Here is a 57671-nt window from a genome sequence, read left to right as displayed (position 1 = left end):
AGACAAGACTAATTTTTGTTCGGGATCAAGTACGATATTAAATGCGTTGGTAACTGGAGATGCTGGTGATGTAAAATGGTATGTTGATGGAGGAACTTCTCCTGTATCATTGGAAAATCCGTATACATTTAATTACCCAACCGGAACCTATACAGTTCGTTGCGAGGTTGAGAATGGTTGTGGGGTTGCAGCAGATCAGGTTGTTATTAATGTGTTATCAACACCAGTATTAAATAGTATAACTTCAAATGATGATTTGTGTGTGGGGCAAGATATTGTTTTAACTGCTCTGGCAACAGGTGATGGTGTTTTAACTTATGATTGGAAAAGAGGATCTCAAACACTATCAGAAACAGGAAATGTATTGAATTATACAGCTTCAATGTTAGATAGAGATGCTACATTTAAAGTTAAAGTAACCAGTGTTTATACAATTGCCGGTGAAACAGTCGAGTGTCCAAATAGTTTGGGGATGGCTGTATTTGATTTGGATATTTATCCATTGGTAGAGTTTGATAAACTACTGCAGGATGCAACGGTCTGTGAAGGGAATAATCATTCATTTAGTGTGGATATGAAATATCCAGGTGATTTTTATACCTATAGTTGGAACAAAGACGGAGTTGATTTATTGAATAATTTATCTTCTATTAATTTATCAAGTGTTAAGAATGCTGATGCAGGAAATTATAGGGTAGATGTTACAAATCGATGTAATTCTGGATTTTCGGCTGCAGATTTAATTGTAACCCCTAAAATTAAAGTAAATGGTTTTAGTTTGGATAAAACAGGGCCATTTTGTAGTGCAGCAAATGTAACTGCATCCTTCAATGTTGATAATAATGGAGCTGTATATATCTATCAGGTAAAAGAGCCCGATGGAACAATTAAAACTATAACTAATCCATATACCTTTACGGTTGATGCAAGCCATCAGGGAATCTGGGAATTTTTTGCTAGTAGCTCTTGTGACGCTCCGGTTTCTTTTAAGCGTACATTAAATATGTTTTCTGATTTTGGGACTCTTTCAGTTGCTGATGTTGGAACTTGTATTGGTGAGAATGTAACCTTTGAAGCTAAAATATCTACAATACCTACCGCCACTGTTCTTCATTATGTTTGGACGGACAATTTAGGAAATCCAATTGGAACAGATTCTGATAAATTGGAATTGTCGAATGTTCAGGATGCTGACTTTGGAAACTACAAAGTTGTTGTTACCGATCAGTGTGGAAATACGAAAACAGCAACTGCCAATTTAACGAAAGAAGCTGTTACTTCTCCGGCATCAGGAACATCGACTGTTTGTGTCGGCGATAATTTTTCAACGACAATAACTTATTTAGGATCTCCTATTTTCGAATGGAGATTTGGGGATAAGGATTCAGGCCCAATAGTTGGAACGACAGAAACTTTGAGTTTAACAAATGTTAGTTTGGCGGATGCGGGAGTTTATTATTGTAATGTTACTTTGAGCTGTGGAGATGCGGTTATTCAAAGAGAGTTGAAAGTTAATACACATGTTTCCCTTGTTGATCCTTCTGATAAAATAATTAATATTTGTGAGGGTGAAAAACCATTGCTTAGTTTACTTACTACTGAGATTAATGGTAATCCTGCTGATTATTCAATTGTTTGGAAAAACTTTGCCGGTACGAATATAGGAACAGGAACTTCTATTCAATTGGATGCACATGCTATTGTCGGTCCATATTTATATACCGCAACTGTTGTTGGAAAGTGTGAAACTCCGATAAAGACTTATCGCGTTATTGTACATGCTAAGCCAGTAATAAGTGCTTTAGACAATACTCTGGCAGAGTGCTCAGGATCAGTTAGTTTAGATGTTTCGGCATCGGGAGAACATAAAGGGATTGTGTGGTGGAAAGATGGAGCTGTAATTACAGATGGTAATGCTGATCCTGCTGATTTTGTTATTAATCCTGCCACAAGTCCTGCAGATGATGGTGATTACATTGCAAAAGTGGAGTCGGATTATTGCGGTGATGCGCAGGTTTCAATTAACCTGGATATTAGAAATACAATTGTGGTATCGAATCAATCACCTGCCAATACAGTAGTTTGTGAAAATGTTGCCACCAATTTATTTGTAACGGCTACAGGTGACAATATCGTATACAAATGGTATAAGACAACGGACCCTTCTACTACCTTATCTGATAAATCTAATTTAGATTTAGGAAATATTTTATTCGCACAGGCAGGACAATATAAATGTGAATTAAGTAATGATTTAAATTGTGGAAATCAGACGCTCACATTTGATGTTCAGGTTAATAAACATGCTACGGTAACAAATCCGTTAAGTGTAACAATGTGTGAAACGGATGCAAATCCTGTATTTTCTGTTGTTGGAACTGGAGAAGCGCCAGTAACTTATCAGTGGTATGATAAAAATAATATTGCAGTAGCTGGTGCAACCAGTAATTCATTAACAGTAACTACACCAGTAAACGGACAAAGTTATTATTGTGTCGTTTCGGGTAGTACTTGTAATGCTGCAGCTTCAGCAAAAGCAACACTTACTATAATAAAGAATGTATCTGTTACTGATCCTTCTGATTTAACAATTTCAGATGGTGCAAATGCTAGTTTCAGCGTTGTAGCTTCGGGTGAACCATCTTATACATATAAGTGGTATGAGAATTCGGGGTCTGGATGGAATCTCCTTACAAACGGAGGAAAATATTCAGGTGTTAACTCGGCCAAATTGCAAATAACCGGTGCTGATAAAGCAACTTTTAATGGAAACCAATATCGATGTGAGGTTATTAGTTCTGGAGCGGTTTGTGCTTCATCAGCAACCAGCAATCCTGCAACACTAACGGTTACAGAGGTTACAAAGATTGCTGTTCAACCAACAAACACAACTGTTTGTTTTAATACCAATGCTAGCATTAGTGTTGAAGGTGCAACAGCAGGATTAACTTACACCTGGTACTACAAAAAAGGAGCAGGTGCATACGAAACAGCATATGGAAAAGATGGAATAACGATATCCGAAGTTGGACAGGTATCGACATTAACAATTCCTGCGGATGATTTGGATATCAATAATTGGAAATTTAAATGTTTGGTTAGCGATGCAGTTAGTACCGATCAATATTCAAATGAAGTTGTTGTAACTGTTTTAGAGGACATTGCTGTTACAACAGCTGATGCGAACTATAATCCTTGTGTTGGCCATGCATTTTCTATGTCGGTAAGCGCAACGGGTGATAATATTAGATATGAATGGTATAAAGTTGGAGATGAATCAACAATATTGTCGACCAGTGCTTCCTATAATATGGGTACCATTTCATCAGCTAAGGCAGGAACTTATAAATGTGAAGTTTATAATAATGAACATTGTAGTGATGAGGTGAGAACTTTTGTTGTAGATGTGAAGGAATTGCCTACTGTTACAAATCCTGCTGATGTTACCATGTGTGTAACAGATGCGGATCCTGTTTTTACAGTTGTAGCTGGTGGAGACGGACCATTTACTTATCAGTGGTATGATAATTCGGGAGTGATTGGAGGAGCAACAAGTGACAATTATACAGAGACTTCTCCTGTAAATGGAAAATATTACTATTGTGAGGTTACGAATTCATGCAAAACGGTTGCATCTGGTAAAGCAAACCTTATTGTTGTGGAAGAATTAACAGTAACCAATCCTTCTAATTTGACAATTGCAGATGGGGCAAATGCTGAATTTAGTGTAATTGCTTCTGGTGAGCCAAATTATTCATATCAGTGGGAGGAAAATAGTGGCTCAGGTTGGAATCCAATTACTGAAGGAGGTAAATACTCGGGAACTAATTTGACAACCTTAAAAATTACAGGTGCTGATCAAGCAAGTTTTAACGGGAACAAATATAGATGTATTGTTAATACTAGTGGAACTGTATGTATTCCATCAGTAACAAGTGGTGAGGCGATACTAATTGTAAATCTTGTTGATAAAATTTTCATTCAACCTAATAATGACAGGGTCTGTTTAAATGATTTTGCGAATATCAATATTGAAGGGAAAGTTGCCGGATTAACATATTTCTGGGAATATGATGATGGTTCAGGATGGGCAGATGTTGCAACTAATACGGATTTAAGTGTTGTGACGGATTCTCCGAACAAAGTATCAACACTTACAGTTCATGCGACTAGTTTAGGTATGAGTTCATGGAAATTTAAGTGTTCTGTTAATACTGTGCCAACCGTTCTAATTCCTGCACCAACAGCAGAGGTGTCTAATTCTGCAACAATTGAAGTGCTTGAGAATATCGTTGTTGCATCTGGAGTTACGAATTTTGATCTATGTGAAAAAGAAGCTCTTTTAATGAGTGTTTCTGCTACAGGGGGAGATATTAAGTATAAATGGTTTAAAGATACTGATCCTGGAACTACATTATCTACAGCTCCTAATTTTAGCATGTCTGAAGTTCTTTCTACTGATGCAGGAGCTTACACTTGTGAGGTTTATAATGATTTAAATTGTAACAATCAAGTTGTAAACTTTAATGTAGTTGTAAAACAACATGCAACAATAACTGATCCTACTGATAAAATAATGTGTGCCAGTGATGCCAATCCGGTATTTTCTGTTACAGGAACAGCTGAAGGAACAGTAAATTACGAATGGTTTGATAAAGATGATACTTCAGTTGGAAATACTTCTAGCCTAACGGTTACGACACCGGTTGATGGTCAATTTTACTATTGTGTTGTTTCGGGTGATGCGTGTAATACTGCGACATCCGCAGTTGCAACCTTAACAGTTCACGAAGAAGTTTCGATTGTTGATGATCCTTTGAACAGTACAATTCCTGATGGTGGTAATGCAACATTTACTGTAAAAGCTGCGGGAGAACCTGATTACATTTATCAATGGCAGGAAGATACTGGTTCAGGATGGAGTAATCTTTCGAATGGAGGGAAATATGCCGGAGTTACAAGTGCAACTCTTAGTATTACCGGAGCAGATCAGACAACTTTTAATGGAAATCAATACCGTTGTATTGTTGGAAATACAAAATGTTCTGCAAATGCAACAAGTAATCTGGCAACATTAACAATTACTTCTGTTGTTAAAATATCCGGACAACCACAGAATATGGAAGCCTGTTTGGGTGGAGCTGTAGATTTTGAAATTACAGGAAAATCTTCTGGATTGATTTACAATTGGGAGTACAGTACAAATGGTACTACATTCAATACAGTAACCGGAGTTCCTGAATTATCAGTTTCTCCAATTGCGAACGGTTCCAAATTGGAAATAGCTGCAACAACTCTTGCAATGAATAATTGGACTTTCCGATGTATTGTTCGAGATGGTGTGAGTGCTGATGAAACATCTGGTGTTGCTTCGTTAAATGTTGTTGAACCGGTTAATTTTGATCCTATTGCTGATGAAAATTTATGTTTTGGCGTTGAGAAACAAATCAGTTTGGCTAATCTTTCGGGAACAGAGCCAATCTCATTTTCCTGGATGAAAGGTGTTGCTGAAGTTTCAACCACATCAACAGTAAGTATTGCGGCTTCAGATAATGGAAATTATCAGGTAACTGCTGGTAATGGTGGTGTTTGTCCTGATAAAACAAATAATTTTGTAGTTGATCATTATGACGAACTTGCAATTGCTGCTTGGGGCAATTCTACTCAGGTTTGTATTGGAGATACCGAAGTGTTATCTGTTGGTATTACAACAATAGATGCAGCTAAGACTGCAAGCTATAATTGGTATAAGGATAATGTGCTGATAGGTACAGATCCAAGCTTCAGCTTGACTGCGACAGATAAAGCGCAGACGGGTCAGTACAAAGTTGAAGTTTCAGACGGATGTACTACTAAAACAGTTCTTGGTTATGTAAGTGTTTATGAACCAATTTCAGCAGGTAATACATGGAATGCAGAAACAACCTTGTGTATTGGTGCAGAATTAAAATTGGAGACTAAAGTTACTGGTGATGTTACAACATATGTGTGGACGAAGGATGGTGCAGGCTTTGCAGCAAATGCAACCTATTTAAAATCTGCTGTTGATGCAACAGATGCTGGTACTTATGTTTGTACTGTCTCTGGAAATTGTGGGGTTGATATTGTATATACAATAAAAGTAAAAACATTGGATGTACCTGAAATTACAACGGGTATAGATGCTATTGCGGCAGTTTGTGAAGGAGAGTCTTTAATACTCGGACCAATTGTTGTTAGTGGAACTTATGATGATCCTGTTTGGACACTAAATGATAATGTTACTCAAGTAACGACTACTGTTGATCAATTGGATTTAGGAACGGCAGAATTATCAGAAGCTGGAAATTATTTAGTTACAGTCAGCAATATGTGTGGTTCGGATGCTTCTTTGGGCAATCAGGTAATTAATCCAATTCTAACTCTTGATCCAATTGCACCGCAAACTGTTTGTGCAGGAAACGATGTTGTGTTTAGAGCAAATGCAACAGGAACAAGTTTGAATTACCAGTGGTTGGTTGACGGCGTGGATCAATCAGTGAATTCTTCGGAATTAATAATTGATGCATCAGATGTTCAGCCTTTTGATTTAAATACATCCAAAACTTATAATGTTGAATGTAAGATTACCAGTACAACAGGTTGTGGTGACGATTCTCAATCAACGACCTTAACTGTTAAACCGAACACACTACTTCATGCAACACTTAAAAATGTTCCTAAATATGTAGGTGAAAGCTATACAATGACAGTAGACGTAACTGGTATTGATTTAGTTTTTGAGTGGACTCATGAATTAACCGATGGAACGAAAGTACCTTTGACAGAAACAGGGTCTTCTGTAACTCTTACTAATATTACGATGGCTGATGCCGGTTATTATACTTGTAAAATTATTGGAGCTTGTGGTCAAAGATTGGCGTCAGGTAAATTAACTGTAAAGGAACCTGTCACTATTGTTTCCGGGTTGAATACTTTAGAGGAAAAGTGTGTTGGAGATCCTTTAAGTTTGTCAATATCTGCAACAGGTCAAATCTCATCAGTTAAGTGGTTTAAAAATGATATTCTGATTCCTTCTGAAACAAGTCTGAATTTATACTTTGCAGCTCTTGGTTTGGCAGATGCTGCAGTTTATAAATGTGAGATTGAAGGCGAAGGAATTTCTGTAATAACTGAGACAACAACAGTACGGGTTTATTCTCAAACAGTTTTAAATACTTCCTTAAGTGATATGACCCTTTGCGAAGGAAGTGTTTTGGATTGGGTTCCTGATATTGATGGAACATCGAGCATGACATTTGAGTGGACAATGGATGGAGTTAACGTATCTGATCAGAAAATACTTCATTCCGATGTATTAGATTTAAGCAATGAAGGCAATTACGAAATTCAGGTTACGAGTATGTGTGGTGATGTTTCTTCCAATGCGAATTTAGAAGTTGTACAATTGCCTGTTTATGTTGCCTCAACGGCAGGAACCAGTATCTGTGAAAATGAACCGTTGGTTGAATTTACAGTTGAATATACCGGAGAACAGCTAAAATATCAGTGGAGGAAAGATGGTATTGATCTTCCCGGAAAAACAAGTGAAACCTTAAGCCTTACAAATATTCAGCTTTCGGATGCCGGAGACTACAATTGCAGAGTATATTCTACTTGTGGAGAAGAATTTAGTCCGGTTGCGGCATTGAATGTAACACCGCAATTGCAGGTTCTGTCAGATCAGGTTGATATGAAAGTTTGTACTGGTGAAGATGTATTGTTTACAGCAGATGCGGTAGGGAATAATGTAAATTACCAGTGGAAAGTTGATGGAGTTGATGTGGTTGATGTTCCAGGAGTTATTAGCGGAGCAAATACATCATCATTATCGATTGTTTCGGCTCAGGTTTCCCATAGTGGTTATTATACTTGCATTTTATCTGATGATTGTACAGATTACCGATCAACGAAACCAACAGAATTAGTTGTTCATGCTCTTCCAAATACTGCGATTTATGGTCGAATGGTACTTTGTGCTAAAGAGGATCGTGTAACTTATGTGCTCAATCAGGTAAATGCTGATGTTTACAGTTGGAATGTTAACGGTGGTATATTTGCCGGCCCCGAAGAAGGAGCCAAAACAAGAGTTACATGGGAGGAACTTTCTCCGGGCAGTCTTTCAGTTTCGATTATGGATTTGGCAACAGGTTGTCAATCTCGAGTTGATTCTGCAGTTGTATTAAATGCACTTCCAAACGTGAACTTAACAAGCTTAGGCTCTAAAGGAGTTTGTGAAAAAGAATTTGTGTTAACCGGAGGTTTCCCTGAAGGTGGAATTTACTGGATTAATGGAATCTCGCAAACAGAATTTAATCCTTCGGAACGTGGTGCCGGAACCTATGCAGTACACTATTCTTATACTGATGGATACGGATGTTCGAATGTGACACCAGTTGCTAATTTAACGGTAGATGTTTTACCTGTAGTTGATGTAACTGATGATATTACTGTAGGTAGTTGCATTCCGACACCGCTTAGTGCTAAAACAGACGAAGATAATATTCAGTGGTTTAAAATACAGGATAACAATAGGGTTTTACCGGATAATTTAGATAATCCGAATTCGATGAATCCTACATTTACACCTGGAAAATCACAGGTATTATTGGCAATGGTTAAGGACGAGCATGGTTGTGAAGGAATTGATTTATTAAACCTTTCAGTAGCTCCTCTTCCTGTTGTAACAACTATTAATGATACAACAGTTAGTCAATGTAATCAGTTGGTTTTGCAAACTGATATCGTTGGAGATCAAGATGTAATTAGTTGGACAAATCCAGATCATTTGGATCATTCGGATATAAGAAGTCCTAAAATTATTGATGCTCCTGAGGGAACTCATACTTATGCTATTAGTGTAACCGATTTATATGGTTGCGATGCAGAAGGGGAAGTAACTGTTACCATGCTTGCTGATCCAACTTTACCTGAGGATAAATTTGGTTGTGAAGGTGATAAATATGAGATTGACATTACAGGGATGGAAAATCCTGTTTGGAATGATGATGATAGTTCACCGGTAAGAACGATTGACAAGCCAGGAGAATATAAATTGGAAGTTTCCAACGATTATGGTTGTGGTGATGAGCAATTGTTCGTGATTAATCCAAAACCAAACTTAGGATTGAAAGATACTTTGATTTTTGAAGGACAAACAGTGACCTTTGGTCCAAATCTTCCTTCGGATTACGCACCTTACTTTTTTGAATGGCAGGATGGTAGTATTTTCCAAAGATTTGAAGTGTCAGAGACTGGAACCTATAAGCTTAAGGTTGAAGATAATTTAGGTTGTGTGGCTATTGATTCTGCCTATGTTGAAGTGAAACCTGTTGGAATAGAGTCGTCAAATGCATTTCTACCTTTAGCCGATGATGGAACGAATGATAGATTCTTTGTTGGCGATAATGAGAATATGGGAGGAAATGCCGATGAAAGATTCTCAATTATTGAAGAGTTTGAGATGTATGTTTACGATCGTTGGGGTGAATTGCTGTATAAGACTAACGAGCAAGGGTATAAAGGTGGATGGAATGGACAATACAAAGGGAAACTTTGTCCGGCCGGAGCATATGTCTGGGTTGTATTTATAAATGGGGAACTCACCAATAAAGGAACCTTTATGCTGATAAGATAATTTGAAGAAAGTTTTATTTTACGTGTGTTTGAGTTTCTGTTAGCAGAAACTCAAACTGCGTGAAATAACATTCATTACTAATGACGATTTAAGGAATTGGAAATTTGTTTTTGTAATGGGTAAATAAAATAATGCCGGAATCTATTAACAAAATAATTTTCGGTGCGTATAGTTTGAATTAACCACTAAATGAAAATTCTCCTTCGGGGTGAACTTTAATTATAAAATTTATGAAAAAGGCACTATTCGCTTTTTGTATATTGATTGCAGGAATTGTTTCTACGGGTAAAGCTCAGGATATTCGGTTTTCTCAATTTTATGCCAATAAACTCTATTTAAATCCAGCTCTCGCTGGTTCTACTAATTATTCTAATGTAAGTTTAAATTATAGGAATCAGTGGCCAAATTTGGATTTACCCTACGTAACCTATAGTGTTTCATTTGATAATTTTTATGAAGCTGTAAACGGGGGAATTGGAATCATGGTTATTCAGGATGATCAGGGAGACGGAGCACTTAAAACGACAAATTTTGCAGGAATGTATTCATTTTACCTGCGGATTAATGATGATTTAATTGTGAGACCAGCCATTCAAGCGTCTTTTCTGCAAAAAAGAGTAGATTGGACAAATTTAGTGTTCCCCGATCAGGTGTCACCAATTCATGGTAAAATATTTGAGCATAACAATAATAATGATCCTGCGAACAGGAAAAAAGATGGATGGGATTTCTCGTTGGGAGCAATTGCCTACTATAAGGATTTTTATTTTGGTATTGCTGCTCATCACCTGGCAAAGCCGGATCTTAGTTTTGATGATGAACATGAAGATAAATTGGAAACCAAATATACCTTTCATGCGGGAGCTGAATTTGTATTAGGTGGAAGAAGCCGTAGTTATGTTGATAAATGGATTTTGGCTCCGGCACTGTTATTTCAAAAACAAGGTGATTTTTCTCAGATGAATTACGGTTTATATGCCAGTAAGAGTTCAATGGTTTTTGGATTGTGGTTTAATCAGAATTTTGAACTGAATTACGATTCATTTATAGCTATGGTTGGTTTTGTTACCGAAAGGTTTAAAGTCGCTTATAGTTACGACTACGCAATTACAAAATTGATTCATACCAATACGGGGGCACACGAGGTTTCATTCTCATTTCCCTTGGCATTTGATACCAGTAAAAGGAAAAGAAAGATTAAAGCCGTTCGTTCTCCGGTATTTTAACGCATTGTAAGACAAATAGAAAATAAATAAAACTCATAAAGAAAGGGCTGTCGTTATCGACAGCCCTTTTTATATTTGATTCAAATTTAATTATTTAATTCTTTCAATAAATTTGACTCTAATCTTTTTCAGTAATTCAAGGTCAAGATTTTCAGCATAAATACGGATCATGTCTACAGCTTTAAAATTGTCGTAAATAAAGCCTAAAGAGGCATCAAAATGAAACATCTCCATATTGTATTTCACTTGCTGTGTTAAGTGCTCAAATTGCTTCCAGCTTAGCTTCTGTGGAATGGTAAAATAGCCATGGTTTGGTTCAATGTGATCAGAGAAATATCCATTACCAAGTTCATCCAATGCAAAAAATTTATCCAATTGAATCATTGCTTTGGAGTTGTGCGGTATTGTTGCATTCGATTTTAAATTAATACCTTCTTCTATGTAGCACGATTGCAAATCTTTTATTTGATCATACTTGGTTAATCTTCTGATTCTAATTGCATGATAAACATCGTTATAAATTGTAATGGTACCCATCGCGGCATGAAAATCTACTTCAAAATACGACATGATTTTTTGAGTAACCCGCGTAAATTCTTCTAAATCACATTTTTTGTCAGTTACCAAATAAATGTAATGAGGTTTAATGTCTTTTTGAATTCCTTCATAATATTCATAGTAGCCGGGAAAAGGGTTGGTAGCTTCTAAAACAATTGTACCAGGCAATATTTTGCTGTCAATAACTTCAAGGGTTTCCTCTTTGAGCAGGCTTCCGAATTTAACTACAAAGTTCTTATCAGTCATAGGAGAAGGATTTTCAGGTTTTTATTGAGATTGTCTTATTTAAACTTAGTAAAAATTGCGAGTAAAAACAAGGCCTTAAAAGCTTTTAAATAAGGTAATTTTTCTTTAATGATCTCTTGTGAAAACAGGATTATTTTCATTTGAAAGCATTGGGTTGTACATGTATCCATCCAAATCAAAAGCTTTTAATTCTTCGGGATCAGTAATTTTATTCTGAATAATGAATCGAGTCATTAATCCTCTTGCTTTTTTGGCAAAGAAGCTAATCATTTTGTATTCTCCATTTTTTAAATCCTTAAATACAGGAGTGATAATTTCAGCTTTTATTTTCTTTTTATTAATTGATTTAAAATATTCGTTGGATGCTAAATTGATTAAATGTTTGTGATCGTTTTCTTTTAAACTTTGATTAATTGATTTCGTAATCGTATCTCCCCAAAATTGGTATAAATTGTCTCCTCTGCCTGTTTTTATTTTTTTGCCCATTTCAAGACGATAGGCCTGAATCAAATCCATTGGTTTGAGAACACCATACAAACCGGAAAGAATTCGAAGATCTGTTTGAGATCTGTGAAAATCTTCTTCCGAGAAAGTGGACGCATCAATGCCCGTATAAACATCGCCTTTAAAGGCCAATAAAGCTTGCTTGGAATTCTCCGTAGTAAAGGGAGTATTCCACTCGTGAAATCGTTGAAAATTTAATTGTGCAAGCTTCGGGCTTATTCCCATCAGATCCGCAATGTTGTCGACTTTAAGTTTTCGAAGCTCTTTGATTAAAAGTTTGGATTCTTTTAAAAAAGAAGCATCAGAATATAGATTTGAGATTGCCGGACTTTCGAAATCCAGTGTTTTGGCGGGCGATATTACAATTAGCATAGTGTACTTTTTTAGTGTTGAATTTAAAATTACTTATAATTGACTGAAGCATCAATAGTGTTTATCATTATTGATAAAGACTTAGGTTTTGTCTATGAACTGGTACTGAAAAACAAGAGGGTGCTCTGCTTAAGAACACCCTCTGATTTAACCGCCTCAAATTGCTATAAATTCTTATCCGGATATAAATTCTCCCACCATTTTGGCTGATCTTTTAAGTGTTTTGCGAAATAGGCAAATATGGTGTTGTTCCAAAGTATTCGTTGGGTATAATTCTTGATGTGATGATCTTGATTTTTTACCTGAACAAAATCGACATCTTTCCCCAGCAATTTTAATGCCTGATACATTTGAATGCTTTCACCAAGAGGTACATTCGTGTCAACACTTCCGTGAATTAGTAACATTGGTGTTACAACTTTATCAGCATTGAATAATGGACTTTGATCGATATATAGTTTTCGATTGTTCCATGGAAATGATTTGCCGGAAGCATTCACACTATAGGAATATCCCCAATAACCTTCGCCCCAGTAACTGGTAATGTCGCTAATACCGGCATGCGAAATGGCGACTGCAAAAATATCGGTTCTGGTTTGCAGCAACATGGTCATAAATCCACCGTAGGATGCTCCAATACAACCAACATGATCTGCATCAGCAAAGGAATGGGCTTTTAAGAATTTTTTGGTTCCTTCAATAATTTCATCAGCGGTGGTAATTCCCCAGTTGTTTTGGTGCTCAGCTGAAAATTCCTGTCCAAAACCAACAGCTCCGCTTGGCTGAAGCAGATAAACAACATATCCCATTGATGCATAAAGATTCAAAGGATATCGGCCACCGTAACTTCTTTCAACAGGTGATGTGCCTGCATAATAGTTTACAATTACCGGATATTTTTTGTTGGAATCGAAATTTGGAGGATAGTAAACTCTTCCAATAATGGTTTTGCCATCTTCTTTGGTGAAATTCCAGTCTTCTGTTTTTCCAAATTTCACGTTTTTTAGATTTTCTTTTTGCGGATTGGAGATTAGCTTACTTGTATTCGAAGCCAATTCATAAACAAAAGCTTTGTAAGGTGAAGATATACTGCATGCTGTACAGGCAATGTTTTTTCCGTCGGACGAAAGGCTAAAGTTGCCAATAACATCTGAATTTATTTGTAAAGCGTTGAATTCCTTATTCGCTGGTTGGTAACGATACAGCTGGATGTAATCTTTATCATTTGCTTTCAAATAAATATTCATATCACTTTTGTTCCACACAGCCTGATTAACCGATGGGTCGAAATGAATTGTAATTGGATCGGCTTTTTTGTTTTTCAGATCGAAAATGTACAATTGTCCGTCATAATTATTGGCCAATGGTTGTTTTCCAATGTTTTCGCCAAGTTTTCCAAAGCAGGAAGGACCTGCCTGAACCAAAAGCTGAGTGCCGTCAGGAGAGTATTGTGCCGAACCACCAAAAAGTTTGTCTTTCCAGATGGTATCAATCTCGAAAGTTTCGAGGTTCATCTGATAAAGATTTTGTTTATCGTAGGGATATTCCTTGTAATCGGGACGTGCTTGAGAAAAAAGAATGTATTTGCTGTCGGGACTGATATCCTGTAAACTGGTTGTGATTGTTCCATAAGTTAAGCGTTGTTTTACGCCGCTGGCAACATCCAGTTTGTATAAGAAACTTCGGGTTCGAAACCAAGGCAAACGATCTTCCATTCCTTGAATTTTTCTGATCTTCCAATCTTCCGAATAATCTTTCGTTACTGAGAAAATGATTTGTTTTCCATCGGGAGTCCAGTTGTAATCCGAAAAATCAGCAATACTATTGGCTATTTCCGTTTCTCTTCCGTTTTCAAAATCAAAAATAAAAAGACTTGTTTTTTCGTTGTATTCTTTGGTGTACGAAATACGGTTTCCTGTAGGCAGCCACTGAATATTTGCCAGTTGACTTCCCCGGAAGGAGTATAAGATTTTTCCGCTCTCAATTTCCTGAATTTCTTTCCAGTTCTCACTATTGTCCGATGGAGGAAGTGTTCTGCTGTAACTAAGTAAGGCAAATTTACCATCAGAAGATAATTCGATGTTTCGTACATTTTCGCCATCCAATATTTTATGAATGGTAACGCTTTGTTGCGGCGATAAGGATAATTTTATATTGTTTTCATCCCAGGGCTTATTTGGAGTAATACCAAGTTTAAAGTCGTTCTTTTTCCCGCTTACAACTTTTACAAGAATGCAGTGTTTTCCGGGCTCAATCTTAAGTTCTTCCGAAAGCTCCTTGGCATCATCAGTTTCTGCCTTGTAGTGTGAAATCTTTTTTTCTCCATCGATATACACTTCAAGAAGTGGATAGGCTTCTACAATTAATTTTGCTTGCATCCATTCATCCGCAGAGAAATAAGACGCATAAAACAAAAGACTGTTTTCGGCAGATTTGCTGCCTGTAAAACCTTTTTTATTGGTGGTTGTTTTGCTCCATTGTAAGTTTTCACCGTTCCACTTTAAATTGTCCTTTTCAGCAGGTTGAAGTCCATCTATTTCAAGCTGATTGTCCTGTAAAAGGTTTTGTAATTCGAAGGTTTTTCCTTCGATGTTTTTTGTAGAGTGGAAAGCTGGTAGTTGTAAACTTACAGGATCGGTTTGAAGCCAGTTTTCAATTGTAATGCTTTTGTTGTTTTCTTTTTGTGCGAAGCTGCATGTGGTTGCAGTTAGCAGTACCATCATTGTAGGTACAAAATATTTTTTCATCTGTTTATAATTTTAAGTTTTTGTCAGATAGCCTGTCCCGAAATTGTTTCGGGAGAATTTAGCATGCTGAGATGATCATTTCCCAGTGTGTTAAAACCGCTTTGGCATTTTAAACATCAATACTATGGAATTTTAGTTTGATAAAAAAGGATATTTGTTGGGAAACCAATCCTTTTTAGATATCTGTGCCGTTTAACACGATAAGTTTAAATTCATTTGTTTTTTATTCAATATTCAGGGAGTTGTAAAAAAAATAAAGGTCAAGTTATAATGAATTAATGAAAATGACTTATATTTGTTTTACTTAAAAAACGGAGGAAAGCTATGAATACAATTGTCACATCATCACCTTGCACTTATAAGAGCTAAATCAGCTTAAGCTTTCCGTATTCACATTATTTTTTATTTTTTTATTGTAACGGGGGCGAAAGCCACCCGATACGTATATCAACACACCTAAAATTTTGGAGGGTAAATTATGAGCACATCAATGTATTGCTGCGGGCAAGCCACGGTGAAAGATCCGGTTGGCAATAAAACAAATTGTTTTAGAATAAGAGAAAGAGTAAACGAGTTTATTGAACATCAAAAACGAAAACAGAATGCACCATAATATAAGAGTAAGGGAAGGAATTTTAGATCAATTAAATAAGCTTGGGAGACTGTGGAACTATTTTCTGGAGGCACTCTCGGGAAGTGAAAAAATATATACCAACGGGAAGATTAGCAAAGCGCTTTTTATGCTTGCGATTCCTATGGTATTGGAAATGATTTTTGAATCGGTATTTGCTGTGGCCGATATATTTTTCGTTTCCAAATTGGGTGACGACGCTGTGGCTACAGTAGGAATTACCGAGTCGGTGATCACCATTGTGTATGCAATAGGTTTTGGCTTATCGATGGCAACAACTGCTTTGGTTGCCCGGCGCATAGGCGAGAACAAACCAGAAGAAGCATCAAAGGTTTCATTTCAGGCCATTGTAACAGGTGTGTTTGTATCTGTATTTATTGCGTTTGCCGGGATTTTTTACTCGAAGGATTTATTGGCTTTAATGGGAGCCAATTCAACCATTGTGAATGAAATGTCGGGCTATGCGACCATTATTTTGGGAAGTAACGTGATTATCATGCTTCTTTTCATCAACAATGCCATATTTCGTTCGGCGGGTGATGCTGCTTTATCGATGAGGGTATTAATTGTTGCGAATTGTTTGAATCTTGTTTTGGATCCATTGTTGATTTTTGGTTGGGGACCAATCCCGGCCATGGGAGTAGAAGGAGCCGCTATTGCTACAAGTCTGGGACGAGGCTTGGCGGTAGTTTACCAATTTGTTATGCTTGGCAAGGGAAAAGGGAGGATTCATTTAAAATGGAAACATATTCAGCTAAAATGGGCGACAATTAAACAATTGGTCAGCTTATCGGTTGGAGGAATAGGGCAAAGTATCATTGCTACATCGAGCTGGATTGGCTTGATGAGGATTATGGCAGAATTTGGAAGTGCAGCCATAGCCGGTTACACCATTGCCATTCGGCTGCTGATATTCATCCTTCTGCCTTCCTGGGGATTGAGCAACGCTGCCGCGACATTGGTTGGTCAGAACTTGGGAGCAAATAAGCCGGAAAGGGCTGAGAAATCGGTTTGGGCGGCAGGAAAAATTAATGTCGTATTTTTGGGCTTAATGGGAATTGTATTTTACTTGTTTCCGCGTTTTTTTATCGAATTGTTTACACCTGATCAATTCATTGTTGCTAATGGAATTCAGGCTTTGCAGATAATCAGTATGGGTTTTGTTTTTTATGGTTTGGGAATGGTGCTGTTGAATGCAATAAACGGAGCCGGAGATACCCGGACACCAACCTATTTCAATCTGATTAGTTTCTGGATTATTGAAATTCCACTTGCTTATTTCCTAGCCATTCAATTGGGTTGGGATCAAAAGGGAGTATTTTATTCGATAATAATAGCAGAAATGACGCTTACATTAATAGCCCTTTTTTGGTTTAAACAAGGGAAGTGGAAGTTGATGAAAGTATAGTGAATAAAGCCTGAGGAACAACGAATGTTTCTTCAGGCTTTTTTTTACAGTGAAACAGTTAATATCCGGATTTTGGTTACTAAGCAGAGAAATTTTGTTTTATAATGAAGGAGAATACCGCATAGTGAGGCAGCGTTTGAAGGATGCTTACCGCAAAAAGTTGCGATGCTGTTCGCAAAAAATTGCGGTAACGTTCGCAACTTTTTGCGGTAAGCATAAAATGTGAAGGCTATGGTTTGTGATCGTTTTTTTCAAAATAGCTGTTCAATTAACTGACATTGCATATTCAAATGTTGTGTTGGGAATTAATTCTAAATAAAAATCCCTCTTAAAGCAATTTAAGAGGGATTTTCTGTTTGTTTTGAATGATTATCTTCTCTCCAGCTGCACAATGTTCTCCACATGATGTGTGTGTGGGAACATGTCAACAGCTTGAACTTTGGTTACTTTGTAGGCTTCGTCCATCATGGCTAAATCGCGTGCCTGAGTTGCTGAATTACAACTTACATACACAATTCGCTTTGGAGCAGCGTGCAGAATTGTTTCTACCACATCGGCATGCATTCCTGCTCTTGGCGGATCAACAATAATGGTATCCGGCTGACCGTGAAGTTCAATAAATTCTTTGGTGAGAACATTTTTCATATCCCCGGCAAAAAATTCGGTGTTGCTGATTCCGTTAATTTCAGAATTCACCTTAGCATCGGCAATGGCCTCGGGAACGTATTCAATACCAATCACTTTTTTTGCCTGTTTAGCAATAAAATTAGCAATGGTTCCGGTTCCGGTATACAAATCGTAAACTACTTCGTCACCTGTTAATTCGGCAAATTCTCGTGTTTTGCAATACAAATTGTAGGCTTGCTCCGAATTGGTTTGGTAGAACGATTTTGGACCAATTTTAAAACGCAGATCTTCCATTTGCTCAAAAATATGATCTTCTCCTTTGTACAGGATGGCTTCCTGATCGGTAATTGAGTCGTTGGCCTTTTTGTTAATCACGTACATTAGCGAGGTAATTTCCGGGAATTTTTCTGCCAGGTGTTTTAGTAATCCTTCTCTCTTCTCAACATCTTCATGGTAAAAAACAACGATAATCATTATATCGTCGGTTGTTGAGGTTCTAATCACTAACGTTCTTAGAAAACCTTCCTGATTCCGGATATCAAAAAAGGATAAATCATTAGCGAAAGCATATTCTTTTATGGCCAAACGAACCGCGTTTGATGGTTCGGGCTGCAGGTGACATTTATTAATATCAACCACCTTGTCGAATAATTTTGGTACGTGAAAACCAAGTGCAGGAGTTCTTTTTATATCATCGCTAAGTGCAATTTCCTCATTGGTAAGGTAACGCTTGTTCGAAAACGTATATTCCAGTTTATTGCGGTAAAATTCAGTTTTTTCTGATGCCAGAATATCATTTATACCATTCAGTTCTACTTTGCCAATCCGTTCTAAATTGTCAATAACTTCCTGTTGTTTAAATTTTAGTTGTTCTTCGTAGGGTAGGTTTTGCCATTTGCAGCCACCGCAAACTCCAAAATGCTCACAAAATGCATCTATTTTCATTGGAGAATGTTTGTGAAAAGCAACAGGATAGCCTTCCATAAAACTTTTGCGCTTCTTGTTGACCTGCACATCAACAATATCGCCAGGTATTACACCGGTAACAAATACAATTTTGTCATCAACTTTACCAATTGCCTTGCCTTCGGCGGCTAACTTCTCTATTACTACTTTTTCCAGAAGTGGTTTTTGCTTTCTATTTCTTCCCACGATTCAATTGTTTTTAAATATGGGCACAAAGATAGATAAAAGTCGAAAGGTCGAAAGGTTGAAAGGCCAAAAAGTCGAATCACATCTTCATTATTATCAGAAATCCCCTAAACTAAAGCCTAAGGGCTAAAAGAGAATCGCTGTTTCTACTTAATTTTATATCTTTACTTCGTATTCCAAAGCCACATTTCAATTTTTATAAAAGTACTATGAACAAGTTACTTGCTGTTTTTGCATTGTTTGTATTGATTTCGTGTGGAACGAAACCAACAACAAAAGTTCCATGTTTTGCATGGGTGGGTGGTCCTGGTGAGGCCACAGATATTGAGTTAAAAGCAAATTTTACTGATTTAAAAGAAAAAGGAATTGATGGTTTGATGTACAACGGAGGTCATGATCCTTTGGTTTATCAACGTGTTGGTAAAATTGCCAAAGAGGCAGGTCTCGAATTTCATACATGGATACCAACTATGGTACAAGGACGTGATGAAAACATTCCTGCGGAATTGTATGCCGTTAATGGAAATGGGGAATCAGCTTACGAGAAACCTGCTTATGTTGATCATTACACATTCTTGTGTCCGAACAGGGAAGAGGTCTATCAATATTTGTCTGGATTATATACTAAAATAGCTGCCTTGCCGGAAGTTGATGGAATTCATTTGGACTATATCCGTTTCCCGGATGTAATTTTGGCGAAAGGACTTTGGAAGAAGTACGGTTTGGTAATGGATAAGGAGTATCCGGAGTTTGACTATTGTTACTGCGACAAGTGTAAAGCCGATTTCAAAGCTAAAACGGGTATTGAGATTACCAATCAGACCGAAGCAAGAGATATTCAGGAGTGGAAACAATTCCGTCAGGATTTGATCACGAAATTAGTAAACCGTTTGGCTGAAGATGTACATGCGCAAGGAAAAGAAATTACAGCGGCGGTATTTCCCGGGCCTCATTCTCATGCAGTTAAAATGGTTCGTCAGGAGTGGGATAAATGGAATTTAGACGCTTTTTACCCAATGAATTATAACGATTTTTATTTGGAGGGCACAGAATGGGTTGGCAAGATGTGTAAAGAATCATCTGAAAGTGTAAAGGGAGAAAAACCTGTTTACAGCGGTTTATTCATTTGTCCAAAGCCTGATTCTAAGTCGAAAGAAGCAGACCCTGAAAATCATGGTTTACTGCCGGAGGAATTGGGTGAAGCAATACGCGAGTCGATGGTTAACGGAGCAAAAGGTATTTGTTTATTTACGCCTGATAGAATGACCGAAGCGCATTGGGTGGAATTTAAAAAAGCGATTTATAAAGATTATTCTAAAAAGTAAAGGGTAATCTTATACCAATTTAATTTCAAAATAGACTTTAATTAAAATGAATTAATTTTTAGCTGAATCGAGGCAAAAAAGTAAAGCACAGCCATGTTACGATGCATCTTTTTTAACGAAGATATAGCTGAAAAGAAACATTTTATATGGCATGATTTGATGTTAATTTGGTATTAAATCTGGAAACAGAAAGGGAGCTCCATTGGAACTCCCTTTTTTATTTTAACACAATTGTGTTTTTAAAGTCTTCAAGCATCGATTTTATTTTGTCAATACTAACATCAGAATGCAGCCAGTTAATAGCTGGTTCGAGTGAACTAAATACTCTTATTGGTATATCGAATACTTCTTTTAAGTCATCAATGAAAAGTATGGTGTTTACAACCTGATTTGGTGTGTTTGTAACAATAGCAATACTGTCAATTTTTAAAGTTAATTCTGATTTCGAATAGAATTCGATAAAAGCATCATTCATTTTATGATAAGGCTTATCGGTATTTTCTTGAATATCAACCAAAATGCTAAATTTAGGCACTTGGCTTAAATTAACTTCAATTTTATTTTTTAATTCAAATACATCTTCAATCTCCGTCTCTCCGCAAAAGCATTCTATCAAAAGCTTATGTTCCTCTACATAGTTGTAATAAGAATTCCCCACTCTATTATTTATTTTGTTAATTAATTGATTTGCATATTCATAGATTGGTTTTTTTAGGGTTTGCAAATGTAATTCTTTTTCTAAAACTACCAAATGATTTTTTCCGGATTGAAGATTAAATGTTAGGTTTGCAAAATATTTAAACACAAACATATAAGCTAAGTATGAATCATTTATTTGTTCCCAATATGGGACGGGTCGATTTTGAGGATATTGTTTTTGATAAGGAGTTGTCGGTTCAAGTAGAGCAGTTTCTAAGAGAGTATGAGCACCTTGAAATACTAAATAGATTTGGTTTGCCCGTAGTGAATAAACTTTTGCTTTTTGGGAAATCAGGTTGTGGAAAAACCATGACTGCCAGGGCTATTGCCAATAAGTTGGGCAAAAAGTTGAAAACGATTAATTTGGGTAATATTGTCTCGTCTAAATTAGGAGAAACCTCAAGAAATATTGCAGCCGCATTTAAAATGGCAGAAACTCAGGAGGCCGTTTTATTTTTCGATGAGTTCGATTCTTTGGGCAAAGAAAGAAACTATGACAATACCGATAGCAGTGAGATGAAACGGGTGGTGAATAGCATGATTCAACAGATTGATTCGTTACCAAAAAACTCGATTCTAATTGCGGCGACCAACCAAATTGACTTAATTGATGAAGCCTTGGTTCGACGCTTTGAGTTGAAGTTGGAATTTCACAACCCATCAAAAATTTATTTGGATCAATTGTACGATCAGTTGATTTCAAAATATCCGAAGGAATATCAGAAAGTAAACCGGATTTACGACATCTCTTTTGCCGAGGCTGAAACCATTGTGATGCTCGAAGTGAAAGAAAATATCATTGAATCAGAATTAATAAAAAAAGCAAAAATTTTGCAGGAAGATAAGCTGACCGTGATTTGTGATAATTAGGATGATTGTATTTACTGATCAATGATTACGGATAACTGAGAACTGTTGTTATCTTTGTCGCTTTAACAGAAAAACATGAATTAGTATGATCTCTATTAACAATCTTACGGTTGAATTTGGTGGCTTTACCCTTTTTAAGCAAGTAAGTTTTATTGTAAATACTCGCGACCGAATTGGATTGGTTGGGAAGAATGGTGCAGGAAAATCAACTTTGCTAAAAATATTTGCTGGTTTTCAGGCGCCTACAACGGGAACTGTATCATTACCAAATGAGATTAAAATAGGATACTTACCTCAGCAGGTAAATCATATCGACGGTAATACTGTGATGGAGGAAGCTTTGTCAGCTTTTGAAGAGGTTTTGGGCTTGGAAAAGGAAATTGCTGAAATTAATTCGGAAATTGCCGAACGAACCGATTACGAATCGGAAGAGTACATGAAGCTGATAGAAAGATTGACGGATAAAAATGATCGCTACCATATGATGGGTGGTGAAAATATTGAGGCCGAAGCGGAGCGTACTTTACTTGGATTGGGATTTTTAAGAAGTGATTTTATTAGACAGACTACAGAATTTAGCGGGGGATGGAGAATGCGGGTAGAATTGGCAAAAATTCTGTTGCGCCGCCCACATGTTTTTCTTCTCGATGAGCCAACGAATCATTTGGATATTGAATCAATTCAGTGGCTGGAGGATTTTCTAAAAACATATCCGGGAGCTGTGGTGTTGGTGTCTCATGACCGGGCATTTTTGGATAATATTACCAATAGAACCGTTGAAATTTCTGTTGGTAAAATATACGATTACAAAGTTCCCTATTCACAATATGTTGTTTTGCACGCAGAGCGTCGCGAACAGCAAATGAAAGCCTACATTAATCAGCAAAAACAAATAAAAGATACTGAAGACTTTATTGAGCGTTTTCGATATAAGGCAACAAAATCAGTTCAGGTTCAGTCCCGTATCAAGCAATTGGATAAAATTGACCGTATCGAGATTGACGAGGAGGATAGCTCGAAACTAAGCCTGAAATTTCCGCCGGCGCCACGATCTGGCGATTTGGTTTGTGAGGTGAAAAATTTGAGCAAAGCATATGGTGATCATTTGGTTTTAAATGAGCTTGAATTTGTAATTGAGAGAGGTGAAAAACTTGCTTTTGTGGGTAAGAATGGAGAAGGGAAATCGACACTGGTAAAAGTCTTGATGGGCGAACTAGAGCATACGGGTACATGTAAGTTGGGACACAATGTAAAGATTGGCTATTTTGCTCAAAATCAGGCTCAGATGTTGAACGAAAACAAATCGGTATTTGAAACGATTGATGATGTTGCTGTTGGAGATGTTCGAACTAAGATTCGTGATATTTTGGGTGCTTTCATGTTTCGGGGCGAGGATATTGATAAAAAAGTGAAGGTTTTATCGGGAGGAGAGCGTTCCCGTTTGGCTATGATTCGCTTGCTTTTGGAACCCGTGAACCTTCTTGTACTCGATGAACCTACCAACCATTTGGATATGAGATCGAAAGATGTTTTGAAAGAAGCATTGAATCAATTTGATGGTACGGTAATCGTAGTTTCTCACGATCGTGAATTCTTGAATGGACTTTCCTCAAAAGTATATGAGTTTACGAATAAGAAGATAAAAGAACATTTAGGAGGAATCTATGATTTTCTGCAAACCAAGAAAATGGATTCCTTAAAGGAATTGGAAGTGAAGAAAGCTGTTTCTGTAGTTCAGGCAGATGCTGCGCCTTCTGATAATAAGTTGAATTATTTGGAGCGGAAAGAGATGAATAAAAAAATCTCTAAAATGGAAAGAGCTGTTTCAAATTCAGAAGATAATATAGCGCGATTTGAAGAGCAAATAGCACAGATGGAAGAGTTACTTGCAAATCCTGAAAATATGCAGGATCAGTCACTTTTTTCAAGATATGAAAAAGCCAAAAAAGATCTTGAAAAAGAAATGTCTGATTGGGAGAATTTAAATGAAGAATTAGAGCTGCTAATTGCCGAAAAAGGGGAATAGTAAATTTTAAAGTTCGAAGTGTTGATTTTTAGATAATTACTATCTTGGAACAAAAATGATGACCTCACTTTCTGCAAAGCCAACCTTATCCAATGAAAGAATTCAATCTCTCGATATACTTCGGGGGTTTGCTCTTTTAGGAATTTTGTTGATAAATATTCAGTTGTTTGGGCTTCCCAATGCCTCTTTTTCCAACCCATCAGTAATGGGAGAATTGTCTGCATCCGATTATATATTCTATTATTTCGTGAATGTATTTGGTGAATTGAAGTTTATGACCATCTTCTCTATTTTATTTGGTGCAGGTATTTTGCTGTTTATTAACCGGCTAAATGACAAGGGATTTGATGGTTCAAAATTTCACATTCGACGCATGATGTGGTTGCTGCTATTTGGAATACTGCATGCTTATTTAATTTGGTTTGGAGATATTTTGGTTGCTTATGCCATTGTGGGCTTGATCGCAGTTTTACTTCGGGAAATGAAAGATCAGTGGAAAATTGTACTATGCGTAGTACTATATCTAATTCCAATGGGATTTTTTTATTTAGTAGGTAGTTTTTTTGAAAGTATGCCACCCGAAATGGCAAAGGAATCCATGGCAGATTTTAGTCCTGGTCCAGAATTAGTAGCAGCAGAAATAGATTTGTATCAAATAGGAAGTTGGTTTGATATTTTCGTGAAAAGAGCTCAGTTGAATATGAATTATCAGATAGGCTCATTTTTTATGCTGTCTTTATGGAGAACAACCGGAGTAATGTTGCTGGGAATGGTATTGCTGAACAATGGAGTTTTGGCCGCGAAAAAATCGAAACTATTTTATTTTCTGATGGCTATTCTGGGAATTGGCATAGGTACTTTTTTTGCCAATGAGGGATTTCATCGCATTGTTGAAACTAAATGGGAGGTAATTCATTTCTTTAAATACGGCTATCAGTTCAATTATTTTGGCAGTTTATTTTCCTCATTGGGCTATATTGGTTTGATCATTCTGATTTATCAATTGAAAATTTTGCGTTTTTTAACAAAAGGTTTTGAAGCAGTTGGTCGAATGGCTTTTACGAACTACCTTTGTCAATCCATAATTTGTTCCATTATTTTTTATAGTTATGGTTTTGGAATGTTTGCACGTTACTCAAGAATAGAATTATTGATTTGGGTTTTGTTAATCTGGACTTTTCAATTGATTTTTTCCATTATTTGGTTGAAATATTATAAAATGGGACCATTTGAATGGTTGTGGCGATATCTGACATATAAGGAAAAGCCTCAATTATTAATGAATGTAAAACACCAATAAGCAAATTAATCGATGGCTAAACAAAGACAAGAGATGTTGTTCGGAATCAGAGCAACAATGGAAGCAATAAAAAGTGAAAAGGAAATTGAAAAGGTATTGATCAAAACAGGATTAGCAGGTCCTTTGTTTCAAGAATTATTCGATTTAATTCGCGAAAAGGGAGTTGAATATCAATTTGTTCCTGTTGAGAAGTTGAATTCTTTGGATCAACATAACAATCAGGGAGTTGTTGCTTTAATTGTTCCAATTCCTTATCAGGAAATAGAAGAAATTGTACCTGAACTTTTTGCTCAGGGTAAAACACCACTTTTATTGCTTTTAGATGAAATTACAGATGTGCGTAACTTTGGTGCTATTGCTCGTTCTGCTGAATGTGCTGGTGTACATGCCATTGTAATTCCTTTTAAGAATTCAGCAAAGATTACTCCTGATTCTATAAAAACATCCGCCGGAGCTTTGTATAATATACCTGTTTGCAGGGTTCAAAATTTAAAGACTCTTGCCCGTTATTTGAAGAAAGAAGGAATCCGAATTATCGCAGCAACCGAAAAGGCTGAAAAAGTTTATACTGAAGGTGATTTTACATTAGCAACAGCTATTGTTATGGGATCGGAAGATGTTGGTATTGAGGATGCTTTGCTGCGCTTGGCTGACGAGCAGGTTAAAATTCCAATTGTCGGTTCAATTCAATCTTTGAATGTATCTGTTGCAGCATCTTTAATGGTATACGAGGCAGTGAGACAAAGAAGTTAGTCTTCTAAAAAAACATAGATTTGAACGCAGAAATTTAATTTCTGCGTTTTTTTATTGACATTAATCCATCCTAAACTGATTTTTGGATGTCTAATATATAAAGGCTTGTATTTATATTAGATTTTGAAGAATTATGAAAGGGATTTTAACATCAGTATTAGTATTTGTGTCTTTGTTTTTATCAGCTCAGGAATTTGATGAAGTGATAAACAAGGCAAACAGTAAATTTTTTGATGAGCACTATCAGGATGCACTGAAGGATTACCAGGCATTGATAGAAAGTGGTATCGGAGATAATTTTCAGCGTTCATGGGCATTTGGTTACGTTGGAGTATGCCAGCAGGAACTTGGTAAAATAGAGGAAGCTAAAAAGAATTACAGAATTGCAATGGATATGGGGAATTCTGGTGTAAGTTTTTATTCCAGGCTGTTGGCAATATATAAATCGGAAAATGATGTGAAGGGACAGGAATTTGTTTTGAAGGCAAAAATGAAGAATATCCCGCATGAATATAAGCAAACGGTTAAGATTCTTGCGTTTCTGTATGTGAATTCAGAACAATTTGAAAAACTATTACCGGTTTGTGATGAATTGATTGAGTGGTATCCGGAAAATTACAAGTATCATTATTTTAAAGCAATTTCTTATCAGAAATTAAATGATATTGAGAAGGCTAAACCGGAGTATCGTAAAGCAATTGAACTAAAGCCCAATGATGTGAATTCAAATATGAACTTGGGAATTATTTTGTTTTTGAAGGCTAATTCAGAGTATGATTCTGTAGTTGAGAATTATGAGGCGATTGCAAAACCAAGTGATAATGATTATCAACAATGCAAAAGTAAATTGGCTTTAGCCAGAAATAAAATGCGTGAAGCTGAACCATTTTTATTAGTGGCCTATAATTCGAAACCTAATTTGAACCTGAAAAATGCATTGTTTAATTTATATCGGAAATGTCAGGAATATAAAAAATCTGAACATTACCAGTAAAGGTCTATTGAAGAAAATAAATTCTGACCTCGAATAGTCAGTCTGTCTTAAAAAAGAATTACCCGAATCAAACGAATTTGATCGGGTAATTATCTATAGTAATCTTAGGGTTAGAATGCAGTTTGATTCTGACTTCTGAATATTGTCTATCTCCTCTGTCTCCCTGTGTGTTTCAGATTCAGCTCCGCTAATTTGCTAAAATTAATTTTGGATTGCAAACCTTTTCGAAAATTCTTTTGAAAAAGGTCTTTTTTTTAAGCATCACTTTAGCTTGTAATTAAACCTTATAAACAAAAGCATTAATATTCATACCTGCACCAACTGAAGCAAAAACAACGTAATCACCTTCATTTAATTTATGATTGTCTAATTTATCTTTGGCAATTTGATCGTAAAGAATTGGTACAGTTGCGACTGAATTATTTCCCATTTCTTTAATAATCATTGGCATTATATCCTTTGGAATATTTTTTTCCTGATACAAACGAAAGAGTCGTTTAGTAATGGCTTCATCCATTTTTTCGTTGGCCTGATGAATAAGAATTCTTTTAATATCTTTAATTCCCAAACCAGCCTTATCAATACTTTCCTTTACTACACCCGGAACATTCGTGATGGCATATTCGTAAATTTTACGTCCGTACATTTTAATGAAAAGACTATTGCTGTTTCCTTCAAAATCGGCATTATCCGAAATGTCAGCACGCAAAAAGAAAGCCTCATTAATCGTGTCAGTTCTCATGGCATGAGATAATATTCCCGATGCTTCTTCCGTTTCGCATGCTTCCAATATTGCAGCACCGGCGCCATCAGAATAAATCATACTGTCTCTGTCGTGCGGATCACAAACTCTTGACAAAGTTTCTGATCCAATAACCATTACCCGTTGCGCATCGCCTGATTTGATATAATAGTCAGCTTGAATCATACCCTGAATCCAACCCGGACATCCAAATAAAATATCGTAAGCTATCGTTTTAGGATTCTCAATTTGAAGAAGATTTTTCACTTTTGCAGCTAAACAAGGCAACTGATTTGTCAGCGTAGAGTTTGGTTTAACATCTCCAAAGTTTTGGGCAACGATTATATAGTCTAAACTTTCTTTATCTATTTTGGATGATTCCAAAGCATTTTTTGCTGCTAAATAGGCAAGATCAGAGTTTTGTTGATCATCAGAGGCATATTTTCTCTCCGTTATTCCGGTAATATCTTTAAACTTTTCTATTATTACTTCGGGAGATGTTTCAATTTTCTGTCCGTTTGGTTCGAAAAATTCATGATTTAAAAAATGCTCATTTTTAATTTGAACTGTTGGGATATAACTACCCGACCCAACAATTTTCGAAAATCTTTTGGTACTCATTGTTATTGTTTTTGTTTCAAATACTATATGTGCACTTATTCTTAGGTGCACAAATTTTTCTTAAGAGACAATTTTTTAGTGTCCGAAAGACTTGTGTTTATTGATAAGTTGAAAGGTCAACTTACAGTTAGGTATACGTAGCTAAGGTAAATATTTATTTTAAACTTGGTGTTTTTTAAACGAAATTTAGGTGTTCTATTAAAATTTCACCAATCATAAAAGAAATAGGTAATACTTAAATAAAATAGGTTGAATATGTGTAATGCAAAGGGATTGACTAGTTTACTAATTTCTCTTTTAGGTTTTTATCTGCTGGTTTGTTACAAAGCCATATGCCAAATAGGGCTTGTTTGAATGACAGCCCTCGAATAGATTGTTTTAATTCACCGTTTTTATAGACTAAAGTTCCGTCAGCAGGCGAGTATATAAATTCAAAAACGTCTTTTTTCTCAATACCTCCCAGAAAAACAGAGATAAAATCATCAATTTCCTGTTTAATATTTTCCATTTCACCATTTGTAGCATTCTTAAAACCATCTCTGGTAGCTTTTTCCATTTTTTCTGATGTAATTAATCCGGATATAATTTCTAAGCGGATTCCCATACTCTCATCTGCGGCGATAATTTTTTCAGCATCATTCATATCTTTTGAAAGATACAGACCCATTGCGTACATGTCCATCCAAAGTTTAACACGAGTTCCTGCTCCTTTTAATTGCAGTTGATGCTCCTTTACAATCAGTTCGTTTGGTAGTTCAACTCCTCCAACTCTTGTTTGAGAAAAACCGTAAAAGCTTGAGAGTAAAATAAAAAGAGTAAGTAGTTTTTTCATCTTTTTTAAGTGATTAGGTTGATGTCTGATGCAATTTTTATTAACTGAATATCAGTTTAGCGTAACACAGGTAAAAGGTAGCAAATATATTTACTAAATAATTAAGCCACAGTGGGTATTGACGCTTATTGGATTTTAAATCTCCGTTTACAATATAAATAAAAGTAAAGAACACTCCAAAAGCCCACATGAGTAAAAAAGGCCAGTTAAAACTTGAAACATCATGTGTTTTGTAGGTTTGTACTACCTGAGGTATTACGCCAATGCTTAAAATAATATTCCCAAACCAACCTAATGATTCAAAGAAATTCAATTTTGGTAATGTTGTTTTCATTCTTAATTTGCTAATTTTTGAAAATCATCTCCAGTTGGATTTTGGAATACTCTTAAATTAAATTCCGGAACAATTGCTAATATATGATCGAAGATGTCAGCTTGAATGGCCTCGTAATTTGCCCATTCCTGGTCGTTTGAGAATACGTATATTTCTAAGGGTAATCCTTTTTCTGATACTTGTAATTGACGCACAAGGAATGTCATATCATTATGAATTTTGGGGTGTTCCTGAAGATAAGCTTCAACATATTTTCGGAAGGTACCAACATTGGTCAATCTTCTTTGATTCACTGGAATTTCACCTTCTGGATTGTTTGTCCGGATTTCATTCTTTTTTTCAATCAGATAATCCTTTAGCAAACGAATTTTTTCAAAATTTTCGATTTCTTCTTCACTTAAAAAATGAATCGATTTTACATCCAGATTTAGATGGCGTTTTATTCTTCGGCCACCCGATTCTTCCATTCCTTTCCAATTGTTGAACGATTCAGAAACCAAAGCGTATGTTGGAATGGTACTAATGGTTTTGTCCCAGTTTTGAACTTTAACAGTGTTTAAACTGATATCTATAACAGTTCCGTCTGCTCCTTTTGATGGCATTGAAATCCAATCACCAATATTTACCATCTTGTTGGCAGATAGTTGAATAGAAGCAACAAATCCGAGTATTGTATCTTTAAATATTAATAGAATAACAGCAGCAAAAGCTCCCATTCCAGCAAGAATTGTTAATGGATCTTTCTGAATAAACAGAGCTACAATGGAAATAATTCCCATTGCGTAAAAGAAGATTTTCACAATCTGCAGGAAACCTTTAATCGGTCTGGTTTTACTAATGGGGAGTGTATTGTAAATATCATTTCCAGCATTCAAAAATGTGTCAATCAGCATGATTGCCAATATCACCATATAAACATATGAACTATTTTGGATGAAATTATTTAAGCCTTGATGATCAAGCATTCCTGCACTAAAATATATGATTGCGGCGGGAGCAAAATGTGCTATTTTATTGAATACTTTTCTTTCCAAAAGAATATCATCCCAATTTGTTTTCGTTTTTCGAACCAATTTGGTGATGATTGTGATCAAGATTTTTTTTGCAATAACATCACATATCCATGCAATGAAAATAACAATAGTAATTGCGATGATTGATTGTAGTATTATTGCCCAATATTCGGTTATTCCTTCGTTGATCAACCAATTTTTTAATTGAACGCCCAAGAGTTCTTTCATGAAGTAAAAAGTTATAAATTAAAAATCTAAGATATCTATTCCTTGCAGGAAAAGAAAAGTGTATTCATTATAATTTGTAAATTTAGACTCTAAATGCAAAAACAACTATTATGACGACAAAATCTTTACTGGTATTTGTACTAATTGCAATCTCTTCGGTTTGTTACGGACAAAGTAATTTTGATAAATATTTTGAAAGTAAGACTCTGAGGATTGATTATATGATGGGGGGCGATGCCAATTCTCAGACTATTTTTCTGAAAGAATTGAAAGAAGAGCCTAATTGGGGAGGAAGTAAAATCAATTTAATTGATCAGTTTGGATATGGAACATTCCGTTTTAAACTTTTTGATGTGGAGTCCGGAGAATTAATTTATTCAAAGGGTTTTAATTCTTTGTTTCAGGAATGGCAGTCAACAGCCGAAGCAAAAGAATTAAAAAGAGCATTTTATCAGGTAAACGTAATGCCTTATCCTAAAAAAACAGTACGATTTGTGTTGGAATCCAGAAACTGGGATGGCAGTATGGAGAAAATATGGGAATATACGATTGACCCGACTAATTATTTTATTGGTAAAGAAAAGCCCAGGAGTGTTTCATTTACAAAGATTATGGGAGATGGTGATCCTGCGGAAAGTGTAGATATTGCTTTTATAGCGGAAGGGTATACTGCTGATGAAATGGAAAAATTTAGGGCGGATGCCAAACGTGTAGCTGGTTATTTGCTTGATGTACCTCCATTTAACAGATATGCAGACCGATTTAATATATATGCTTTAGAAGCCGTTTCGGAAGATTCAGGAACTGATATTCCGGGCGAAAATATCTATAAAAACACGGCTGTAAATACTACTTTTTATACTTTCGATGTCGATCGTTACCTAACAACTTTTGATATCAAATCCATACATGATATTTCTGCAAATGTTCCTTACGATCAGATATTTGTGCTGATTAATACCGATAAGTACGGTGGAGGTGGATTCTACAATTATTATTCAAGTTGTTCGGCCGATAATGCATTGTCATATGAAGTTTCAAGTCATGAATTTGGTCATGGGTTTGCCGGTTTGGGAGATGAGTATTATTCATCGGAAGTGGCATACGAAGATTTTTATAATCTGGAAATTGAACCTTGGGAGCCAAATATTACCACTTTGGTTAATTTTGAGTCGAAATGGAAAAATATGCTTGATGATTCGATTCCGGTTCCTACACCCCGGACGAAAGATTTTATTGATAATTTAGGTGTGTTTGAAGGTGGAGGTTATATGGCCAAAGGGATTTATTCTCCCATGCAGGATTGCAAAATGAAATCGAATAAAATGAAACATTTCTGCCCGGTTTGTGAGAAAGCTGTTGAAAAGGTGATCCTGTTTCATATCGGGAAATAAATGATGTTAAGACCTCATAATAAGAAAATAAAAAAAAATGCGTTCCAGTTTGGAACGCATTTTTTGTAAAAGGCTTGGTTTTGTTTATTTCTCAGCCTCTTGTTTTTTCGCTAATCCGTAGAATACTAACAGAGCAAGTCCACCGAATAAAAAGATCATAGAAAAGTAAGAAACTTCTTCATTTAAACTTGTGTAAGCATCTAAGATGTTTCCAATTAGAATTCCAATTGCAAGACCAATTAAAAGAACACCGTATTTTAAGCTTTCTAAAGTACTGCACTTTTTTTCTCCAACTAAAAGGTTGATATCCATGCCTTTTTCAATTAAAGCTTGTCTTTCTTTGTGACGGTGCACTAAGAAAACGATCAAAGGAATGATTCCAAATACGGAAATGATTGCTACTACTCCTGTTATATCCATGATTTAAGTTTTAAGATTAAACTGTTATTATTTTATTGATTGTGAATGAAAACCAAAGCTTGATTTTTGCATTCAACTTTATGACGCCACCTTATTCAAACAGGTTACAAATATTTTAAGATTTTTTTAACGCTTACAATTATTTCAATAAAAAGCATTGTCTTAACTTGCTATTAATGAATTGCAAAAAAAATATTGAATTTATAGAATAAGCTGTAACCGATTTTAGATCCTTTGCGTCTAAGTTGTAGATGATTCAATAAAAAGGAAAAAAGAAGTGAATCAACGCAACATTATGAAACGAAACGATGTCTTTTTAGTTGATGACCTTGTTTTTCTAAATTGAAAGCACAATCTGTATATGAAGTTTCAAAAGGATAGCTATTATATAGCCAAGATTAGAGAAGGAGATCCCGGGGCATATGCTTTTCTTGTAAATAAATACAAGAAGATGACATTTAATGTTGCCTTACAATTGATGGGAAATCGTGAAGATGCCGAAGAAATTGCTCAAGATGCATTTTTGAAAGCATATCAGGCCTTGGATAGCTATAAGGGAGATGCAAAATTTTCAACCTGGATATATCGAATTATTTACAATGCAGCGATATCGCGTTTAAGAAAGAAAAAATTAGATGTAAGCTCTATTGATGATGATTTTACAAGTTCGGTAAATGTAAAATCGACTCAATCAGCCTTGCAGGAAGTAAGAAATATAGAAAGGAAAAAATACCTTTCCGAAGCATTAAACAGGTTACCTGCTGATGAAAGGTGTCTGATTACTCTGTTTTACCTGGAAGAAAATTCGGTAGATGAGGTTTGCTCTATTACCGGTTTAAGTGCTTCCAATGTTAAGGTGAAATTGCATCGTGCAAGAAAAAAGCTTTATACTCTGTTGGAGTTGGCTTTACATGGTGAATTAAAAACGATATTATAGATATTCGAAAGAATATAAAATTAGACTACAATGAGCAAAAAAGAAGATATCTATAAAGATGATTTTATCAAAGAATTGATAAAGGATGTTGAGTTGGAGGATCCTTCTGCTCAATTTACGAATAGGGTTATGGATATGGTAATGCAGGATTGGCTTGCAAAACCAATTGAAATGAAGAAGCCGATTTCGAGAAATCAATGGATTTGGATAAGCGGACTTATTTTACTTGTTGTACTTATTCTTTTGGGCACTGATGTGAGAACTTTAATTAGTTCTGCTGAGAATCCGTTTTTACATCAGCTTGATGCTGTATTATTACAACCAATTAATCAGGTTTTAACGAAAGTATTTGATAGTTTAATAAAACTTCCGGTAATGGTTTACATTGTTGCTGTTTCTTTTGGAGGATTAGCGGCTTTTGATAGAATTGTTAATAAATTATTGCATCATTAATAGGAGAGCAAACACAGTCGGTATTGTATCGGCACTTCAGTAATATTTGATTTTTTTAATTGAAAAAACCGCACTTTTCAGTGCGGTTTTTGTATTTTCTAAAAAGGAAGATCATCTTCTTCCGGTGCAGGAGGAACGTCTTCTGCTCTAAATTCAGGCATTTCAGGAACAGGGGAACCAGCAGCTTGTACTTTTTCAATTCTCCAAGCTTCAAGATTCGAAAAGTAGTTTACTTTTCCATCTTTTTCCCATTTACGACCACGAACATTAAAAGAAACTTTAATTTCTTCGTACAAAGAAATTGTTTCCAATAAATCGCATCGATCCTGTGTTAGTTGAAATTTAATAAAATCATTCCATTCAGAATTTCTTTCATTTTCAACTTCAATAACAAATTCTCTTTTTTTGAAACGATCGCTGATTGATTGAGTTTCCTCTTTCACGATCATTTTACCATTAATTTCAAAATTCATAATGTTCTGTATATTTTGTATTATTCTTTTACGATTACAATTTTATCAATGCTGTCTCCTGCACGAATCGCATCAATAACTTCTAATCCTTCAACCACTTTGCCAAAACAAGTATGCTGGCGATCTAAATGGGAAGTGTTTTCGCGGCTATGGCAAATGAAAAATTGTGATCCACCAGTATTTCTTCCGGCATGAGCCATCGATAAAACGCCTCTGTCGTGATATTGATTTTCACCATTCAATTCACAATTGATTGAGTAACCTGGGCCACCGGCACCTGTGCCATCCGGACAACCACCTTGAATCACAAAATTTGGAATAACCCGGTGAAAAGTCAAGCCATCGTAAAATCCGGATTCTGATAGGTTAACAAAGTTTTCAACAGTTTTCGGAGCATCATTCTCAAAGAATTCCACTTTCATAATTCCCTTTTCGGTATGAATTTCTGCGTGCATCATTTTTATTTGTTTTAAATTATTTCAATTTTAGTATCAAAAGGAGAATTCCGACTCATTAATTCTCTTACACGAGAATATTGAGAAGTAATTGTTTCTATTTGTAAAAGTCTGGTTTTTATAGAATAGAAGGATTTGCTTTGTTAAAGCACTGGTTGTAAGTGTATTTATATAAAATTAATCCATTCTTCTAAAAACAAGATTTTAAATTTACAACAATGCAATTGCAGTTGCAAAAGAATGCAAATCTAAAAAAAGATTCTTTGTCAAAAAAGAAAAAAGAACCCCTTCTGGAAAACTCCAAAAGGGGTAATTGCTTTTAATAAGTTGTACTAATTAATCAAATTTATTAATTAGTTCTTTTTATCGTCTTTTATGATATCCAACAATTCAACTTCGAAAATTAAAGTTTCGTTTGCTTTGATATCAGCTCCCATTGCACGTGGACCGTAAGCAAGGTTCGAAGGAATAAATAATTCCCATTTAGAACCTACAGGCATTAATTGTAATGCTTCAGTCCATCCTTTAATTACACGGTTAGCAGCAAATGTAGCTGGTTCGTTTCTTTTATAAGAAGAGTCAAATTCTTTACCGTCAATAGTTGTTCCTTTGTAGTGAACTGAAACTTTATCAGTAGCAAGAGGTTTAGGACCGTCTCCTTCGTTGATAATACGGTATTGTAAACCACTTGCAGTAACAACAATACCTTCTTTTGATTTGTTTTCTTCTAAGAATTTTTGACCCTTAGCTAAGTTTTCAGCTCCAATTTTTTCCTGAAGACCTTTGATGTAGTTATTGATAACAGCATTTCCTTTTTGAGGATCAATTACCAATGAATCTTTGTCAAGAGAAGCGTACAACGCTGCCAAAAGAACTTCTTCGTTCAAATTAGTAAGTCCGTTACGCTCAAGGTTAGTACCAAAACTAGCACCTAAACTATAACTAACAGAGTCAAGTTCGTTGTTTAGAGCAACATTTTTATTTCTTTTTTGATTACAGGAAGCCAATGTTATTAGTCCAAGACCTAGTGCAATAGATAATACTTTTAGTTTCATTTTTTTTGGATTGTTATGGTTATTAATATAATTATACGATTTCAAGTAATTCAACTTCGAAAATTAAAGTTGTGTGTGGGCCAATAAGGTTTCCGGCCCCCTGTGCACCATAAGCTAAGTCCGAAGGAACATATAGTTTCCATTTTGAACCTAAAGGCATTAGTTGAAGAGCTTCGACCCAACCTCTAATAACTCCATTTACCGGAAATACAGCAGGTTCACCTCTTTTTACAGAGCTATCGAAAACTGTTCCGTCAATTAAAGTTCCATGGTAGTGACATTTAACGCTGTCAGTTCCTTTTGGAGTGTCTCCTTTTCCTTCTGTGATAATTTCGTATTGCAGTCCGCTTTCAAGACTTACAACACCTTCTTTTTTAGAGTTCTCTTCTAAAAATTTTGTTCCTGCTTCAACCGCTTTTCCAGCTTGTTCTTCTTGTAGTTTTCCAAAAAATTCCTGAAGAATACCATTGGCCTCTTCCGGAGATAGTTCCGGCATTTTTCCATTAAAAGCAGCATCCAAAGCTTCCATAAATGGCTCAACACTAATTGTTTTAACTCCTGAAGTTATTAAATTACTTGCGATGCTTAATCCAAGGCAATAACTTACCTTATCTTGTTCTTCTGTGTACTTCATTCGGGTATTGTATATTTAATTATAATAATTCAATTTTATTTATGATCAGCAAGATCATAAGAATCGTCTAAGGTAAAGCTTTTCTCTCAGAATATCGAAAATCAACTTGTAATTAACCTTTTTTTGCATTTAACTTCCAATAAAAAAAGATCTTCATTCAATTATTTGGTTTTCTATTGATGCATAACTTCTTTGCTCGCAGCATTTGTCGTTTACCAGGTGGGCCAGGCAGACGTTTTACCTCAAATCCTGCACCTCTCAGAGCTTGTTTTATGATTCCTTTTGTAGAGTAGGTTGTTAAAACTGCATCTTCTTTCAGGTGATTGTGCAGTTTTTCAAAAATATCCTGAGTCCATAAATCGGGCTGAATATCAGGAGCAAAGGCATCAAAATAAATAAGATCATACATAGCAGGAAAAATAAATTTTCTGAGATCACCCTGCAGTTTGTTTAGTGTAAATGTTTTTGTGATTTCAACTTCCTTATTCCATGCTGCCTGATGCAGCTTAAAAAAAACGTCTCTGTCTGATCCTTCTATTTGATCGGTGTAATTCAGGCTTTGAATGTGTTCTTTTTTTATCGGATACAATTCTATTGAATGATAAATAACGGTTCTGTTTTGTTTTTCGGCTTCAATAAGAGTGAGGAAGCAGTTTAGTCCTGTACCAAAACCAATTTCTAAAATGTGAATTGGATCTTGCTTGCAAAAATTGAATCCTGCATTTAAATACACATGCATCGCTTCCTGAATAGCACCATGAGTAGAATGGTAATGCTCATTTAATTCAGGAACAAAGAGGGTATGAGAACCATCTTCAGTTATTTTAAGCTCTCTTTTTAAATTCTTCATTCTCGATTGGATTAATGATTGTAGAGGACTGGCGCAATCTGCTTGGAATGATTCTTATCCATAAACGTTTTAAAGGAATTGGAGACTGGTTTTCGGGATGTTTGTTCAGTAAAAAAAGGAACCACAAAAATAAAATACTTCCTTTTAATATGCTGCTAATGGTTAATCCCCACCAAACACCTGTCGCCGAAACAGACTCGGAAGATATCCAGTTCTGAAATTCAGGTAGATAATCAACTAAAGTGTAGCTCAATATATAGGCAAAGGGAATCCGCATCAGGTTTCCAACAATTCCAACTATTGCAGGTGGAACTGCCCGTCCAATTCCGTTAAAGGCTCCTGTTGCTGTAATTTCAACACACATAAATATCTGTGAAATACCAAGAATAAATAGGTAAACCATGCCCATATGCACTACATTATTTTCACTGTTATTTATAAACAATCCGAAAATATGATCGCCTGCAAAAAGGAAGAGCAAGGTACTAATGAATCCTATAAAACCTGCGATTCCTAATGTGATGAAGAAACCTTTTTGAATTCGTCTCCATTTATTTGCTCCATAATTCTGGCCTGTGAATGTACCCAATGCAGTTGAGAAACCAGAGGCGGTCATCCAGGATAGTGCTTCTATTTGTGATCCTATCGATTGAACTGAAAAAGGAATGGGATTTCCATGAGAAATATTGTTTATCACCCTTGCTAAAATCATAGCGATAAAGGCAAAACAAGCTGATTGGAGAGCAACAGGACCTCCTATTTTTAGGATTGGGAGGAAGAATTCTTTTTGAATTTTCCCTAAATAGTTTTTGATTTGTAATGGATTTTCCTTGATATACAAGTAGTATATAAATAGTAGAAAAACACTTAGCTGAGAAATTACAGTCGCGATTCCTGCACCTTCGGCACCCATGCCTGGAATACTTCCCCAACCAAAAATAAGAATTGGATCGAGTATCATATTTATAATCAAGCCGGAGGCATTGATCCAAAATGAGGTTTTGGTATTGCCAACTCCATTATAAATACCAGCCATAGTGATGTTGGAATAGGTAAATGGCATTCCAACGGCAATTATCCGAAGGTATTTGAAGGCAGTCTCGTTTACAAATTCACTTTTAATATTAAAAAGACCTACAATAGGGTCGGCAAATATCCATACTGATAAAGCAAATCCAATGGAGATAATAAAAGATAAACTGAACGCGTTTTTTGCAAATGATTGTGCCCGTTCAAGATTTTTACTTCCTATTGATTGTGAAATTCCTACTTCAGCACCAATTTTAGTAATAAAGAGGAGTGATGAACCAAACCAAACCAGATAAAGAGCAATTCCAACAGCACTTACAGTTTCGCTTCCAACTTGTCCCAACCACGCCATATCCGTCATGTTGTATGCCATTTGCACAAATGAGGTGGCAATTATTGGAATAGCCAGTTTTATAATTTGAGGAAAAATTTTTCCTCTGGTAAGATCTTTAATTTGGTTCACTTTACTTATTTTGGTTCTTACAGGAACGGGTTTGGTTGTATTTATTCCCTATTTTCGCAAAGTGTTGAATAGGAAATATGAATTGATTCGCTTTTTTAAGGCGTGTAAAATTACAAAAATTGAAACGATTATTTTTTAAATTGTTTCTGGATATTTGAATTGAAAATGGAAGAGGAATATCGCAAAATAATTCACGTTGATATGGATGCTTTTTTTGCCTCGGTAGAGCAGAAGGATAATCCCGAACTTCGAAACAAACCAATTGCGGTTGGGGGATTCGGAGACAGGGGAGTTGTTGCTGCTGCCAGTTACGAAGCGAGAAAATTCGGTGTGCGTTCTGCAATGCCTTCTTCTATCGCGAAAAGGAGATGCCCAAATTTGATTTTTGTAAAGGGCAGGCATGACCGATACAAAGAAGTTTCGAAGCAAATTATGAGTATTTTTCATGAATTCACCGATTTGGTAGAGCCTCTTTCTATTGATGAAGCTTTTTTAGATGTTACTCACAACAAGAAAAATCTGCCTTCTGCGAGTTTGATTGCTAAAGAGATTAAGGAAAGAATTAAGGAGGTGACTGGTTTAACGGCTTCGGCAGGAATATCAGTAAATAAGTTTTTGGCTAAAATTGCTTCCGATTATCAAAAGCCTGATGGCTTATTTGTTATTCCTCCTAAAGATGTTGAGCAGTTTATTGAGCAGTTATCAATTGATAAATTTTTTGGAGTTGGAAAGGTTACTGCTGATAAAATGCATCAGTTGGGTATATTCAGAGGGAAAGATTTGAAGGAGAGAAGCCTTGCTGAATTGACTCGTGTGTTTGGGAAAGCCGGAGTTTACTATTATCAAATTTCAAGAGGTGTTGATAACCGTCCGGTGAATCCTAACCGGGTTCGTAAATCGGTGAGTACTGAGCATACATTTCATGCCGATTTATCGAATAAAGATTTGATCAGAAAAGACATGATTGCAACTGCAGAAGATTTGCTGCGCCGATTAAAGAAGAGTGGTTTTAGAGGAAGGACTTTAAGTTTAAAAGTGAAATACAGTAGTTTTGAACAGGTAACAAGAAGTAAAACCATTCTGCAGGAATTGAATCGGTTGGATCAAATCCTTAATCTGGCAAACGAATTGTTAAACCAAATTGAACTGAAAGAAAGCATTCGACTGCTGGGTTTAACTGTTTCCAATCAAATCAATTTTTCTGAACCTCAGCAATTAACCTTAGATTTTTGATTAATTCAGATTTATATAATATAGAAATCAAGCTATTTTTATAATTTTACATTCCCTTAAAAAGGACAAGGGTGTGTTTAATCACTCTTTCATCTGTTTTCACATGAAATTATATTTTAATAACTCAATTAGGATACTATTCTTACTGCTGATCTTTTCAGGTTGTTCTGTAAGCAGTAAGATTAATAAGCCTGATCATCAACAGAATTACACGATTGATTCAGTTATGGATTCGAATTCGCAAAAGGACACTGCTTTTGTGAATGTTATCGAAAGCTATAAATCTCAGCTCGACGGGGAAATGAATACGGTTATTTCTGTTTGTGATGAAGAAATGATTACCGGTAAGCCAGAGAGTAAATTGTCTGATTATATTGCCGATGCAATGCTTGCCATTGGGAAAGAATTCTGTGTTGAAAATCAATTATCCCACTCTGTTGATTTGGTGATAATGAATCAGGGGGGAATTCGCACAGGAATGCCTAAAGGAGAAATAACAACCGGGCGAATTTTTGAAATGTTACCTTTTAAAAATAAACTAGTGATTGTTGGAATGAAAGGGGACGATTTAATGAAACTTCTGAATCAAGTTGCCGGGTTTGGAGGTGAAGGTATTAGCGGTGTGAAAATGGGAATTAAGGATAAGCAAGCGGTTGATGTTCTTGTTAATGGAACGTCGGTTGATTTGGGAAAAACATATCACATTTTATCAATAGATTATTTGGTGAATGGTGGTGGCGGGCTGTCTGCATTTGAGACAAGGGAAACGTTCAGACATTTGCACCTTAAATTAAGATCGGAAATGATCAAATACATTAGGCGTGATTATGAAAATGGAAAACATATTTCAGCAGAACTAGACGGGAGGATTTACAATGTGGAATAGAAGGGATTTTTTGAAAAATATCGGTGTAGCGGGTTTGTTTTTGGGAACAGGAATTATTCCCAAAAGAGCTTCTGCTGCTAAAAAAGAATTACAGAAAATCACGGTTCTTCATACCAACGATTTGCACAGCCGTATTGAACCTTTTCCAAAGGGCGACCCTGAATTTGGTGGTTTGGGAGGTTTTGCAAGAATTCATGCATTGGTTCAAAAAATCAGAAAAGAAGAAGAATTGGTTTTGTTATTTGATGCAGGCGATGTGTTTCAAGGCACACCTTATTTTAATTTCTTTAAGGGGGAAGCCGAATTTAAATTAATGTCGAAAATGCGATATGATGCCGGAACTATTGGGAACCATGAGTTTGATAATGGTATTGAGGGGATTGCAAGTCAATTGAAACACCTTAATTTTCCATTGCTGAATGCGAACTATGATTTTTCTGAAACCGAATTGTATGGTCAAATCCCAGCTTATAAAATAATTGATAAAGAAGATTTTAGGATTGGCGTTTTTGGTCTGGGAGTAAATTTAGACGGTTATGTGGAGCCAAAAAACAGAGGCTCTATCTCCTATGTTGATCCTGTTGATGTTACCGGGAAAATGGTTCGTATTTTAAAGGATGAAAATACATGCGATTTGGTTATTTGTCTTTCTCATTTAGGATTAAAGAATGATTTGGGTTTTGATTGTGATGTGAATTTAGCCAGAAAAACACGAGGTGTAGATCTAATTATTGGAGGACATACACATACCTTATTGGAAACTCCGGAACGGGTTCTGAATTTGGACGGTGAAGAAGTGTTAATTAATCAAGTTGGATGGGCTGGAATTGCTTTGGGAAGAATTGATTTTTACATCGATAAGAAAAATAAAACCAAATTAGCATCTTCAAAACTTCTTTCAGTTAATGAAGAATTAGTTTAATTGATACAATAATTTCAGCAAACTTAGGTTAATAACTTGTTGCTAAAGTTCGTTTACATTGAAAAATTCCAAGTTTAAATTAGATAAATCGAATTGGGCCTCGGTAGAAGGCTGGCTTTCAATAATTGGGAATATATTGCTTTTTGGATTAAAATACTGGGCTGGTTTGGCGACAGGTTCCATTGCAATTATTGCAGATGCTTGGCATACCTTGTCGGACAGCTTAAGTTCTGTAATTGTAATTGTTGGTGCTAAGATTTCGAAGAAGCCTGCGGATGAGGATCATCCTTTTGGGCACGGACGAGCCGATTTAATAAGTGCCTTTATTATTGGAATTTTACTTCTCTTGGTGGCGTTCGATTTTATCATTGAATCTTATCATACGCTGCAAAGCCGGGAGTCATCGCAATTTGGGAGCATTGCTATTGTAGTTATGATCGTGTCGGTTGTAACAAAGGAATTGTTGGCTCAATTTGCCTATTTCGGAGCAAAGAAAACCAATTCCAAAGTGTTAAAAGCTGATGCATGGCATCATAGAAGCGATGCAATATCTTCTTTGGTTATTTTGGTTGGAATATTTTTAGGTCCTTATTTTTGGTGGGTCGACGGAGCTTTAGGAATGATTGTTGCCATACTAATTGGTCATGCTGCGTATGAAATTATTAGTGATTCTATTCATTCCTTATTGGGAGAGAGCCCTTCCGATACAATCATTCAGGAACTAAAAATGACCATTGAGAAAGTGTCTTCGTACAAATTAGAACCTCATCATTTTCATCTTCATGTATATGGGGATCATACAGAACTAACTTTTCACATATTACTTCCGCAGGATATGCCAATAAAAAAGGCTCACGATATTGCAACAGAACTGGAAGAAGCCATTCTCGAAAAGTACGGTTACGTATCAACAATTCACATTGAGCCAAATATTGATTAGCACTTCAAGATCCATTTCTTTGTACAATGGTTTTATCTTCAGATTTTCATTACCATAGGTAGTGGATTTTTTTGTTCTTCCATAACTTAAATTGTGATGTCAGGCATATGGTAAATGCTTGCATTATTTGTTTTATTCATCTGTTAGTTATTTTATCTCCGTTTTGTCCGACTGTGTGATTTTTGGCAAAATATAATTTTTTGTTTCTTCTCCTATGGATTGTTAGCTAATAAATTGACAATCTAATCCACTATTGTTTCAGTAAAGTTTCAAAAGAATTTTAGTTCATCTTAAATTAACCTTTAGTTGTTCTGTCAATTGATGGTTATGTATTGGAATTGGAAATATTTAATTCCTAATAATTAAATGGAACGCATGTAAATCTCACTTAATAAGTGTGTTGTGTTGGTTCTTCTGTAGGGGTTATCCACGAAATATACTATTTACTTCTCTCCGGTTTTTTACATAGATACATTTTAATATTTAAAATAAAGTTTACTCTAAGCTTATCATTAGGTGATATGTGTTCGTGTACTTTGAGCCAGATAAAAAGCTTGAATATTCACAAATACATATGACGATATGGAAATTAGAACCACCTTAATTTTAGCCTTAGTGTTAGTTGTGTCAGGATTACGTGCACAAGAAGTTGCCAGTTTAAATTCTGATGATGTGACGGTATGGCCTGCATCAAATAAACACGGGAATGATTTTATAGAAACAACACCCGACGAACAATTAACTTTTACTTACTACAGTCCTGATGAGGAAAAACTTTCCTTGCCGGTAAGGGCATCTGTGGAAAGTACCTGGGGGAAGGAAATTGCTCAGTATTATGCACTGTTCGAGAGTGTTTACATGTATGAAGAACAACCGGTAGCGGGAGACCCTAATGTGGTTTTGAGGATAAGAAAACCCCGCATTTATAAAAGTATAAAGGGAATTGAAAATTACCTGAGAAAAGAATTAAAAAAGGAGGCTTGCTCTATGTCGGGTGCAAGTCAGCAAATAAAACAGATACTGAAAATCGGCATCGCGGCTATAAGCGAAGATAGTGAATGGTTTGAGAAACAACTAAAGAAACAGAAAAGCAAAAATGAAGAGATTGCTCTTTATAATAAAATTGTATTAATCAATATCTAATTTGACATTTAATCGAAATGAAAAAAATTACTTTACTACTTCTGATTTTTACGAATGTACTGATCGTAAATGCTCAGATAAAATTGTCGGGTCGGGTTAGCGATCAGCAAGGCAATTCGTTGCCGGGCGTTAATGTTGTGCTGAAAGGGACATCAAAGGGAACGGTTACTTCTCTTGATGGTAATTACAGTATCGAAGCAAAATCTGATGATGTTCTGGTATTTTCGTTTATGGGATTTGCTTCGAAAGAAGAGCCTGTTAACGGACGTACGCTGATTAATGTAGTGCTTGGCGAAGATGTGCAGCAGCTTAATGAGGTTGTAGCTACAGCAATAGGTATTAAACAGCAAAAGAAAAAAATTGGATATGCAACAGAAAAAATTGTTGATGACGTAATTGTTCAGGCGAAAAGTTTGAATTTGGGAGGTGCTTTAACCGGGCAGGTTGCAGGATTAACGGTAACCAACCCAACAGGTATTTTTCAATCTCCTGATTTTCAGCTTCGGGGTAAAAAGCCTCTGATTGTATTGGATGGAATTCCGGTTGAGACCGATTTTTTTGACATCCCCACTGAAAATATTGAAAGCATAAACGTATTGAAAGGAACTTCAGCTTCTGCACTTTATGGGAGTAGAGGAAAAAATGGAGCAATACTTTTGACTTCTAAAAAAGGGACATCAAAAGAATTGCAAACAACAGTTTCAACAACTTTGATGGTGTCAGCCGGGTATGCTGCTTTCCCTGATCCGCAGCATGAGTATGGTAGTGGCTCTAACGGACAATATGAATTTTGGGACGGAGCTGATGGTGGTATCTCTGATGGAGACATGACCTGGGGACCTAAATTTGAATCTGGAAAAATGATTGCGCAATGGAACAGTCCGATACGCGATAAAGTAACCGGTGAAACAATTGAATGGTATGGTGGTGTTAAAAACACCAAATACGATGATCGGTCACGTTATGAGAGAGTCCCAACTCCATGGATTCAGCACAACAATTTAAAGAACTTTTTGAGTACCGGAATTATTTCGAATACCGATATGTCAATCAGTATGAAAACAGACCGTGGACAATTTATGATGACCGGTAAGTATGCTTATCAGAAAGGTCAGGTGCCCAGTTCCCGTGTTAACAGCGGCGGTTTAAATTTTAATGGAAGTTATAAATTGACAGAAGATCTTACGCTGGAAGGTGGTTTGTCTTACTCGAAGGTATATTCTCCAAACTATCCGCGATACGGATACGGACCTAAAAATCACATGTACACAGTTTTAGTCTGGATGAGTGACGATGTGGATGGTGAGGCTTTAAAAAATCACTTTTGGATACCGGGACAAGAAGGATATCAGCAGGCAAATTACAATTATGCGTGGTACAATAATCCATATTTTGCTTCCAGCGAATTAAAGCAGGCTCACGATAGAAATGTGATATCGGGTCAGGTGAAACTGCGTTGGGATATTCTTCCAAATCTTTCAATACAAGGGCGGGGCGCTGTTCGAATGAAGGATTTGTTTGAGAACATGCAAAGTCCTAAATCGTATATGAATTACGGCGATTCCCGTGAGGGTGATTACAAGACTTGGAATAGCGAGCAGACTAATTTCGATACCGATGTATTGCTTACTTATACAGCCAATATTTCTGATGATCTTAATTTAACAGTGAATGGAGGAGCATCTTATTTTTACAGAAAATATCAGCAGGAATATGCGGCTACCGATGGATTAATTGTGCCGGGAATTTACAATATGGGGAATTCTCAGGGGCCCGTTATGGCTACTAACTATTTAGAGGAAAAAGCGACATCGAGTGTGTATGCTACGGCAACTCTGGATGTTTTTAAATCGTGGTTTTTAACACTAACCGGTCGTAACGATAAGTCGTCAACCATGCCTACTCAAAACAACTCTTATTTTTATCCGTCAGTTGCTTTGAGTACTATGGTTTCAGATTATATCACTATGCCAAAACAGGTCGATTATCTTAAAGTATATGGTTCATGGGCACAGGTATCCAGTGATTTGGATCCTTATCAGATAGAGTCAACTTATTCCAATAACGGGACATTTGGGATGAGTCCAAAAATTAGCTATCCGGCAGGAATTGTGAATTCGAATATTAAACCTGAAAAATCAACTTCAACAGAGTTTGGTTTGTCAACTTCTTTTTTTAAGAATCGTTTGGGACTTGAAGGAACTTATTATAAAGTTGTTGATGAAAATCAGATTATACAACTGCCTTTATCCAAAGCTTCCGGATTTTCCAGTCGTTATGTGAATGGCAATGAGTATGAAACAAAAGGTTTGGAGCTTGCGCTTTCTGCTAAATTAATTAACAAGGCTTTTAAATGGAATGTAAGAACCAATTGGAGCTTTAATAAAAAAACGCTTACAAAAATTTACGGAGGAGAAGAAAAATATAACGATCTGCGGGTTGGTGACAGAGCCGATGATATGTGGGGAACCCAATGGAAAAAAACTGATGACGGACGATTGATTATTGATCCCAACACCGGATTGACTATAAAAGACAGTGAAAAAGGATATTTGGGGCATACAGATCCTAACGCCCGCTTCGGATTTCAGAATACGTTTAACTACAAAAAATTCACTCTTAATGTCGATTTTGATGGAGTAATTGGTGGTGTAATGTCATCTAAAACCATTCAGAAATTATGGTGGGGAGGACGTCATCCCGAATCTACAACCGGCAGAGATGCCGAGTATGCAGCAGGAAAAGCAGTGTATGTTCCTAAAGGTGTTAATGTTTTAGCAAATGGGGATATCGTAGAAAACACCACTGCAGTCAGCTGGCAAACATGGAGTCAGAATTATCCGTACCGTGCAAATGTAACCGAAGATGAAAATAAGAAATTTGCCAATGTTTTCGATCGTTCTTATGTGAAACTTCGCAAGGTTGCTCTTACTTATAATTTTGATAATAACAATAAGGTGAGGCTGTTGAATGGGGCTACTATTACTCTGTTTGCAAATAATGTGGCGGTTCTGAAAAATATTCCGCTTGTCGATCCTGATTTTACAACTGGGAATGATGATGATTTGCAGGATCCATCAGCACGTTACATTGGTGTAACAACAAAATTCACTTTTTAATAAACATCCAAAGTGTCCAAAAAGATAATAAAAATGAAAATGATTGTTAGAATATGTACTTGTATATTGTTAGCTGCAGCAGCTGTTTCATGTACTGATTTTGAGGAGCTTAATAAGGATCCGAATAAACCAACCCAAACCTCACCTCAGCTTTTGCTAACTACAGCATGTTGGGATGTTTTTAGCGAATTTGACAATTTTCAATACGAATCGCGAATGCTTGTAGCTACTGATGGAGAGAGCTCTGAACAGTTTTACAACTGGACAAGAGGAGACTTTGGTTCTTTTGATAATTTGAGAAATATACAGAAACTGGAAGAGGAATCCGTACGTGTAAGCTCCGATGCTAACTTGGCTCTTGCAAAATTTTTTAAGGCATGGTATTTCTATAACTTGACCATTAAGTATGGAGATATCCCTTTTTCTGAGGCTTTGCAAGGGGAGACCAACGAAATATATACCGCAAAATACGATACGCAGGAAGATGTTTTTGTTGGGATCTTAAATCTATTGAAAGAAGCTGATACTTTGTTGGAAGGAAATACTGAGATTATTACCGGTGATATTCTTAATGATGGTTCGTTGTCAAAATGGCAAAAACTAGTAAATGCCTTTCGTTTAAAGGTTTTGCTTACCTTATCTCACAAACCGACTATTGGAGGAGAAGCTGTTGCATCACGTTTTGCAGATATTTATTCCGGTAAAGTTTTAATGAATGATGTAAGTGAAAGTACACAGATAAACTTTTTGGATCAATCAGGAAGCAGATACCTGAATTTTAATTCAAGTAGCTTTGGATCTGGATTGTATATGGATTCAACTTTTGTTCAAAAATTAATTGACCGGGAAGATCCCCGTTTGTTTGTGTATTGTACCCAAACACCAAATGCTCTTAAATCAGGTAAAGCTGTCACTGATTTTACATCTTACGAAGGAGGAAATCCAACAGTACAATATAGTCTTGTAAATGCAAAAGCAGTGGCTGGAAATATTTCCAAGCCCAATTCCCGATATTACGACGATCCGGTATGTGAATCAATGATGTTATTAGGATATCCTGAGCAACAGTTTATTATTGCAGAAGCGATTTTAAGAGGTTGGATTAGCGGCGATGCTGTGGCTGAGTACAACAAAGGAATTAAAGCATCTTTTTCATTTTTTGCGGGTCAGGCATCAACAAAAGGCTATAGTTCGTATTTAAGTGCCGAAGCTTGTGATCAATATCTGTTAAATTCTTTTGTTGATTTGGATCAGGCTCCATCGGTAGATATGAAGATATCGTATGTTATCACACAAAAGTATCTTCAGACTTATTTTCAGGCTGGTAAAACGCCGTTTTTTGAGCAGCGCCGAACAGGTTATCCAATTTTTGAAACAGCACCGGGAGTAACAATACCTAACCGTTGGATGTATCCTCAAACGGAATATGATTACAACAAAACAAATGTAACCGAAGCGGTAACCCGCCAATTTTCCGGTAAGGATGATATTCGCGAAACTCCCTGGTATTTGAAATAGGGTAGTTTCGTTTGTAATTAATTTTTCCTCACTTCTCATCTGTAAGGATCAGGAGTGGGAAAATGCTTTTATTAAGTTTAAAAATATAGTAAGTAATGAAAAAAATAAGTCTGATATTATTCAGTTTTTTTATCGCTCAAATGTCTTTCTCTCAATCTGTTGATTTTAAGTTTAACCCGAATGGGGAATTTAAAATTTTACAACTGACTGATACGCATGTCACTGTAGGTAAAAACAACCAGCAGCACGTTATGGATTTGCTCGCAACTTTGGTTCAGGAAGAAAACCCTGATTTGGTTGTGTTTACCGGCGATGTAGTAACAGATAGTGATAATCCTAAACCTTGTTATGAAATATTCGCGGAATTCTTTAAGAGGCACAAGCTGCATTGGGCTGTAACACTTGGAAATCATGATTCAGAGAATAAAATGCCTAGAAATAATGTTGCGTCTATTTTGGATGGTCTTGATTTTTGCATTAACCGATCTACAGATAGCTTAAAGGGTACAAATTTTTTGTGTGAAGTAAAAAGCAGTACCAACTCTGATAGCAAGGCGGTACTTTATTTTTTAGATTCTCAGGATTACAGCACAATAAAACCAAGAGTGGATGGTTATGGTTGGTTTTCAACCGAGCAGGTGGTTTGGTACAAAGAGCAAAGCCAGAAGTTTATTGATGAAAATAAGGATACGATTCCTGCTTTAGCATTTTTTCATATACCCTTGCCGGAGTATACTGATGCCTGGTGCAATGGTAAAGCATTTGGAACAAGAAAAGAAGTAGAGTGCTGTTCGAAAATTAATAGTGGAATGTTTGGTGCAATGGTAGAGCAAGGCGATGTTATGGGAACTTTTGTTGGGCACGATCACGTGAACGATTATGTGGCATCATATTATAATATGGCTCTTGCATACGGCCGGGCTTCAGGTGCGAAAAATTCCTATGGCGACTTAAAGCAGGGGGGCCGGGTTATTGTATTGAAAGAAGGTAAACGAACATTTGATACATGGATTCGTGAAAAAGACGGAGAAATAAAGCAGGTTTGTAATTTTCCTGATTCGTTCCAATAATATCCTGTTAAAATCTATATCGTGCTGATGCAGATATGGGTGAGTTTAATACCAATTTAATTTCAAAATAGACTTTAAATAAAATGAATTAATTTTTAGCTGTATCGAGGCAAAAAAGTAAAGCATAGCCATGTTACGATGCATCTTTTTTAACGAAGATATAGTTGAAAAGAAACATTTTATAAGGCTTGTTTTGATGTTAATTTGGTATAAATACCAAACTAGATATTATTTAAGACATGATTGAATACATCGTTTTTAGCAATTGGTATTTTGTTGAAAACGATGTATTTGCTTATCTGTTAAAATTTTATTTTTCCTTGAGAAAAGAACTGCCGTAATTGCCCCCCCAATTACAAATACAGCGCCAAGCATTGAGTAGATGCTTAAACTATCTGTTTTTATCCATTCTACATTCATAGAGGATAAAACAGCCATGCTTGTTAATGTGATAATTGGGTTAACGGTTACAATTATACTTACTTTGTAGGCTTCGGTATACTTGAAAGCCAATGCCAGACAACCATAGGCCACGAGAGTATTCATGCCCAGAAAAATCACGATTACCCACGAGGAAAAATCAAGATTTGAGAAGGCTGCAAAATCAACAAAAGGAGCGTAGAGAATAGCCGGTATTCCGTAAAGAACCATATTTAACAGTTGCGCCGGGTGTTTTTGCACCAGTTTTTTTTGCAGTGAAGCATACAAAACCCACATTACCGCTCCTAATTCTATCCAGAAAAAACCCGTGTTGAATGCTTCTGTATCTTGTATAAAGGCTTGCAGCTGATTTCTGTAAAAGAGAAATAAACCCAATCCTGCAATTCCAAATCCAAGTAATTGTTTGCTGTTTAATTTCTCTTTAAAAAAGAAAACTCCGACCAAGGCTAACAAAATAGGAGCTGTTTGCATCGTAATTTGCGCATTACTCGGACTGGTATAATTTATTCCCTGCATAAAACCCAGATAATTTACACCCAAAGCAAGTGCAGCAATTACCAAGATGAAAGGAGGTCGTTTTATAATATTTAATTGCCTTTTGTCGGTTATTAAATAGTAGAGAAACAGAATAGAAAAGGCAAACGTAAAACGAAACCATACTATGGAAACAGAATCCAGATCTTTCAGGCTGACTTTTAAGAAAATTGGGAGAAAACCCCATAAAAGTGCTGTGATCATGGCATACAAAACACCTTTGTAATTGTTTGAAATCCCCTTTAGACTCATGTTTTTGTTGGATTAAACTAATTTATTTAGAATGATTTTACAGAGCTAAAAGTAGGAAAAAAAAGGATGAAGCAATTCGCTGTCAGGATTTAAATTTGAAGATTTTTATAGTCTTTTATTTTTTATTATTTCCAGCCGGTTCAGGCAATGTAAAGCTTACAAATCCCAAGGATTTCCATACCTCCAATACTTGATTCAGGCTTACCTCAAAAGATAAATATTCCGGGTTGTCAGAATTGAGCAGCAATTGATTGTTTCGAAAATCTTTTTTTACTCTTTTATATACTATTCCATCGTCGTTAGTCAATACAATACAGCAGCTGTTATCTTTTATTAGTTCCCAATCCTGAACGTATTCACAAATTATGTATGCGCCGGAAGGGATTGGCAGCATGCTGTCTCCTTCAATTTGAAAAGCCCGGTAGGTTTTGTTTTCCGATAGCTCGGCAAATGGCATTCTGAAATTGGGCAATTCGCTGATAAATTCAGCATCAGAATATCCGTTAAGGTAACCTGCAGCAGCTTTTACTGGCACCAGACTGATCATTTCTTCATTTTGTGCATCCACTAAAATGGGCAAAACTCTTAGTTTGTCTCCTTTGGTGTCCTGTGTTTTTTCCTGATCCAATTTGCTGATATCCTCGTTAACCAATTCGTCTAAATTACGTTTGAAGAATTTCGAATATTTCATCAATGTGGTAATTTTTGGGACACTTCTTTTTTTCTCGTACGCACTAATTGATGAGGCTCCTATGCCAATTCGGTTCGATAATCTGCCTTGAGACAATCTTTTGCGCAGGCGTAAATGTTTAAGATTTTTATTTAAGTTTTCCATGATGAGGCTTTGTACAGGTGAAATTTTTCGAGTTGCAAATGTACATGTTTGGAGCTTCTTTCGGAGAATAGGAAAGAACAATTTACCGGATTTTCTGTCTGTTCCGATATAGTTTATTGAAGATTAAGGAATTATAATGTGCAGATATTAACTCTTTGAATTTAGTCCGTTCAATTATTGATGAAAATCAAAAGGGTTTGAATGAAGATCTTTACGCGAAAACCTGTATTTTGTAGTATCAAAATAAATAAGTTGATATAATGAACTCAATAAAAGTAAATTCCCCGTTCGATGGCAGTTTAATTCAGGAAATTCCTTTGCTCGATGAGCATCAGGTGGAAGAAAAATTGGCCAAAGCCTATGCCTTGTTTCAGGACCGGTCCCGCTGGCTGAAACCCTACGAGCGCATTGCCATACTTGAAAAAACAAAAGCCATTATGCAGACGCGGGTCGAAGAACTCACAAAAATTGCAGCTTCCGAAGGAGGAAAGCCTTATCAGGACAGTAAAGTAGAAGTGCTTCGTGCAATTAATGGTGTGCAATTGGCCATTGAACACATTGGTCAGTTAAAAGGAGAGCAAATTCCTATGGGAACTACAGCGGCTTCAATAAACAGATGGGCATTTACCCTGCGCGAACCAATTGGTGTCGTTCTCAGCATAAGCGCTTTTAATCATCCGTTAAATCTGGCAGTGCATCAAATAATTCCAGCTTTTGCCGTTGGCACACCCGTTATCATCAAGCCGGCAACATCAACGCCGCTGTCGGCAATCGAGTTGGTGAAAATTATGAAGGAAGCCGGATTGCCAGAGGATTGGGCACAGGTGGTTATTTGCAACCGCCAAAATGCCGAAAACATGGTGAAAGATTCACGGATCAACTACCTTTCATTCATAGGTTCGGCCGAGGCGGGATGGAATCTGCGGTCCAAGCTGTCGCCGGGAACCCGATGTGCATTGGAGCACGGAGGTTCTGCACCGGTAATTGTCGAGGCAGATGCTGATCTTTCGCAAACCGTTCCCGCATTGGCAAAAGGAGGATTCTATCATGCCGGTCAGGTCTGTGTATCCGTTCAGCGGGTATATGTTCACGAAAATATCATTGAAGAATTTACCACTCAACTGGTCGAAAAAGCAAATTTATTGCATGTTGGAGATCCTATGGATCCTAAAACAGAAGTGGGACCGCTGATTCAGACTTACGAGGTCGATCGGGTAGAGCAATGGGTAAACGAAGCCGTTGCCGAAGGCGCGAAAATAATGTGCGGGGGCAAACGGATTTCTGATACCTGTTATCAGCCAACAGTTCTTCTGAATCCTGATTCGGAATCGAAAGTTTCTCAGCACGAGGTGTTTGGTCCGGTGGTTTGTGTTTATGCTTATTCCAAATTGCAGGATGCCGTTAATCGCGCAAATTCATTGCCTTTGGCCTTTCAGTCAGCCATTTTCACTTCTAATTTAGATGTGGCTATGGATGCAGTCAATCAACTGAATGCATCGGCAGTAATGGTAAACGATCATACCGCTTTTCGTGTCGATTGGATGCCTTTTGGCGGACGCGATACATCAGGAATCGGCATAGGAGGTATTCCGTATTCCATGCACGAAATGACCCGCGAAAAACTCATGGTGATTAAATCGAAAGTATTGTAATAAAAATCAGGGCGGAATTCATTTTCCGCCTTTTTTCACGTTTTGGGCGTGTCCCTCCGGGTCAGGCTTTCCGTTACTACTCCTCGCTCATTCTTCGCTGTGGGGTACACTCCAATCCTTCACGCAGGCCGATATTAGCTTTCGCTTCAATAAATAGTACAAACCAAACGCAATTCTGTCCATTTACCAACAAGCACCTCTGTATTAACTTTGTAGTAAAGATTTATAACAGGAGGTAAATATGGATAAGGTATTTCACGAAGCAGGAACAAGAGGAAGTAGTCAATTGGATTGGTTGGATAGCAAGCACAGTTTTAGTTTTGCTGATTACTACTGTCCGGAGCGAATCCATTTTGGAGCATTAAGAGTGCTTAATGATGATGTTGTTAAAGCAGGAATGGGTTTTGGAACTCACTCGCATCAAAATATGGAAATCATTTCAATTCCATTAAAAGGGGCATTAAAGCATAAAGACAGTGCAGGACATTCCGAATTAATTAAAGTGAATGATGTTCAGGTAATGACAGCAGGAAAAGGTATTATGCATTCTGAATACAATGCCTCAGAAACGGAAGATGTACATTTTCTCCAGGTTTGGATCATTCCTGAAAAAGAAGGACTGGAACCAAGTTACGATCAACGATCATTTCCGGATGTAAATGAGAATGGTGAATTGCAACTGCTTGTTGCTCCAAAATCATCACAACATAATGCTTTAAAAATTAATCAGAATGCATATGTGTTCCGGGCAAAAGTAACTAGTGGAAATACACTCGAATATACAATAAACGGTAACGCAAACGGAGTTTATGTTTTTGTTCTTAACGGAGAACTGACAGTTGATGGAGAAGTTCTTCGGCCGCGGGATGGTATAGGTGTGGATAGTGTTAATTCATTGGATATTATGGGTATTGTTAATTCAGATTTTTTGATTTTTGAAGTGCCAATGCATTAATTAAATGTTAAGAATGGCTTAAGCTGGCCCGTGATGTTGAAAATGGGTGTAATCAACCACTAAAAAGTAGATTTCACAGGATGGAAGCTGTCTAAATTATATTATCTTTGTTTTTTGTCAGGAAAAGTGATATAAATCAGTATTTTTATTACAATTTCAGACAATCGAATGTAAGATTCTAAAATTATTACTATGGCAAACAGACCTGTAACCATTAAAGACATAGCTGAAAAACTAAGTATTTCAGTTTCCACTGTCTCACGTGCTCTTAAAAACAATCCCGAAATTAGCTTAACAACCAGAGAAGCAGTTCAGAAATTGGCAAAGGAATTAAAGTATCAGCCAAATCCATTAGCTGTTGCTTTAAAAACACAAAAGTCGAATACTATTGGTGTTGTTGTTCCGCAAATTGTTAGTTCTTTTTATGCTACTGTTGTAAAAGGAATTGAGCAGATTGCTGATGAGCACAACTATCAGGTATTTGTTAGTTCTTCAAATGAAAGAATCGAAAAGGAAGAGAAAAATGTAAATGGATTCCTGAACATGAGAATGGATGGAATTATTCTATCACTTACCCGTGCAACAACTACATACGATCATATTCATAAAATACAGGATATGGGAGTGCCAATGGTTCTTTTCGATAGAACATCTAAAGAATTAGAGGTTTCCAAAGTTGTTGCTGATGATGCTGCGGCTGCTCATACGGCAGTAACTCATTTGATTAATGGTGGTGCCAAAAGAGTTGCATTCATGACCGGACCTGAGTTTATGCTATTCGGAACAAACAGACTAAGAGGCTATAAAAAAGCCTTGGAAGACAAAAATATCCCTCTGGATGAAACATTAATTTCCCGATGTGATTTTACTGTGGAAGATGCGAAAAGTCTGGCATTGGATTTATTGTCCAGAGCCAATCGTCCGGATGCTATTTTTGCTATAAATGATGATATGGCAATTGGAGCAATTGCAGCAGCAAAAGAGTTAGGTCTTAAAATTCCTAATGATCTTGCAGTAGTAGGATTCTCAAATAGTCGCAGATCGCGTTATATGGAACCTTCAGTTTCTACAATGGATCAAAATCCAAAAGAGGTTGGCCGGGAAGCGGCAAGATTACTGTTCGAACAAATGGAAAAAACTCCGGATGCCAAAGCGATAAAAGAGGTTGTTGTTCATGCCGATTTGATTGTTAGAACATCAAGTGACAAATAAAAATATAGATAAAAAAAATCCTGCTTAAATTAAGCAGGATTTTTTTTAGAAATCTTCTTCTTGTCTTTTTACCAGTTCTTTTGTAGAAAGCAAACCGCAGGCAGCAAAAATATCAAGTCCTCTCGATCTTCTGATCGTTGTGGTAATTCCTTTTTTCGTTAGCTGCTCTTTAAAATCTTCCATCGTTGCCTCATCAGATCCGTCAAGTGGAGTATCTGGAATTGGGTGAAAACGAATCAAATTGATTCTGCATTTAATCCCATCCAAAATCCTGCAAAGCTCTTTTACATGACGGGGCGTATCGTTAATTCCTTTAAACATGATGTATTCGAAAGAAATTCTGCGCTGAAGACCAAAATCAAAATCACGAATTATTTTCAATACATCCTTTATTGGATATACATTTTGAACCGGCATCAATCTTTTTCTTTCATCTTCGAAAGGAGTATGCAGACTAACAGCCAAATGACATTCGCTATGGTTAAGAAATTCAATCATTCCAGGAATTATCCCAATGGTAGACACGGTGATCCTTCTTGGGCTCATAGCCATTCCATAATCCGAGGTTAGAATCTCCAGGGATTTCATGAGTTCAGGAACATTATCCAAAGGTTCTCCCATTCCCATGTAAACAATATTGCTTAGATTTTCTCTTTCGGGCAAACTTCTTATTTGGTTGATAATTTCGCCGCTTGATAATTGTCCCTGAAAACCTTGTTTACCGGTCATGCAAAACAAACAACCCATTTTACAGCCAACCTGCGAAGAAACACAAAGTGTATTTCGTTTCTGATCCGGAATGTAAGCGGTTTCAATAAATTTGTGAGCATGAGCAGTCGGGTAAAGGTATTTTTTTGTTCCATCAACCGAAACCTGTACTTTGGTTGATGCAGTAATACCAAGATCGTAATTTTCCAGCAAAGCAGTTCTTGCTTTCAACGAAAGGTTAGACATTTCTTCAATACTGGTAATGTCTTTTTTGTACAACCAGTCGGCAATTTGCTTAGCTGTAAATTTGGGAAGATTTAATTCGGTAACAATTTGAATCAGTTCTTCAAGTGTTTTTCCTAAAAGGGTATCTTTGGCCATTATTCTATTTTATAATTACAGATAAACAGCGATTTTTATTCAGTCTGTTTTCATGTAAATTAATTGCATTAAAAGTAAATTTCAGCTACAATTCTTTCGTATTCAACTCCACGTTTAATCAAAAGGTCGCGAACTTCAACTACCATTTCAGGACTGCCGCATAAAAAGAAGCGACAATTTTCCGGTAGTTTCTTTACATCCTGCAAATATCGTGTTAATCTTCCATGATACAAACCCTCAGCTTCATCTTGTGAGCAGCAACGAATGTAATTCTCTTTTAAAACAGGAATAAATTCTTTTTCAAAATAGAAAGAATGATGATATCTGCCTCCATGAATAAGGGTTTTATTCTTAAGCAAACCTGAGCGAAACATGGCAGCATAAGGTGCAATTCCTGTTCCCGATGCAATCCACCACGCCGGCGATTCATCATCAATAAAATCTCCGTCAGGATTTGTCACATAAAGTTCTGATCCAGGCTTAATTTCACTAAGTCTTGGTGTTAACCAGCCATCATCCTTCAAATTGTATAACACCTGAACTTCAGTGTCGTTTTCACCACTGGCTATGGTGTACAATCGTGGTGTTATGCTTAAATCTGTGGTTAATCCAATGTACTGTCCGGCAGTAAAACTCTTTACTTTTTTATATTTTAAAACAAACACTCCTGGAGCTATTGCTTTATTCTCAATTACTATGGTGGTTGAAAGTTTGTTTTTTTGTTCTGTTATTGATTCCATATATTATTTCATTTTAATGGCGCAAAGATAATAAATTATTTATAAAGATTCTAAATTGTGATCAAATCAAATTTCTTTCCTTTTTGTAACTTCTATTGCAGGTT

The 57671-nt window shown here is 36.3% G+C and carries 43 protein-coding genes (1 of these 43 only partly in view); 23 read left to right on the top strand and 20 right to left on the bottom strand.

What is annotated here, in order from left to right:
• Window positions 1–9655: the 3' portion of a T9SS type B sorting domain-containing protein gene (locus GQR60_RS12080; RefSeq protein ID WP_124993172.1), read on the top strand. The gene continues 2603 nt to the left of window position 1, outside the view; 9655 of the gene's 12258 nt are visible here — the last part of the coding sequence; its start codon lies beyond the left edge, outside the window; its stop codon occupies window positions 9653–9655.
• Window positions 9656–9885: 230 nt separating this feature from the next.
• Complete coding sequence (locus tag GQR60_RS12075) at window positions 9886–10881, top strand: PorP/SprF family type IX secretion system membrane protein (RefSeq protein WP_101311273.1); 996 nt, start codon at window positions 9886–9888, stop codon at window positions 10879–10881.
• 90 nt (window positions 10882–10971) lie between these two features.
• On the opposite strand, the gene GQR60_RS12070 is transcribed toward GQR60_RS12075, so the two are convergent.
• From GQR60_RS12070 to GQR60_RS12060, 3 genes are all read right to left on the bottom strand, one after another.
• Window positions 10972–11685, bottom strand: coding sequence for a hypothetical protein (locus GQR60_RS12070; protein WP_124993171.1), 714 nt, complete (start codon window positions 11683–11685; stop codon window positions 10972–10974).
• A gap of 105 nt (window positions 11686–11790) precedes the next feature.
• Entirely contained in the window at window positions 11791–12561 is a 771-nt protein-coding gene (yaaA, locus tag GQR60_RS12065) for a peroxide stress protein YaaA (RefSeq protein ID WP_124993170.1), read from the bottom strand.
• A 164-nt stretch (window positions 12562–12725) separates the two neighbouring features.
• The gene (locus GQR60_RS12060) at window positions 12726–15308 is read right to left on the bottom strand and encodes a S9 family peptidase (RefSeq protein ID WP_124993169.1); all 2583 of its coding nucleotides are present in this window, start codon (window positions 15306–15308) and stop codon (window positions 12726–12728) included.
• Window positions 15309–15910: 602 nt separating this feature from the next.
• Here GQR60_RS12060 and GQR60_RS12055 point away from each other — a divergent pair.
• Window positions 15911–17347: an MATE family efflux transporter gene (locus tag GQR60_RS12055; protein ID WP_124993168.1), complete on the top strand. Its 1437-nt coding sequence runs from the start codon at window positions 15911–15913 to the stop codon at window positions 17345–17347.
• Between the two features lie 369 nt (window positions 17348–17716).
• Here GQR60_RS12055 and rlmD read toward each other — a convergent pair whose 3' ends face one another.
• Entirely contained in the window at window positions 17717–19126 is a 1410-nt protein-coding gene (gene rlmD / locus GQR60_RS12050) for a 23S rRNA (uracil(1939)-C(5))-methyltransferase RlmD (protein ID WP_124993167.1), read from the bottom strand.
• A gap of 209 nt (window positions 19127–19335) precedes the next feature.
• Between rlmD and GQR60_RS12045 the strand changes: the two genes are divergently transcribed.
• The gene (locus tag GQR60_RS12045; protein WP_124993166.1) at window positions 19336–20451 is read left to right on the top strand and encodes a glycoside hydrolase family 10 protein; all 1116 of its coding nucleotides are present in this window, start codon (window positions 19336–19338) and stop codon (window positions 20449–20451) included.
• Between the two features lie 217 nt (window positions 20452–20668).
• On the opposite strand, the gene GQR60_RS12040 is transcribed toward GQR60_RS12045, so the two are convergent.
• Window positions 20669–21202, bottom strand: a complete 534-nt coding sequence (locus GQR60_RS12040) for a hypothetical protein (protein ID WP_124993165.1) — start codon at window positions 21200–21202, stop codon at window positions 20669–20671.
• A 71-nt stretch (window positions 21203–21273) separates the two neighbouring features.
• Here GQR60_RS12040 and GQR60_RS12035 point away from each other — a divergent pair, with 71 nt between their 5' ends.
• The 5 genes from GQR60_RS12035 (at window position 21274) to GQR60_RS12015 (ending at window position 27093) form a co-directional block, all read left to right on the top strand.
• The gene (locus tag GQR60_RS12035; RefSeq protein WP_124993164.1) at window positions 21274–22020 is read left to right on the top strand and encodes an AAA family ATPase; all 747 of its coding nucleotides are present in this window, start codon (window positions 21274–21276) and stop codon (window positions 22018–22020) included.
• A gap of 85 nt (window positions 22021–22105) precedes the next feature.
• Window positions 22106–24046: an ABC-F family ATP-binding cassette domain-containing protein gene (locus GQR60_RS12030; protein ID WP_124993163.1), complete on the top strand. Its 1941-nt coding sequence runs from the start codon at window positions 22106–22108 to the stop codon at window positions 24044–24046.
• A 58-nt stretch (window positions 24047–24104) separates the two neighbouring features.
• Window positions 24105–25346 (top strand): DUF418 domain-containing protein, encoded by a 1242-nt coding sequence (locus GQR60_RS12025; RefSeq protein WP_160463471.1) that lies wholly within the window; start codon window positions 24105–24107, stop codon window positions 25344–25346.
• Window positions 25347–25358: 12 nt separating this feature from the next.
• Complete coding sequence (gene rlmB, locus GQR60_RS12020) at window positions 25359–26099, top strand: 23S rRNA (guanosine(2251)-2'-O)-methyltransferase RlmB (RefSeq protein WP_124993161.1); 741 nt, start codon at window positions 25359–25361, stop codon at window positions 26097–26099.
• A 133-nt stretch (window positions 26100–26232) separates the two neighbouring features.
• A complete protein-coding gene (locus tag GQR60_RS12015; RefSeq protein WP_124993160.1) occupies window positions 26233–27093 on the top strand; it encodes a tetratricopeptide repeat protein in 861 nt (286 codons plus the stop codon).
• 277 nt (window positions 27094–27370) lie between these two features.
• On the opposite strand, the gene GQR60_RS12010 is transcribed toward GQR60_RS12015, so the two are convergent.
• From GQR60_RS12010 to GQR60_RS11995, 4 genes are all read right to left on the bottom strand, one after another.
• Window positions 27371–28456, bottom strand: coding sequence for a 3-oxoacyl-ACP synthase III family protein (locus tag GQR60_RS12010; protein ID WP_124993159.1), 1086 nt, complete (start codon window positions 28454–28456; stop codon window positions 27371–27373).
• Window positions 28457–28733: 277 nt separating this feature from the next.
• On the bottom strand, window positions 28734–29288 hold the full coding sequence (locus tag GQR60_RS12005; RefSeq protein WP_124993158.1) for a chalcone isomerase family protein: 555 nt from the start codon (window positions 29286–29288) through the stop codon (window positions 28734–28736).
• A 40-nt stretch (window positions 29289–29328) separates the two neighbouring features.
• Window positions 29329–29622: a PQ-loop repeat-containing protein gene (locus GQR60_RS12000; protein WP_101310816.1), complete on the bottom strand. Its 294-nt coding sequence runs from the start codon at window positions 29620–29622 to the stop codon at window positions 29329–29331.
• Between the two features lie 2 nt (window positions 29623–29624).
• On the bottom strand, window positions 29625–30863 hold the full coding sequence (locus tag GQR60_RS11995; protein WP_124993157.1) for a mechanosensitive ion channel family protein: 1239 nt from the start codon (window positions 30861–30863) through the stop codon (window positions 29625–29627).
• A gap of 110 nt (window positions 30864–30973) precedes the next feature.
• On the opposite strand from GQR60_RS11995, the gene GQR60_RS11990 reads away from it, so the two are divergent.
• Window positions 30974–32257 (top strand): M64 family metallopeptidase, encoded by a 1284-nt coding sequence (locus tag GQR60_RS11990; protein WP_124993156.1) that lies wholly within the window; start codon window positions 30974–30976, stop codon window positions 32255–32257.
• Window positions 32258–32341: 84 nt separating this feature from the next.
• On the opposite strand, the gene GQR60_RS11985 is transcribed toward GQR60_RS11990, so the two are convergent.
• Window positions 32342–32677 carry a DUF6249 domain-containing protein gene (locus GQR60_RS11985; RefSeq protein ID WP_124993155.1) on the bottom strand — a complete coding sequence of 112 codons (336 nt, stop codon included), beginning with the start codon at window positions 32675–32677 and terminating at the stop codon, window positions 32342–32344.
• 361 nt (window positions 32678–33038) lie between these two features.
• On the opposite strand from GQR60_RS11985, the gene GQR60_RS11980 reads away from it, so the two are divergent.
• Window positions 33039–33614, top strand: a complete 576-nt coding sequence (locus tag GQR60_RS11980) for an RNA polymerase sigma factor (protein WP_124993154.1) — start codon at window positions 33039–33041, stop codon at window positions 33612–33614.
• Between the two features lie 30 nt (window positions 33615–33644).
• Window positions 33645–34067, top strand: a complete 423-nt coding sequence (locus GQR60_RS11975) for a hypothetical protein (protein WP_124993153.1) — start codon at window positions 33645–33647, stop codon at window positions 34065–34067.
• Between the two features lie 98 nt (window positions 34068–34165).
• On the opposite strand, the gene GQR60_RS11970 is transcribed toward GQR60_RS11975, so the two are convergent.
• The 6 genes from GQR60_RS11970 to GQR60_RS11945 form a co-directional block, all read right to left on the bottom strand.
• Complete coding sequence (locus tag GQR60_RS11970; RefSeq protein ID WP_124993152.1) at window positions 34166–34540, bottom strand: DUF3127 domain-containing protein; 375 nt, start codon at window positions 34538–34540, stop codon at window positions 34166–34168.
• 20 nt (window positions 34541–34560) lie between these two features.
• Window positions 34561–34998 (bottom strand): peptidylprolyl isomerase, encoded by a 438-nt coding sequence (locus GQR60_RS11965; RefSeq protein WP_101310809.1) that lies wholly within the window; start codon window positions 34996–34998, stop codon window positions 34561–34563.
• 350 nt (window positions 34999–35348) lie between these two features.
• Entirely contained in the window at window positions 35349–36050 is a 702-nt protein-coding gene (locus GQR60_RS11960; RefSeq protein WP_124993151.1) for an FKBP-type peptidyl-prolyl cis-trans isomerase, read from the bottom strand.
• 31 nt (window positions 36051–36081) lie between these two features.
• On the bottom strand, window positions 36082–36684 hold the full coding sequence (locus tag GQR60_RS11955; protein WP_101310808.1) for an FKBP-type peptidyl-prolyl cis-trans isomerase: 603 nt from the start codon (window positions 36682–36684) through the stop codon (window positions 36082–36084).
• Window positions 36685–36841: 157 nt separating this feature from the next.
• Window positions 36842–37534 (bottom strand): tRNA (5-methylaminomethyl-2-thiouridine)(34)-methyltransferase MnmD, encoded by a 693-nt coding sequence (gene mnmD / locus GQR60_RS11950; RefSeq protein WP_124993150.1) that lies wholly within the window; start codon window positions 37532–37534, stop codon window positions 36842–36844.
• A complete protein-coding gene (locus tag GQR60_RS11945) occupies window positions 37509–39026 on the bottom strand; it encodes an MATE family efflux transporter (RefSeq protein ID WP_306598348.1) in 1518 nt (505 codons plus the stop codon). Before GQR60_RS11945 ends, mnmD begins: the two co-directional genes overlap by 26 nt.
• 165 nt (window positions 39027–39191) lie before the next feature.
• On the opposite strand from GQR60_RS11945, the gene dinB reads away from it, so the two are divergent.
• The 8 genes from dinB to GQR60_RS11905 all read left to right on the top strand — a co-directional run bounded on the left by dinB (window position 39192) and on the right by GQR60_RS11905 (window position 49857).
• On the top strand, window positions 39192–40259 hold the full coding sequence (gene dinB / locus GQR60_RS11940) for a DNA polymerase IV (protein WP_124993149.1): 1068 nt from the start codon (window positions 39192–39194) through the stop codon (window positions 40257–40259).
• 103 nt (window positions 40260–40362) lie between these two features.
• Window positions 40363–41145: a 5'-nucleotidase C-terminal domain-containing protein gene (locus tag GQR60_RS11935; RefSeq protein WP_124993148.1), complete on the top strand. Its 783-nt coding sequence runs from the start codon at window positions 40363–40365 to the stop codon at window positions 41143–41145.
• A 10-nt stretch (window positions 41146–41155) separates the two neighbouring features.
• The gene (locus GQR60_RS11930; RefSeq protein ID WP_262885272.1) at window positions 41156–42067 is read left to right on the top strand and encodes a bifunctional metallophosphatase/5'-nucleotidase; all 912 of its coding nucleotides are present in this window, start codon (window positions 41156–41158) and stop codon (window positions 42065–42067) included.
• 58 nt (window positions 42068–42125) lie between these two features.
• Window positions 42126–43007: a cation diffusion facilitator family transporter gene (locus GQR60_RS11925; protein ID WP_124993146.1), complete on the top strand. Its 882-nt coding sequence runs from the start codon at window positions 42126–42128 to the stop codon at window positions 43005–43007.
• Between the two features lie 582 nt (window positions 43008–43589).
• The gene (locus GQR60_RS11920) at window positions 43590–44150 is read left to right on the top strand and encodes a hypothetical protein (RefSeq protein ID WP_124993145.1); all 561 of its coding nucleotides are present in this window, start codon (window positions 43590–43592) and stop codon (window positions 44148–44150) included.
• Between the two features lie 17 nt (window positions 44151–44167).
• A complete protein-coding gene (locus GQR60_RS11915; RefSeq protein ID WP_124993144.1) occupies window positions 44168–47269 on the top strand; it encodes a SusC/RagA family TonB-linked outer membrane protein in 3102 nt (1033 codons plus the stop codon).
• A 33-nt stretch (window positions 47270–47302) separates the two neighbouring features.
• Entirely contained in the window at window positions 47303–48787 is a 1485-nt protein-coding gene (locus GQR60_RS11910) for a SusD/RagB family nutrient-binding outer membrane lipoprotein (protein ID WP_124993143.1), read from the top strand.
• A gap of 95 nt (window positions 48788–48882) precedes the next feature.
• Window positions 48883–49857, top strand: a complete 975-nt coding sequence (locus tag GQR60_RS11905; RefSeq protein WP_124993142.1) for a metallophosphoesterase family protein — start codon at window positions 48883–48885, stop codon at window positions 49855–49857.
• Window positions 49858–50115: 258 nt separating this feature from the next.
• On the opposite strand, the gene GQR60_RS11900 is transcribed toward GQR60_RS11905, so the two are convergent.
• Complete coding sequence (locus GQR60_RS11900) at window positions 50116–51084, bottom strand: DMT family transporter (RefSeq protein WP_124993141.1); 969 nt, start codon at window positions 51082–51084, stop codon at window positions 50116–50118.
• 115 nt (window positions 51085–51199) lie between these two features.
• Window positions 51200–51919, bottom strand: a complete 720-nt coding sequence (locus tag GQR60_RS11895; RefSeq protein ID WP_124993140.1) for an XRE family transcriptional regulator — start codon at window positions 51917–51919, stop codon at window positions 51200–51202.
• Between the two features lie 260 nt (window positions 51920–52179).
• Here GQR60_RS11895 and GQR60_RS11890 point away from each other — a divergent pair, with 260 nt between their 5' ends.
• From GQR60_RS11890 to GQR60_RS11880, 3 genes are all read left to right on the top strand, one after another.
• On the top strand, window positions 52180–53571 hold the full coding sequence (locus GQR60_RS11890) for an aldehyde dehydrogenase family protein (protein WP_124993139.1): 1392 nt from the start codon (window positions 52180–52182) through the stop codon (window positions 53569–53571).
• A 241-nt stretch (window positions 53572–53812) separates the two neighbouring features.
• The gene (locus GQR60_RS11885; protein WP_124993138.1) at window positions 53813–54526 is read left to right on the top strand and encodes a pirin family protein; all 714 of its coding nucleotides are present in this window, start codon (window positions 53813–53815) and stop codon (window positions 54524–54526) included.
• 192 nt (window positions 54527–54718) lie between these two features.
• Window positions 54719–55738, top strand: a complete 1020-nt coding sequence (locus GQR60_RS11880) for a LacI family DNA-binding transcriptional regulator (protein ID WP_124993137.1) — start codon at window positions 54719–54721, stop codon at window positions 55736–55738.
• Window positions 55739–55783: 45 nt separating this feature from the next.
• Here GQR60_RS11880 and rlmN read toward each other — a convergent pair whose 3' ends face one another.
• Both rlmN and GQR60_RS11870 read right to left on the bottom strand, forming a co-directional pair.
• A complete protein-coding gene (gene rlmN / locus GQR60_RS11875; protein ID WP_124993136.1) occupies window positions 55784–56827 on the bottom strand; it encodes a 23S rRNA (adenine(2503)-C(2))-methyltransferase RlmN in 1044 nt (347 codons plus the stop codon).
• Window positions 56828–56895: 68 nt separating this feature from the next.
• The gene (locus tag GQR60_RS11870) at window positions 56896–57567 is read right to left on the bottom strand and encodes a ferredoxin--NADP reductase (RefSeq protein ID WP_124993135.1); all 672 of its coding nucleotides are present in this window, start codon (window positions 57565–57567) and stop codon (window positions 56896–56898) included.
• Window positions 57568–57671: the final 104 nt, after the last annotated feature.

This window comes from Labilibaculum euxinicum, from assembly GCF_009795715.1.
Taxonomy (GTDB): domain Bacteria; phylum Bacteroidota; class Bacteroidia; order Bacteroidales; family Marinifilaceae; genus Labilibaculum; species Labilibaculum euxinus.
The sequence above is the reverse complement of the archived record's forward strand: the minus strand, read 5'-3'. Positions and strand labels throughout refer to the sequence as shown.

What these genes read in the sequence shown, in the direction of transcription:
- GQR60_RS12075 (WP_101311273.1), top strand. Translation starts at nt 9,886, where the DNA reads ATGAAAAAGGCACTATTCGCTTTTTGTATATTGATTGCAGGAATTGTT.
- GQR60_RS12070 (WP_124993171.1), bottom strand. Translation starts at nt 11,685, where the DNA reads ATGACTGATAAGAACTTTGTAGTTAAATTCGGAAGCCTGCTCAAAGAG.
- yaaA (WP_124993170.1), bottom strand. Translation starts at nt 12,561, where the DNA reads ATGCTAATTGTAATATCGCCCGCCAAAACACTGGATTTCGAAAGTCCG.
- GQR60_RS12060 (WP_124993169.1), bottom strand. Translation starts at nt 15,308, where the DNA reads ATGAAAAAATATTTTGTACCTACAATGATGGTACTGCTAACTGCAACC.
- GQR60_RS12055 (WP_124993168.1), top strand. Translation starts at nt 15,911, where the DNA reads ATGCACCATAATATAAGAGTAAGGGAAGGAATTTTAGATCAATTAAAT.
- GQR60_RS12045 (WP_124993166.1), top strand. Translation starts at nt 19,336, where the DNA reads ATGAACAAGTTACTTGCTGTTTTTGCATTGTTTGTATTGATTTCGTGT.
- GQR60_RS12035 (WP_124993164.1), top strand. Translation starts at nt 21,274, where the DNA reads ATGAATCATTTATTTGTTCCCAATATGGGACGGGTCGATTTTGAGGAT.
- GQR60_RS12030 (WP_124993163.1), top strand. Translation starts at nt 22,106, where the DNA reads ATGATCTCTATTAACAATCTTACGGTTGAATTTGGTGGCTTTACCCTT.
- GQR60_RS12025 (WP_160463471.1), top strand. Translation starts at nt 24,105, where the DNA reads ATGACCTCACTTTCTGCAAAGCCAACCTTATCCAATGAAAGAATTCAA.
- rlmB (WP_124993161.1), top strand. Translation starts at nt 25,359, where the DNA reads ATGGCTAAACAAAGACAAGAGATGTTGTTCGGAATCAGAGCAACAATG.
- GQR60_RS12015 (WP_124993160.1), top strand. Translation starts at nt 26,233, where the DNA reads ATGAAAGGGATTTTAACATCAGTATTAGTATTTGTGTCTTTGTTTTTA.
- GQR60_RS12010 (WP_124993159.1), bottom strand. Translation starts at nt 28,456, where the DNA reads ATGAGTACCAAAAGATTTTCGAAAATTGTTGGGTCGGGTAGTTATATC.
- GQR60_RS12005 (WP_124993158.1), bottom strand. Translation starts at nt 29,288, where the DNA reads ATGAAAAAACTACTTACTCTTTTTATTTTACTCTCAAGCTTTTACGGT.
- GQR60_RS12000 (WP_101310816.1), bottom strand. Translation starts at nt 29,622, where the DNA reads ATGAAAACAACATTACCAAAATTGAATTTCTTTGAATCATTAGGTTGG.
- GQR60_RS11995 (WP_124993157.1), bottom strand. Translation starts at nt 30,863, where the DNA reads ATGAAAGAACTCTTGGGCGTTCAATTAAAAAATTGGTTGATCAACGAA.
- GQR60_RS11990 (WP_124993156.1), top strand. Translation starts at nt 30,974, where the DNA reads ATGACGACAAAATCTTTACTGGTATTTGTACTAATTGCAATCTCTTCG.
- GQR60_RS11985 (WP_124993155.1), bottom strand. Translation starts at nt 32,677, where the DNA reads ATGGATATAACAGGAGTAGTAGCAATCATTTCCGTATTTGGAATCATT.
- GQR60_RS11980 (WP_124993154.1), top strand. Translation starts at nt 33,039, where the DNA reads ATGAAGTTTCAAAAGGATAGCTATTATATAGCCAAGATTAGAGAAGGA.
- GQR60_RS11975 (WP_124993153.1), top strand. Translation starts at nt 33,645, where the DNA reads ATGAGCAAAAAAGAAGATATCTATAAAGATGATTTTATCAAAGAATTG.
- GQR60_RS11970 (WP_124993152.1), bottom strand. Translation starts at nt 34,540, where the DNA reads ATGAATTTTGAAATTAATGGTAAAATGATCGTGAAAGAGGAAACTCAA.
- GQR60_RS11965 (WP_101310809.1), bottom strand. Translation starts at nt 34,998, where the DNA reads ATGATGCACGCAGAAATTCATACCGAAAAGGGAATTATGAAAGTGGAA.
- GQR60_RS11960 (WP_124993151.1), bottom strand. Translation starts at nt 36,050, where the DNA reads ATGAAACTAAAAGTATTATCTATTGCACTAGGTCTTGGACTAATAACA.
- GQR60_RS11955 (WP_101310808.1), bottom strand. Translation starts at nt 36,684, where the DNA reads ATGAAGTACACAGAAGAACAAGATAAGGTAAGTTATTGCCTTGGATTA.
- mnmD (WP_124993150.1), bottom strand. Translation starts at nt 37,534, where the DNA reads ATGAAGAATTTAAAAAGAGAGCTTAAAATAACTGAAGATGGTTCTCAT.
- dinB (WP_124993149.1), top strand. Translation starts at nt 39,192, where the DNA reads ATGGAAGAGGAATATCGCAAAATAATTCACGTTGATATGGATGCTTTT.
- GQR60_RS11935 (WP_124993148.1), top strand. Translation starts at nt 40,363, where the DNA reads ATGAAATTATATTTTAATAACTCAATTAGGATACTATTCTTACTGCTG.
- GQR60_RS11920 (WP_124993145.1), top strand. Translation starts at nt 43,590, where the DNA reads ATGGAAATTAGAACCACCTTAATTTTAGCCTTAGTGTTAGTTGTGTCA.
- GQR60_RS11915 (WP_124993144.1), top strand. Translation starts at nt 44,168, where the DNA reads ATGAAAAAAATTACTTTACTACTTCTGATTTTTACGAATGTACTGATC.
- GQR60_RS11910 (WP_124993143.1), top strand. Translation starts at nt 47,303, where the DNA reads ATGAAAATGATTGTTAGAATATGTACTTGTATATTGTTAGCTGCAGCA.
- GQR60_RS11905 (WP_124993142.1), top strand. Translation starts at nt 48,883, where the DNA reads ATGAAAAAAATAAGTCTGATATTATTCAGTTTTTTTATCGCTCAAATG.
- GQR60_RS11900 (WP_124993141.1), bottom strand. Translation starts at nt 51,084, where the DNA reads ATGAGTCTAAAGGGGATTTCAAACAATTACAAAGGTGTTTTGTATGCC.
- GQR60_RS11895 (WP_124993140.1), bottom strand. Translation starts at nt 51,919, where the DNA reads ATGGAAAACTTAAATAAAAATCTTAAACATTTACGCCTGCGCAAAAGA.
- GQR60_RS11890 (WP_124993139.1), top strand. Translation starts at nt 52,180, where the DNA reads ATGAACTCAATAAAAGTAAATTCCCCGTTCGATGGCAGTTTAATTCAG.
- GQR60_RS11885 (WP_124993138.1), top strand. Translation starts at nt 53,813, where the DNA reads ATGGATAAGGTATTTCACGAAGCAGGAACAAGAGGAAGTAGTCAATTG.
- GQR60_RS11880 (WP_124993137.1), top strand. Translation starts at nt 54,719, where the DNA reads ATGGCAAACAGACCTGTAACCATTAAAGACATAGCTGAAAAACTAAGT.
- rlmN (WP_124993136.1), bottom strand. Translation starts at nt 56,827, where the DNA reads ATGGCCAAAGATACCCTTTTAGGAAAAACACTTGAAGAACTGATTCAA.
- GQR60_RS11870 (WP_124993135.1), bottom strand. Translation starts at nt 57,567, where the DNA reads ATGGAATCAATAACAGAACAAAAAAACAAACTTTCAACCACCATAGTA.